This window comes from Nocardia canadensis (genome assembly GCF_032656385.1).
Lineage (GTDB): Bacteria > Actinomycetota > Actinomycetes > Mycobacteriales > Mycobacteriaceae > Nocardia > Nocardia canadensis.
Window position 1 is genome coordinate 1,492,236 of the sequence record NZ_JAVCWB010000010.1, and the last position, 57,201, is coordinate 1,549,436.

Here is a 57,201-nt window from a genome sequence, read left to right on the forward strand (position 1 = left end):
GCTTGGCCGGGGCGGCCAGCGTGGCCCGCTTGGTGAGGTACTGGTCGATGCCGCCGGGCAGGTTGGTCAGCTTGCCGTCGCCGAACAGCGCCCAGGTGGTGTCGCAGATGCGCTCGACCAGGTAGCGGTCGTGGCTGATGACGACCAGCGTGCCCGCCCAGTTGTCGAGCAGGTCCTCCAGCTGCTGCAGGGTATCGATATCGAGGTCGTTGGTCGGCTCGTCGAGCAGCAGGACGTTCGGCTCCGCCATCAGGATGCGGGTCAGCTGCAGGCGGCGGCGCTCGCCACCGGACAGGTCGCCGACCGGAGTCCGCTGCCGGGCGGGAGTGAAGCCGAGTCGCTCGGCCAGCTGACCGGCCGAGATCTCCTTGTCGCCGAGCATGATTCGCTGGGCGACCTGCTGCACGGCCTCGAGCACCCGCATGTCGGTGGGCAGGTCGTCGAGTTCCTGGCGCAGCCAGCCGATCTGAACGGTCTGGCCCTGGATGCGCTTGCCCGCGGCGGGTTCGGCGTCGCCGGCCAGGGCGCGCAGCAGCGTGGTCTTGCCCGAGCCGTTGACCCCGACCAGACCGACCCGTTCACCCGGCGCGAGCCGCCAGGTCAGATCGTCGACCAGCACGCGGCCGTCGGGGGTGGTGAGCGTGGCGTCCTCGAGTTCGATCACCACGCGGCCCAGGCGCTTGCGCGCGAACGCGGCCAGCGAGACCGAGTCGCGCGGCGGCGGCACGTCGGCGATCAGCGCCTCGGCGGCTTCCACGCGGTAGCGCGGCTTGGAGGTACGGGCCTTGGCGCCGCGACGCAGCCAGGCCAGTTCCTTGCGGGCCAGGTTCTGGCGGCGGGACTCGGTGGCGTCGGCCTGACGGGCGCGTTCGGCGCGGGCGAAGATCCAGTCGCCGTAGCCGCCCTCGTAGGTCTCCACCTTGCCGCCGACGACCTCCCAGGTGCGGGTGGCGACGGTGTCGAGGAACCAGCGATCGTGGGTGACGACGACGAGCGCGGTGCGCCGGGCGACCAGGTGCTCGGCCAGCCACTGCACGCCCTCGATGTCGAGGTGGTTGGTCGGCTCGTCGAGGACGAGCAGGTCCAGGTCGCGCACCAGCGCGGCGGCCAGCGCGACGCGGCGGCGCTCGCCACCGGAGAGGTTCGTGACCGGGGTGTCCAGGCCGAGATCGGCGATGCCGATGCCGTCGAGCACCGAGCGGATGCGCGCGTCGGCGGCCCATTCGTGTTCGGCGATGTCGACGGTGGACAGATCGTCGGAGAGTCCGGCGAGCACGATGGAACCGATGGTGGCGCCGTCGGGCAGCACGCCGCGCTGGGTGACCACGGCCATCCGCAGTCCGCCGACCCGGCTCACCCGGCCGCTGTCGGGCTGCTCCAGACCGGTCAGCACCTCGAGCAGCGTCGTCTTGCCGCCGCCGTTGAGACCGACCACCCCGATCCGCTCTCCCGCGTGCACACCGAGCGAGACGTCGTCCAGCAGCGGCTTGATGCCGAAGCTCTTGGAGACCTGTTCGAGGTTGATCAGGTTGGACATAGGTGTTGCTCGCCCGCCTTCCGCGCGACTGTGGGGCCGTGACGAGCCTACTTGCCCGGTCGTCGGCCGTCCGAGCCGCGCCACCTTGCGCTACGAACGATGTTCGTTTAACGTCGTTCGTAGCGAACAACGTTCGCCACGAACGACGTTCTTTCCCCGGAGGATTCCATGCATATCGGCCTCGGCCTCCCCATTTCCGATCCGCCCGCCCTGTTCGACTGGGCCCGCCGCGCCGACGACGGCCCCTTCTCCACCCTCGGCCTGCTCGACCGGCTGGTCTACGACAACCCCGAACCGCTCGTCACCCTGGCCGCTCTGGCCGGCGCCACCCGCCGCATCCGATTGCAGACCGAGGTGCTGCTGGCCCCGCTGCGCGAGACCGCGCTGCTGGCCAAGCAGGCCGCCACCCTCGACGTACTGTCGGGCGGCCGGTTCGTCCTCGGCGTCGGGGTCGGCGGACGCGCCGACGACCACCTCGCCGCGGGCACCGAGCTGCGGACTCGCGGGCGCCGCCTCGACGAGCAGATCGGCCTGCTCCACCGCCTCTGGGCCGGCGAATCGTTCGGCCCCGAGTGCGGACCGATCGGCCCCGTCCCGCGCTCCCCCGCCGGTCCCGAGCTGCTGTTCGGCGGCTTCCAGCCCGCCGCGCTCGACCGCGTCGGCCGCTGGGGCGGCGGGTTCCTCGCCGCCGCGCCGCCGTCGTGGGCGGGCAACCTGTTCGACACCGTGCGCCGCTCCTGGAAAGACCACGGCCGCATCGGCGCGCCGCGGATCGTCGCCCAGGTCAATGTGGCCGTCGGTGACGACGACCTGATCGCCGACGCCCGCGCGGCCATGGGCGCCTACTACGCCTTCGCCGGTGATCGCTCGAAGTTCATGCTCGACGGGCTGCTCACCACACCCGACGCCATCCGCTCGACCATCGCGCGATTCGACGAGCTCGGCGCCGACGAGGTGATGCTCTACTGCTACGGCCGCGACGCCGACCAGGTCGACCGGCTCGCCGACGTCATCGGCTGACGCTCAGTGCTTCCCGTGCGCCTCGGTGTCGAGCACCCGCGCCCCCGGCACCGGACCGCTGGCCGTGCGCACACTGCGGCAGACGCCGGCACCGGCCAGTTCGGCCGCCACCGCGATCGCCGCCTCCTCGGTCTCGCACAGGAACGCGCAGGTGGGGCCGGACCCCGAGACCAGTCCGGCGAGCGCACCCGCCCCGACCCCGGCGCGCAGGGTGCGCCGCAGCTCCGGCTTCAGCGACAGCGCCGCGGCTTGCAGATCGTTGCCGAGCAGCGGCGCCAGCGTGCGCGCGTCGCCCGCGGCCAGCGCCTGCATGAGTTTCTGCGGATCGCCCAGCCGCGGCGGGTCGCCCTCGGCACGCAGTCGATCGAGTTCCCGGAAGACCGACGGGGTGGACAGGCCGTCCTTGGCCAGCGCCAGGACCCAGTGAAAGGTGTTGCGCGAGAGCACCGGAAGCAGCCGCTCGCCGCGGCCGGTGCCGAGCGCGGTGCCACCGTGCAGCGCGAACGGGACGTCGCTGCCGAGTTCGGCGGCCACCGCGGACAGCTCGTCGCGGCCCAGCCCCAGATCCCACAGTTCGTTCAAACCGACCAGCGCGGCGGCCGCGTCGGCGCTGCCGCCCGCCATGCCGCCGGCGACCGGAATACCCTTGGCGATGGCGATCTCCACCAGCGGCGCGCGCCCGGCCAGATGCGCCAGGCGAACCGCGGCCTTCCAGACCAGGTTCTCCCGATCCGTCGGCACCTCGGCCGCACCCTCGCCGGTGACCCGCACCGCCAGCGAGGCCGACGGGGCGAGTTCGAGCTCGTCGGCCAGCGACAACGCCTGGAAGACCGTGGTCAGGTCGTGGTAGCCATCCGGACGCAGATCACCGACTCCGAGATGCAGGTTCACCTTCGAAGGAGCGCGCACGACGACCGGGCTGGGCACAACTGACAGCACGATCACCAAGCGTAACGGGTTACCCCGACGAGTACCCGCGCTGAATCCGCGCCCCACCGGGCAGGGAGAGCCACGCCACAGCAGGTGGCCGGGCGGGGGCTTGCGCCTAATACCCATGGGGGGTATGTTCGTTCGTGTCGGGGACATACCCCTGGACCGTATGATCGAAGAGCGAAGGAGTCGGCCATGGCCACCACCACCTACACCGTCACGGGGATGACCTGCGGACACTGCGTGAGCTCGGTCAAGCAGGAGATCGGCAAGATCGATGGTGTCACCAGCGTCGATGTCGACCTGGCCAGCGGTCTCGTCAAGGTCGACAGCACGAACGAGCTGACCGAGTCCGAGGTCGCCGCCGCCGTCGACGAGGCGGGCTACGCGCTGGCTGAGTAGAAGGCGGCTGGCGCCGCGGGTTTTCGGCCTCGTGACCTCGCGTCCGAGGGGCGATACTGCGCCTTCGGCGTTACGTCTCACCCCTCGGACGCGAGGCGGCCGAAAACGTGGTGGTGCGGAGGGCGCGTTTACCGATGGTTCATTCGGGGGCTGGACGCCATGAATCATCCACAGCGTCATCCACATCTGCGTCCGGCGGCGTGCCGTCGGTGGTTTTCGTCCCGGACCGGTGACGTCGTTCGTGCATCATGATCAACTCCGGCGGCGGCGAAAACCGGTTGTCCACAATTGCTTTCACAGGGTGCGCGCGTGAGTCCCGATGAACAGCCGGTGTACTGGGGGTTCGGCTGCGCGCGCCCGCGATTCGCGGATCAGCCCTGGGCGGCCAGGCGGACGAACGCCGCGGTGTCGAGCGTCTCACCGCGGGCGGTCGGATCGATGCCGGCCGCCACCAACCTGCGCTCGGACTCCGTGGGCGAGCCCGCCCAGCCGGACAGCGCCGAGCGCAACGTCTTTCGGCGCTGCGCGAACGCGGCGTCGATCACCTCGAACACGCGACGGCGATGCGCCTCGTCCATCGGCCACGGCGGCTCGGCGTAGCGATCGATACGGACCAGGCCCGATTCGACGCGCGGCACCGGCCAGAAGACCTGCGTGCCGACCGCGCCGGCGCGCCGCACCTTGCCGAAGAAGCCGGCCTTGACGCTCGGCACGCCGTAGACCCGGTTGCCCGGTTCGGCGGCCAGCCGGTCGGCCACCTCGGCCTGCACCATCACCAGCGACACCTGGATGCTCGGCAGCACCGCGAGCAGGTGCAACAGCACCGGGACCGCCACGTTGTAGGGCAGATTCGCGACCAGCGCGGTCGGCTCGGCGGGCAGCTGGTCGGGACGCACGCGCAGCGCGTCGGCCTCGACGACCCGCAGGCGATCGACCAGGCCGGGAGCGCGATCGGCGACGGTCTCGGGCAGGTAGTTGGCCAGCACCGGGTCGATCTCGACGGCAACCACTTGGTCGACGACGTCGAGCAGCGCCAGGGTCAGCGAGCCCAGACCGGGACCGACCTCGAGCACGGTGTCGCGCGGACCGACGCCCGCGGCGGTGACGATGCGGCGCACCGTGTTCGCGTCGTGCACGAAGTTCTGCCCGAGCTGTTTGGTCGGCCGGACGCCGAAACGTTCGGCCAGCGTCCGCACCTCGGCGGGACCGAGCAATGCGGCGCTACCGCGCGCGGGAATCTCTGGTTCGGGCACCGCTAGAACCTACCAACCCGGCCGATCGAGCAGCTCAGCGCTGCGGCGGGGCGGCGTGGACACGCGCGAGGAAGGCGTCCATCGCCGCGCGCTGCTCCACCGAGACCGAGCCGTGCGTGCCCGTGCCGGGGATCACCTGCTGGTCGACGCCGTTGGCGGCGAACTGCGCGACCAGTGCCGCGTGCAGCGGGGACGGCACGATCGTGTCGGTGACGTTCATGGTCAGCAGGATCGGGGCGTCGTAGCCGCTGGTCGGCAGGGTCATGTAGGCGGCGAGGACATCGCGCAGGCCGGTCAGCGGGCGGGCGAGCAGCTCACGCGCCGACAAGCCCTTGACCGAGGCGATGATCTCGTCCAGGCAGCGCTCACCCGCCGCGTCGACGAGCGACTTGCCCAGCGGCGTCAGATAGGAGTCGACGTCGGCCTCGGGGTGGGTGGCGCGCAGCCCGGCCAGGATGCTGACGACGAACGAGGTCGCCGCCGACAGCATCGGGATCTCCGGCAGGTCGGGGCCGATGAACGGCAGCACCTTCTCCACGTCGGAGGCGGCGTCGACCGCGATGGTGCCGCGGAAATCCAGCTCGGGGGCGTAGCTCTGCTGCACGTGCCCGGTGCTCAGGGCGGCGTGCCCGCCCTGCGAGACGCCGAGCACGCTCCAGGTGCGCGACAGGCCGGGATCGGCGGCGCGGGCGGCCCGGACCAGATCGATGGTGGCGGTCGCCTCGCTGCGCACCTCGAGATACGGGTGCGGGCCGGTCTCGAAACGGCCGAGGCCCAGGTAGTCCGGGGCGACCACGGCGTAGCCCTGATCGACGAATCGCTTGATCAGCGCGTCCTCGGCGGCGCGATGCTGCGGCAGCGCCGCCAGTTCGGGGTCGGCCTGGCCGCCGCAGCCGGGACCCGAGCCCGAGGTGCCGTGGTCGTAGGCCAGGATCGGCCAGCCGGTGGCCGGGGCCTCACCGTCCGGGAGATAGACCGCGCCGCTGGCCGGGCGCGCGACGCCGGCCGAGTCGGTCATCCAGTACTCGACGACCGAGCCGCGCGCGAGGCCGTGCCAGCCCGCCGGTTTCGGCTCGACGGCGATGAGCGAGCCGGGCGACTGCGCCGCGGCGGGGGCGAAGGTGGCGGCGGTGAGCGCGCACGCCGTGACTGCGGCGACCACCGTCGCGCGGATCGGGTTCTTCAGCACGGATCCATCTCTCCACCGGCGACCAGGACCTGGACGAGTGTACAGATTCACGCCCGGTGCGCCCGTCGATCCGAACCCGATGTCGCCGAGGCGGTTCGGGCCCGGATCGGTCCCGGGGTTCAGCGCTGCGGCGGCGCCTGGTGGACGCGGTCGACGAAATCGGCGAGCGCGTCCTTCATCTGCTGGTTGAGCACGGTGTGCTGACCGAAACCGGTGACCGCCTCGAAGTCCACACCACCGGCCGCGAATTGGGCGACCAGCGCGGCGTGCAGCGGCGAGGGCACCACCGCGTCGGTCGCGTTGATCAGCAACAGGATCGGGGCGTCGTATCCGCTGGTCGGCACGGTCATGTACGCGGCGAGCGCGGTCCGCAGCGGGCCCTCCGACAGCGGCCGCGCGAACAACTCGCCCAGACCGAGCCCGGCGAGATCGGCCACGATCCCATCGATACACTGCCCGCCCGCGGCATCGACGATCTCCTTGCCCTTGGGCGTGAGGTAGGAGTCCACCTCCGCCTCGGGATGGGTGGCGCGCAGCCCGGCCAGGATGCTGACGGTGAACGCCGACAGACCCGCGGCGCCCTCGGCCTCGGGGAACCACGGGCCGAGCAGCGGCAGCGCCTTCTCGACATCGGAGGCCGGGTCGACGGCGACGGTGCCGCGGAAGTCGAGTTCGGGTGCGTAGCTCGCCTGCAGGTGCGCCGTACCGAGCGCGGCGTGGCCGCCCTGGGAGGCGCCGACGACGCTCCAGGTGCGCGAGAGTTCGGGCGTAGCCGCCCGGGCGGCGCGTACCAGGTCGATCGTGGCCGTGGCCTCGCTGCGCACCTCGAGGTACGGGTGCGGACCGGTGTCGAAGCGGCCCAGCCCCAGGTAGTCCGGCGCGACGACGGCGAAGCCCTGCTCGACCAGGCCCTGGATCAGCGCGTCCTCGGCGGCGCGGTTCACCGGAAGCGGCGCGAGGTCGGGATCGGCCTGGCCGCCGCAACCGGGCCCGGAGCCGAGGGTACCGTGGTCGTAGGCGATGATCGGCCAGCCGGTGGCGGGCGCGTCGCCCTCGGGCAGGAACAGCGCACCGCTGGCGGGACGCTCGACGCCGGCCGAATCCAGGGTCGTGTATTCGACGACCGAGCCACGCGACATCCCGTGCCATCCGACGGGTCGCGGTTCGACAGCGAGCACTCCGCCCGGTTCCGCCGAAGCGGGCGCGTGGGTAGCGCTCACCAGCGCGGCGGCGGTGACGGCGGCTGCGATGGCAGCGCGGCTCAGGGTCTTCGGCATCAGGGGGTGACCTTTCCGGCCGATCGGGAGCAACGAACTGGACGATCGTACAGTTCGCCGATCGGTAGCCAGGACACCGCTCAGGACCTGCGATGGAGCGAGCGTGGGCAGGTCAGCGCGCCCGGGCCAGGAATTCGTCGACCGCGGTGATCATCGCCGGGTTCAGCTCACAGTGTTTGCCGGTACCGACGACAGATGTGTAGTCGACACCGTTCGCGGTGAATTGGGCAGCCAGCGCGGCGTGCAGCGGCGAGGGCACCGTGCGGTCGGTGGCGTTGACGAGCAGCAGGATCGGGGCGTCGTAGCCGCTGGTCGGGACGGCCATGTAGTCGGCCATCACCGAGCGCAACGGCTCCTCGCCGAGCGAGCGGGTGAGCAACTGACCGAGCGTGAGATCGGCGACCCGCTCGTCGATCGCGTCCTGGCACAGCGTGCCGATCTCGTCGAGGACCTGGCGTCCCAGCGGGCTGAGGTAGCTGTCGACTTGCGCATCCGGCCTGGCCGCGCGCAGACCGGCCAGAATACTCACCGAGAAACCGAGGATGCCGCCGCTGACCCGATCCGGATTACCCGGCCCGAGCAGGGTGGCCACCTTCTCGACATCGGATTCCGGGTCGATGGCGATGGTTCCGCGGAAGTCCAGCTCCGGCGCGTAACTCGCCTGCCGGTGGCCGGTGCCGAGCGCGGCCTGCCCGCCCTGCGACATGCCCGCCGCCACCCACACCGGCGACAGATCCGAGCGCACCGAACGCGCCGCCCGCAGCAGGTCCAGAGTGGCGGTGGCCTCGGTGTCGATGCCCAGATACGGATGCGGCCCCGTGTCGAACCGCCCGAGCCCCAGGTAATCCGGCGCGACGACGGCATACCCCTGCGCCACCAGATGCCGCAGGAACTCGTCCTGCGGCGCCTGCGACTCCGGCCAGGGCGCGCCCGCCGGATCGGACTGCCCACCGCAGCCCGCGCCGAGCCCGGTCGTCCCGTGGTCGAAGGCGACTACCGGCCAGCCGCCGGCGGGCGCGTCACCCTCGGGCAGATACAGCGCCCCGCTCGCCGGCTGCGTCACCCCGCCGACACCCCGGGTCCAGTAGTCGATGACCTGTGCGCCGGACATCCCGTGGAATCCGTCGGCCTGCGGAATCACCGCGATCACCGTCCCCGGCGTCTGCGCGTGCGCGGGCGTCATCGGCACGCACACCCCGGCACCGGCCGCCAACACGATCGCGACAGCCGCCCGCCGCCAGGCCGAAACCCCACGCATCACAACCACCCTCGACTCGACGAGCCGGGACAACGCACGAGACACAGACCCGGCGAAACGAGTGCAACCTACCGTGCCAACTCCCCGGGTCAACCCGACCCGCCGAACAACTACGGATAGATACCCATCCCACCCACCCAGCCCCACCTGCCCCGACCCCGAGGAGGGGCAGGCCGACGAAGTCGGCCGTCGCGACACAAGGGGCCGCGACTCGAGCGCGCCAGCGCTCCGACAACTCAGCTCAGGCCGAGGCGTCCTGTGCACGCGGGCCAGGCGCCCCAGCCCTGGCGGGCGCGGGTGACCTCGGCGATGGCGATCTGCTCTTCGCGGGTGGCCAGGTCGGCGCGGGGGGCGTACTTCAGGCCGCCCTGGCGCTCCCAGGTGCTCTGGTCGAACTGGATGCCGCCGTAGTAGCCGTTGCCGGTGTTGATGGCCCAGTTGCCGGTCGACTCGCAGCGCGCGAGCGCGTCCCAGATCGCGCCGTCGCGCACCGGCGGCACCTCGGTGCCCGGCTTGGCGCCCTTGCGGATGGTCTTGGGCTGGGCGGGGGTGATGACATTGGAGTTGGTCTGCACGCGGCTGGACTCGACACCGTTGGTGAGGGTGACGGCGAAGGTCGCCTCGTGCAGCCCGGCCGCGCCCGGGTTCTCCACGACCGTGCGGCTCATGTTCATGGTCGGGTCCTCGATCACCAGCTCGGTGGGATCGAGCGGCAGGGTCTCGGTGCGCTGTTCGACGCGCTGCCGGGTGACGGTGACCTTCATGCCCTCGGTGAGCGGCGTGTCGGCGGCCGGCTCGGTGAAGTCCTGATTCTCGAGCGGAATGCCCGCGGCGGTGAGGAATTCGCCGATGGTGGCGGCGGCCAGGCGCACGTCGACGGGGGCGGCGCCGCCGTCGGCGAGCGAGACCGTGCGCGGGGTGTACACGCTGAGCGCGGCGCCGGCCAGCGGCAGCTTCTCGGTGCGGGTCGGCACGACATGGGTGTCGGCCGGGATCTGCATCTGCGCCAGCGCGTCGCCCGCGGTCAGACCCGTGGTCCACACCTTGCGCTCGGCGCCGTCGACGGAGACGGTGATCTCGCGGCCGCGATTGAGCGTGATGGTGGCGCCGTCGGCGACCTTGCTCCCGGCGGCCGGGGTCACGGCGTCGTGCTCGGAGAGCTCGTAGCCCGCGTCGGCCAGGACGGCGCGCACGTCGCGGGACATGGTGGTCAGCTCGGTCCGCTCACCGTCGACGACCAGGGCGACCGTCTTGTGGTTCACGATGGCCAAGGAGGCACCGACCATGAGAATCAGCAGCATGGCCGCCACTGCCGCGTACAGCAGCGGCGAGCGAGACGAGTTGATCCGCGCAAAAGCCGACATGGTTACAGAACGATAACGAGTAGGTTTGCCTCGGACAACACCGAGCGCCCCGATCAGCGGGATCGCAGGTCACGATTCGATATAGACGTCGCTGGTAGATAACGACTATGACCGGCGAATGTGACCCGAAACACGTTTGATGTCCAGCCCCCTTCCGGCCGGACGAAACGGACTCAGCGGATCCGGTAGAGCCTGCGCGCGTTCGCGGTGGTGATCTCCGCCAGTTCGTCCGGGTCCTGCTCGCGTACCTCGGCCAGCGCGCGCACCGTATAGGGCAGGCAGTACGACTCGTTCGGCGCACCGCGATACGGGTGCGGCGTCAGGTACGGCGCGTCGGTCTCGACCAGGATCTGATCGTCGGGCACCAGCTGGGCCGCCTCGCGCAGCTCGTGCGCGTTCTTGAAACTGACCGTGCCGGAGAAGCTGAGCACATACCCCTCGGCCACGCACGCCTGCGCCATGGTGGCGTCGGAGGAGAAGCAGTGGAAGATCACGGTGTCCGGAGCGCCCTCGTCGAGCAGCACCGTGAGCAGGTCGTGGTCGGCCTCGCGATTGTGGATCATCAGCGGCTTGCGGACGCGCTTGGCCAGATCGATGTGCCAGCGGAAACCCTCGATCTGGGTCTCGATGTCGGCGCACCCGTCGAGCTTGCCGGGCCAGTAGTAGTCCAGGCCGGTCTCACCGATCGCGACCACCCGCGGGTCGGTGGCCAGGGACTCGAGCTCGGCCTTGGCCTTGTCGTCGAGGGCGTTGGCCCTGGTCGGATGCAGCGCGACCGCGGCGTAGACGCGCGGGTCCCACTGCGCGGCCCGCACGGCCCACTGCGCGGCGGCGAGATCGTCGGCCACCGTCACCACGTGCCCGACACCGACCGAGGCCGCGCGATCCACGATCGCCGTGGTCGAGGCGGCATCGGTCGCGCCACACGCGTCGAGGTGGGTGTGCGCGTCGATCAGGGGCGCGAGCGGCGGCGGAAGGGGCGGAGCCGGACGATTCTGGTTTGCCACGCGGATTACAGTAGTTCGCATCATGAGCGAGCGAAGCGAGCGGACGAGCACAGCCGCATCTGCGGTCAGGACTGAGCTGAGCGCCAGCGAGGCTCAGTCGTGAGCGCACCCGACGGCGCCGAGGCGCCCGCCTTCTACATCACGACGGCCATCGCGTACCCGAACGGTGCGCCGCATATCGGGCACGCGTACGAGTACATCTCGACCGACGCGCTGGCCCGGTTCAAGCGACTCGACGGCTACGACGTGTTCTTCATGACCGGCACCGACGAGCACGGTCAGAAGATGCAGCAGACCGCGGCCACCGAGGGCATCCCGGTGCAGGAGCTCGCGGCCCGCAACTCCGACGTCTTCGAGGCGATGGACAAGGCGCTCGACATCTCCTTCGACCGCTTCATCCGCACCACCGACGCCGACCACAAGGCCGCCAGCGTCGCGCTCTGGGAGAAGATGCTCGCCAACGGCGACATCTACCTGGGCAACTACTCGGGCTGGTACTCGGTGCGCGACGAGGCCTTCTACACCGAGGAGGAAACCACCCTCCTCGACGACGGGACCCGCGTCTCGACCGAGACCCAGACCCCGGTCACCTGGACCGAGGAGTCGAACTACTTCTTCAAGCTCTCCGAGTACCAGGACAAGTTGCTGGCGCTCTACGAGGAGCGGCCCGAGTTCATCGCGCCCGCGACCCGGCGCAACGAGATCGTGAGCTACGTCAAGGCCGGCCTGAAGGATCTGTCGATCTCGCGGACCACCTTCGACTGGGGCGTCCCCGTGCCCGGCCACCCCGATCACGTGATGTACGTGTGGGTCGACGCGCTCACCAACTACCTCACCGGCGTCGGCTTCCCGCACACCGATTCGGCGGCGTTCCAGAAGTTCTGGCCCGCCAACGTGCACATCATCGGCAAGGACATCACCCGGTTCCACACGGTGTACTGGCCCGCGTTCCTGATGTCGGCCGGGATCGAACTGCCGGACCGCGTCTTCGTGCACGGGTTCCTGTACAACAAGGGCGAGAAGATGTCGAAGTCGACGGGCAATGTCGTCGACCCGCTCGCCCTGGTGTCGACCTACGGCCTGGACCAGGTGCGCTTCTTCCTGCTGCGCGAGATCTCCTACGGCCAGGACGGCAGCTACAGCAACGACGCCATCGCGGGCCGGATCAACGCCGACCTGGCCAACGAGTTCGGCAACCTGGTCCAGCGCAGCCTGACCATGGTCAACAAGAACTGCGACGCCAAGGCGCCGGCTCCGGGCGCGTTCACCGCGGACGACCAGGCGCTGCTCGATCGCGCCAATGCCCTGCTGGAGCGCTGCCGCGCCGATTTCGACGCCCAGCAGATGCACCTCGCGCTGGAGGCCATCTGGCTGACTCTCGGCGAGACCAACCGGTACTTCTCCGCCAATGCCCCGTGGGCGCTGCGCAAGTCGGGTACCGAGGAAGACCTGGCCAGGATGGCCACCGTCCTCTACGTCACCCTCGAGGTGGTCCGGATCGTGGCGATCCTGGTGCAGCCGGTGATGCCGGGTTCGGCCGCCAAGATCCTGGACCTGCTGGCCCAGGACGGCCGCGCCTTCGCCGATATCGCCACGCCGCTGGTGCCCGGGATCGACCTGCCCGCGCCGGAACCGGTGTTCCCGCGTTACGTCGAGCCCAAGGAGTAGGACGCCGTGGCGCACGGCCGCTCGCCGTGCGCCACCGGCGTGACTCAGGTCCAGGCGGCCAGCAGCTTGCCCGCTTCCACGCCCAGCGCCGCCTGCAACAGCGGACCGAAGCTGATCCGACCGACGCCGAGTCCGGCGAGGTGCTCCTTGGCCGGGGTCCCCGGCTGCGCGATCGCGTTGACCGGCAACGGCAGTTCGGCGGTGAGCCTGCGCTGGACGTCGTCGGCGTGCCAGCCCACCGGATACAGCGAGTCCGCGCCCGCGTCGGCGGCCAGTCGCAGCCGGGCGATCACCCGATCGACCCGGTCGGCCTCGTCCCCGTCCTGACGCAGGAACAGATCGGTGCGCGCGTTCACCACCACGTGCACGCCCGCCGCGTCGGCGGCCGCGCGCAGCCCGCCCACCAGCTCGGCGTGCTCTTCGGGGCTGCGCAGCCGCTTGCCCTCGCTGTGCACGGTGTCCTCGATATTGAGCCCGACCGCGCCGGCCGCGAGCAGTCCCTCGATGAGCCGCGCGGGCTCGAGCCCGTAGCCCGACTCGATGTCGACCGACACCGGCACGTCCACCGCCCCGGTCACCTGGGTGACCCGCGCGAGCAGTTCGTCGTAGGTCATTCCTTCGCCGTCACTGCGCCCGACCGAATCGGCCACCGGGTGACTACCCAGCGTCAGCCCCGAAAAACCGGCGGCCACAGCGACATTCGCCGACCAGGCGTCCCACACGGTCGGCAGCACCACCGGATTTCCGGGCTGGTGCAGTTCGAGCAGAGTCTTGGCTTTCGCGTCCAGAGAGGTCATACCCGCGATGATGCCGCACCGCGGGCGCGCGCGCCGCGGACCCAGCTAGACGCAGCCGGAGCGCGGCGGGCAGTTCAGCTGAACGTCGAGCACACGCGCGCCCGGCCCCTCCGCGCCGAGCCGGTCGTGCTCGTTGACGAGCTTGCACGAGCCCAGTGACAGGCAGCCGCAGCCGATACAGCCGGTGAGGTTGTCGCGCAGGCGGGTGAGCTGGGTGATGCGATCGTCGAGATCCTCGCGCCAGGTGGTGGACAGTGTCTCCCAATCGCGGCGGGTGGGGGTGCGCCCTTCGGGGAGCCGGTCCAGCGCCGAGCGAATCTCACTGAGTGGGATGCCGACGCGCTGGGAGATGCGGATGAAGGCCACTCGGCGCAGCGTTTCGCGAGCGTAGCGCCGTTGATTGCCACTGGTTCGACGACTCGATATGAGACCTTCACGTTCGTAGAAGTGCAACGCGGACACTGCAACTCCACTACGATCGGAAAGCTGCCCGGGGGTCAGCTCCTTCGTTTGCCAATCGGCCGTCGTCATCTGCGCTCCTCCCGTTTTCGCCCTCAACAATACTTGAGGTTTTCGTGTCGTGTACGAAAACGGCTGGACTCCGCACCCGCCGGGTCTGCGGGTCTTCCGTGCCGAGGCGCGCTCGGCGGATTACGGTTTCCGCATGGGAACCGCCCCCGACTCGCGCTTGGCCGTCACCTCCGAGGTCGGCACGCTCCGGACGGTGCTGCTGCACCGGCCCGGCGACGAACTGCGCAGGCTCACCCCGAGCAACAACGATCAGCTGCTCTTCGACGGCATCCCGTGGGTGGAACGCGCCCAAGCCGAGCACGATTCCTTCGCCGCCCTGCTCCGCGAACGCGGCGTGGAAGTACTGCTGCTGTCGGACCTGCTCGCCGAGACGCTCGCGGTGAGCGGGGCGGCCAGGATCCAGGGTATCTCCGCCGCCGTCGACGCCCGTCGGCTGGGCCACGGCCTGGCCGATCAGCTCGCGGCCGAGCTGCGCAAGGTCGAGGCCCGCGAGCTCGCCGACATCCTGATGGCGGGCATGACCTTCGACGAGCTGCCGTTCGGCCCCGACACCACCTCGCTGGTGCGCCGGATGCACCACGGCGGCGATTTCGTCATCGATCCGCTGCCCAACCTGCTGTTCACCCGCGACTCCTCGTTCTGGGTCGGCCCGAAGGTGGCGATCACCTCCCTCGCGCTGCCCGCCCGCATCCGCGAGACCTCGATCACCGATCTCGTCTACGCCTTCCACCCCCGCTTCCTCGGCGTGCGCCGCGCCTACGAATCGCACACCGCGCCGATCGAGGGCGGTGACGTGCTGCTGCTGGCGCCGGGGGTGGTCGCGGTCGGCGTCGGCGAGCGGACCACGCCGGCGGGCGCGGAAGCGCTGGCGCGCAGCCTCTTCGACGACGATCTCGCGCACACCGTGCTGGTGGTGCCGATCGCGCAGAACCGCGCCACCATGCACCTGGACACCGTGTGCACGATGGTCGACACCGACGCGGTGGTGATGTACCCGGGTGTGCGGGAAACCTTGCAGGCGTTCACGATCCGCCGCGAGGACGGCTTCTCCGGGCGCGGCGACCTGGACCGGATCAGCATCTCCGGACCCGAACCGTTCCTGCCCGCCGCGGCCGCCGCGATGGGCATCGCGAAGCTGCGGGTGATCGACACCGGCCGCGACGGGCCGACCGCCGAACGCGAGCAGTGGGACGACGGCAACAACACCCTGGCGCTGGCGCCGGGCGTGGTGGTGGCCTACGAACGCAACGAGATGACCAATTCGCGGCTGACCGACGCCGGTGTCGAGGTGCTCACCATCCAGGGTTCGGAGCTGGGCTCCGGCCGTGGCGGTCCGCGCTGCATGTCCTGCCCCCTGGCCCGAGACGAGGTGTGAGCGAGCGTGTTCCACGTCGAGCTGTCCACCGATTCCGCTCAACCGCCCTACGAGCAGTTACGCATGGCGGTGATCGAACAGGTCCGCGCGGGCACGCTCAGCGCGGGCACCAAGATCCCGACCGTGCGCGCGCTGGCCGCCGATCTCGGCATCGCGCCGAACACCGTCGCCCGCGCCTACCGGGAGCTCGAGGCCGACGGCGTCCTCGAAACCCGGGGCCGCCAGGGCTCTTTCATCGCCTCCTCGGGTGACCCCACCCGCGATATCGCCGGTCGCGCGGCCGTGGACTACGTCGCGACCATCCGGCGGCTCGGCCTGCCCGACTCCGACGCGGTCGACTTCGTCCGACGCGCGCTGGACAGCTGACCCACGCCCCTAGCGCCAGCTCGGGAGCCAGAGGTGGTCCTGCCAGCTGGCGGGACTGATCGGCTGGGCGGTGAGAATCGGCCACAACCAGACGAAGTTCGCGATCACCAGGCCCAGGTAGATACTGACGATCAGCAGCCCCAGGGCGTAGCGCTCGTTGACCGGGGCCGGGAGATAGGTGCCGGTGGGACTACGCGGTATCCCGGCGGGCCGGGCCGACCCGAGGATGTCGCCGAGGATCAGCGCGACGCCCATCGCCAGGAACGGCGCGAGCACCACCGCGTAGAAGAAGTACATCTGCCGGTCCAGGGTCAGGAACCACGGCAGCAGGCCCGCACCGTAGCCCACCAGCACCGCCGCGTAGCGCCAGTCCCTGCGCACGACCGAGCGCCACAGCATCCAGCCGAGGGCGGGCAGCGCCAGCCACCACAGCGCCGGCGTGCCGACGGCCATCACGGCCTTGACGCACTGCGCCTCGCCACAGCCGGTCACCGTGCCGTCGGCGTAGTAGTAGAGCATCGGGCGCAGGCCCATCGGCCAGGTCCACGGCTTGGATTCCCACGGATGGTGGTTGCCCGCGGAATTGGTCAGGCTGGAATGGAAGTCGAGGGTCTCGCCCTGGTAGTACCAGAGCGAGCGCAGCGCGTCGGGCAAGAACGCGAACGGGCCGTCGGTGCCGATCTGATTGCCGACCGCGTACCGGTACACCCCGGACTCGCTGGCGAACCAGGCCCAGTACGAGGACAGGTACACCACCAGCGGGATGACGACCAGCGCGTACAGCGCGGGCCCGACATCGCGGACCAGCGTGCCGACCCACGGTCTGCGCACCCCGTACGCGCGCCGGGCACGCACATCGAAGGCCACGCTGAGCAGGCCGAAGAACATGATGAAGTAGATGCCCGACCACTTGGTGCCGCACGCCAGTCCGAGCAGTACGCCCGCGCCGAAGCGCCACCAGCGCACGCCGAGTCGCGGTCCCCAGTCGGTGATCCCCACCCGGCCCGCCAGATCCGCGCGGGCCAGGCGTTCGCGCACGTCGTCGCGATCGACGATGAGACAGCCGAACGCGGCGGTCACCAGCAGCGCCATGAAGATGTCGAGCATGCCGATGCGGGAGGAGACGAAGGTCAGCCCGTCGGCGATGAGCAGGATGCCGGCGAAGGCGCCGATCAGCGTCGAGCGCGACATGCGCCGCACGATCCGGATCACCAGCAGCACCAGCACGGTGCCCGCCAGCGCCGCGGTGCCGCGCCAGCCCCACGCGTTGTAGCCGAACAGGGCCTCGCTGATCGCGATGAACTGCTTGCCGACCGGCGGGTGCACCACCAGGCCATAGGCGGGGTTGTCCTCCACGCCGCCGCCGGTGACCATCTGCCAGGCCTGCGGCGCGTAGTGCTTCTCGTCGAAGACGGGCGTGCGTGCGTCGGTCGGATAGTTCAGGTTCGCGAAGCGGGTGATCGCGGCGATCGCGGTGAGGACCAGGGTGACCGCCCAGCCGCGCGCGGTGTCGAGCGGGCCGAAATCGGGGGCGGGTCGCAGCGGAGCCGGACCGACCAGCGCCGAGGCGGGCCGTGACGGTGGCAGCGCACGCGTTTCGGTCACCGGGATCACGCCCCGATCGTAGGCGGTGCGCCCAGCGATGTCCGACCCGACACTTGTCCCCCTCCTCCGACGCGCGAACCGGCGCGACCCGCTCGCCTGACAGAATGACCCAAACTACCGGAGAGGCTGGGCGACACTGTGTTGGTCTTAGCGGCTACACCGATGGGCGACATCGGCGACGCGTCCCAGCGACTGCGCGACGCGCTCGGCTCGGCCGATGTGGTCGCCGCCGAGGACACCCGCCGGACCAGGGCCCTGGCCAAGGCGCTCGGCGTGGAGATCACCGGCCGGGTGGTCAGCTTCTACGACCATGTCGAAACCGCCCGCATCCCCGCCCTGCTCGACGACCTCGCGAGCGGGCTGACCGTGCTGCTGGTGACCGACGCGGGCATGCCGTCGGTCAGCGACCCCGGCTATCGTCTGGTCGCGGCCGCCGTCGAGCGCGATCTGCCGGTCACCTGCCTGCCCGGCCCGTCCGCGGTCACCACCGCGCTCGCGCTGTCCGGGCTGCCGGTCGAACGGTTCTGCTTCGACGGTTTCGCCCCGCGCAAGGGCGGCCAGCGCCGGGAGTGGCTGCGCACCTTGGCCTCCGAACAGCGCGCCTGCGTCTTCTTCGAAGCGCCGCACCGGCTGGCCGACTGCCTGGCCGACGCCGTCACCGTGCTCGGCCCCGACCGGCGCGCGGCCGTCTGCCGCGAACTCACCAAGACCTATGAGGAAGTCGTGCGCGGCACGCTCGGCGAGCTGGCCGCCTGGGCCGTCGAGGGCGCGCGCGGCGAGATCACCGTGGTGCTCGCCGGAGCGCAGCCGGTCTCGGCCGACCCCGCCGACCTGGTCGCCGAGGTGGAGGCCCTGGTCGAGTCCGGGTTGCGGCTCAAGGACGCCTGCGCCGAGGTGTCGGCCGGGCGCGGCGCCTCCAGGAAAGACCTGTACGAAGCGGTTCTGGCCGCCCGCAGCGAGAGCTGATCCGCCGCACCGCACGGCGTTCGGGGGTGTCAGCACGCGCGGTTCCACCCTGGTCGGCGGGTGGCGATCACCGCACGGCCCTGTCCGTCGGGTGGCGATCACGGCACGGCCCAGTCGGCCAGGTGGCATCACGGCGCCGGCCCAGTCCGCCGGGCGGCGATCACAGCACAGCCCAGCCGACCAGGTTGCGCGCCGGTCCGGCCCAGCCGACCGGGTGGCCCGCCGGTCCGGGTCAGCGGTCGAGGACGGCGAGCATGCCCGCGACGGCGCGCGGCCAGGTGAACTGTTCGGCGCGGGTGCGGGCGGCCTTGCGGCGGCCCGAGGTCGGCATGGCCAGGACATCGGTGACGGCCTGCGCGAAGGCGCGGGGGCGGTCGGCGGCGATGGCGCCGCATTCGGCGGTGACGATGTCGGCCAGCGCCGAGGAGCGGCTGGCGACGACCGGGGTGCCCGCGGCCAGGGCTTCCAGCGCGGCGAGGCCGAAGGTCTCGTGCGGGCCGGGAGCGAGTGAGACATCCGCTGTGGCAAGCAGTTTCGCGACCATCGACCGGTCGCTGATGAAGCCGGTGAAGTGGACCGACGGCGCGCCGCCGGGCAGCGCGGGCAGGGTGCGGGCGCGGCGTTCGAGCGATTCGCGGCGGGGACCGTCACCGGCGACGACCAATCGCGCGGGCAGCCCGGCCCGATGCAGCGCGCCCACCGCCTCGATACTGCGGTCGACCCGCTTCTCCACCGACAACCGCCCGCAATGCACCAGCAGCGGATACCCGTCGACCCCGAGGTCGGCGCGCAGCCTCCGGTCACGCCGACGCGGGCTGAACAGGTCCAGGTCGACACCCAGCGGCACCAGTTCCACATTGGGCGCGCCGATGCGCTGGAATTCCTCGCGCGCGAAATCCGTCGTGCACACCACCATGTCGTAGTCGTCGGCGGTGCGGCGGTTGGCGACATCGGCGCACCGGCGCGCGGCGGGCCCCGGCAGGAACTGACCGAGCAGCCGATCGAGCCGCTCGTGCGAGATCATCACGCTCGCCACCCCGCGCCGCCCGGCCCAGCGCCCGAATCCGCGCAGCGTGAGCCGGTCGGAGACCTCGAGCACGTCGGGCCGCAACCCACCGAGCACATCGGCGACCCGACGTGGATCGGCCGCCCGATACCCGCCGGTGCACGGGATAGCCACGGCGGGCAAGGTGATGCGCAATGCCCCGGTCGGCAGCATTTCCTCACTGCGCCGCGCCCCCGGCACGATCAACACCACTTCGTGCCCCGCCGCCACATACCCCTCCCCGAGGTGGTGCAGCGCGGTACGCAACCCGCCCGATCGCGGGCCGTAGAAGTTGGCGAGCTGCACGATGCGCACCCTCCCGATCGTTCAGCGACACGGGTGCACTCCGGAACCGGGCCGTGGAACGGTACGTGAACACCGGGGAAAGAGATCGACGCTCGGGCGCCCAGAGGAACTGGACGAATCTTGTAGAGTCGACCGACTGAAAGTTCAGGCTTGTTTGCCGGAGGGGGATTGCGTCACGTGTTGCAAGTCGATATTGACGAGTTGAGGAAGCTCGCCACAACGGTCACTTCGGTCGGTGAGGAGATCGACAAGATCGATGTCCGGACCAGCGGCGACAAGATCGGTGAGTCCTTCCCCGGTGTCGAGATCGGGGCTGCGTGCGCGAAGGCAGGCGAGTACTCCGAGGGTGCGTGGCTGCGGATCGCCGAGCGGATGCGAAAGCTGGCGGGCATCGTCAATCAGTGCGCCGACAACGTCCAGACCACCGACCAGGAATTCAAGAACCGGCTCGAGGTCATGGACTTCTTCGCCACCGGGAGCGTCGGCTGATGGCGACCCGTAACAATGTCGAGGCGTGGAAACCGGAGAAGCTGTCGGAATGGGCTCAGGAGCTCGAAGACGACACCACTGCCTACGAAACCCAGCTCGCTTCGACGCTGACTCATTTCCAGGGCACGACCTGGCAGGGCGCGGCCTATCTTGCCGCCTACGACCGTTTCCACGAGGAGAACGACCAAGGTCGCAGGCTGGCCATCGAGATTCGCGATATCACCACGGCGCTGCGCAACGCCGACTCGCGGATTGCCGGTGAGCGTAATGCGCTGCTCCGCCGGGTCTCGGATGCGGAGAACGATACCGAGTCGCCCGTCGGCCTGACAGTCGACGACAGCTGGAAGGTGTCCACCAAGCCCTACACCGAGTCCGACTACACCGACGAGCAGAAACAGAAGGTCAAGGATCGGATCACCCACCATCAAGGTCTGATCGATACCGCGAAGACGAGCCTGCTGGCGGCAGTCGGGGAAACGATCGCCGCGATCAACACTGCTTCGGACGAGGTCCGAGTGCGTGGCGATCAACTCGGCAACGGCTTGGACGTGCCGACTGCGACGACGGTCGATGTGGCGGCGCTCGGCCGCCAGGACGGCGAGACCATCGCCGATGGCAAATTGTCGGACGAGGAGATCGCTCAGATCAGTGCCCGCCTCGACCAAGCCGGACTCACCCCCGAGCAACTCGAGGCGCTGGCGAACGGCCAGGAAGTCACGGTCCCGGCATCGACAATGGACTACCTGAGCAACCTCTACGACAAAGCTGGTCGCGACGGCCTGATCGACCTCGCCGACCGCCTCGTTGTGAACGGTTCCCCAGAGTCGCTCGAACTCCGTAAGAACCTCGCGGACGGGTTGCTCACCCTGAGCAACGAGGACGTGGTCACCCGCGACAGCACCGGAGCGATCATCGAACGCGGCGGCTGGGACCAACTCCATCCCGAAGTCCGCGAACTCATCGGCACCCGGCCGGGTTTCAACGACAGCCCCGACGGCAACACCCGCGACCTGCCCGACGACTACCGGTCGGGCTTTTTCGGGCCGAACATGGACGAGTGGGCCGGTGTCCAGGAATACACCAAGGACATGCGCGGATTCGGGCAGTTCCTCGCGGCCTCCGACCAGGCCTATATTCCCGGTGAACGGTTCGGTGTCGAACTCGATCGCCAGGCCGCCAACCTGGCGTTCATCAACGACAACGGCGGATATCAGAACTACACCGGCGATCCCAACGAGCCGGAATGGCTGTCCCGAAACGAGCACAGCGCCGCCGATCTGCTGTCCGTGGGCGCCCGCAACAACGACAGCAGCTACGCGCTGTTGACCGGCAACGGCAGCGAAGAACTCTTCGGCAAGGACGTCCCCGGCCAGAGCTATGAGAAGTACGACCCGCAGGTCATCCAAGGGATCTTCCAGCACGACTGGGTCGACAACGGCGCCGCCGCCGGCGACATGATCAAGTGGATCGGCACCGAGTCTCACGAAGTCGGCGCGGACGGCAAGCTGACCACCGACGCACTTCAGGCCCGCGAAGCTCTCACCCACCTGCCCGATATCCTCACCCCGCGTGAGGACGTCGACGATCCGGACGACAACAAGCCCGACCGCAATCGCTCGGGCGGGATCGATGTGGAGGAGTTCAAGAAGACCGAGATGGGGTTCGTGAATAATCCCGAACTCTCCCGAGCGCTGTCCACCGCCATGGGATCGAACATCGATGCCTGGATCGATGGCGAACAGTATGCGACGACGACCTTCCTGTCCGACCCTGGTGAAGCACACCTCGAACTCGTCGACGCGAACCGCCTACTCTATCTGTCGAGCCAGTCCGATGAAGGTCGCCTGACTCTCGAGGTCGCCCGTTCCGCGTACGAATCGGAAATCTTGAACGGCGCATTCTCACAGACCGAGATGCGGCCGGGCGAATACTTGGGGACAAAAACCATCGAACAGCTTGCACACCTGGACGCCCGGATTTCCAACGCGGCAGCCAACGCGCTCACCTTCCAGGACCAGAACACCGTCGAGGAACACAACAACATCCAGCAGGAGATCTACGACAACAAGAAGGCTGCCGCCAAGCTCGTCGACCAGATCCTGATGGCAAACGTCGATGTCGGCTTGGACTACGCAAAAGGCCTCACACAGGACAGCCACGGACTGGGGGCCGCCACCGGCGTCGAGGGAGGTAAGAAGGTCGCGGCAATGCTCGGCGAAGGTGTCGTCGAAAGCATGATCGAGCAATACATAGACAAGCCCGAGACGTTGGAGGTCGAGTACCCCAACGAGGCCAGGATGAATGCGCAGGCTTACAGGGATTTCCAGCAGGCAATCCTGAACGCCGCATACGAACAAAACCAACTCGGCGACGCACCTCTGCTCGATCCCACCACCGGTCGACCGCTCGACATGAACAGCCCAATTTCGAACCAATCGATCGCCGACGTTGTCGCTTATCTGAATGCGCAAGGATTCGAAGAGCCGCTGTCCGACTACAAGACGGCTCATGGAATAGAAACCGTTACCGGCGCCGGCGAATCCGGCTCCAGTTTGGAAGTAATCCGGACCGGACAATCGACAACCGAGAAGAAGTGACGTATGCGGACCAACACGATTACGGCGGCAACGGCGCTCCTGGCAACCGCTCTTGCGACGACATCCTGCTCTACCGATTCTCCTCAGCCCGCTTCAACAAATTCTACCGCGGCCAGTTCGACCGTACCGATCCCATCCTTTCCCTACCCCCCCATACAATTCGCCTGGGAGATCGCGTCCCCCATGAACGAGCGGGATTCAGAGGTTGCCAGATTCGCCCTCGAGGTGGAGTCTTTGGAACGCACTTGGATCGCTTCCCATGAGGACGAGTCCCTCCTTCCCGGAATCAATGCCCGCGTCGGTCACACGAACAAACCACTGCCGCTTGACCATCGAACACTTCCCGAAACAGGAGGACGACTTTTCCGGGCGGTCGGGGTCGGTAAGGAATCCGATTCCCAGTGGACGGTCACGATTTGCGAGTACGATACCCCCGGGGTATACAAGATGGGCAACGACGGAGAACTTATTTTGAGCTCTCCAAACGAGTCTTATCGCGTTGTCCGCTCAACAGTGGCATCAACAACAGAGAAATCCGGGTCCGGCGACAATTCGGCTACGCCCAGATTGCTGGTCATGAATAACTCCGACGTAGATTACAACGAGACCGCGCGCCGCACCTGCGAACCGTTCCGACCCGACCCCTACATTCAGCAACCACCCCAGCCGATTTCGCCCGGCAAATAGGAAAGTCAGGGCTATCGAACGTTCCAATGCGGCCCGAAGCCCAGCGGCCATGTGTGCTAACCGGACTCCGGCGAGTCGTCGGACCAGACGCGGAGCAGGCCGTGGCCGGTGGCGGCGGTGGTGATGGTGACCAGTTCGGCGTGGGCGCGGATCCACTCGGACTCGGCGAAGCGGACGCGCAGCGCGAGGCGACGGGAGGTGCCGGGGCGCAGGGCGGCGTCGGCGCAGGCGGCTTGCAGGGCGGCGAGGTCGATCGGGTCGACGGTGGGGCGTTCCACCGCCCAGCGGTCCAGTGGGGGTGGCGGGTCGCCCGCCCACTCGTAGATGAGGGCCGACGACAGCAGGATCAGGCCGACGCCGACGCCGCTGCGCTGGGAGACCGCGCGCAGCATCGTGATGTCGGGGTCGACCGCCGCGGCGTCGTCGTCGAGTTCGGGGATCGCGTGCATGAGCGCGCTCACCCGGCGCGCGCCGGGGTTGGCCCTGGTGATCATCTGGAACCGGCGAGGACACTCGTCGTCGCCGAGCATGTCGACCTGGCCCTGCCACCGGCCGCCCGGCGCCAGCTCGGTGGCCATCGCGAAGTACTCGACCCGGCCGTCGAAGCGGACCATCCGGCCGAACGCGTCGGGCGGGGTGCGGATCACCCGCACGTGCTCGGGTGCCCTGGCGAAGACGAGTTCCTCCAGGCCGGGACCGTGATGGGCCAGTTCGGTGATGGCGTCCCAATCCCAGGCCGCGACCCGGCGGCGGGGCCGCACCGGCGCGTCGGCAGGGCCGGTCCAGACCTGCACGCCGTGGATGCCGCCGAACGCGCAGCGCACCGGTTCGGCGAGCACAAGCGTCGCACCGACGACCTCACGGGTGGATTCGCCGCGGTCCCAGCACCGGTCCACCGCCTCGCGCAGCAGCCGGGCGCGGGTCGGGCCGAGCGCGCGCGACCACCGCGACGGCGGGAGCCAGTCGCGCGCGTGCGCGTCCACCGCGACCAGCGTCGGCGCGAGCTCCCCGGCGAGGGTCTCCACCAGCAGCCATCCGCCTGCCGATATCGTCACGATCAGTTCGGTGCCACGCCGCGTCCCGCGCGTGGCAGATCGAGGTCGAGGGGAATGCGCCCTTCCCGCAGTTGCGCTTCGACTTCCTCGGCGGGCATCGGCCGGGCGATGAGGAAGCCCTGCGCGCGGTAACAGCCGAGCCCGACCAGGGTCCTGGCCGCCATCGGCGTCTCGACGCCCTCACCGACCACGCCGAGCCCGAAGGAGCCGGCCAGGCCGATGATCGACTTCACGATCGCCAGGTCGTCGTTGCTGTCGCCGAGGCGCTGCACGAAACCGCGGTCGATCTTCACCGCGTCGACCGGCAGTGCCTTGAGGTGCGAGAGCGAGCTGTAGCCGGTGCCGAAGTCGTCGATGGCGATCTGCACGCCCATCCGCTTGAGTCCGCGCAGGGTGAGCCTGGTGCGCACGAGATCCTGCACGACGACATGCTCGGTGATCTCCAGGCAGACCGAACTGCCGTCGATCCCGAACAGCCGCAGGATGTCCTCGATGCGCTCCACGAAATCAGCGCTGACCAGCTGCACCGGCGACACATTGATCCGGATCACCACATTGGCGGCCAGCCCGCGGCGGCGCCAGTCGGCGAACTGCGAACAGGCCGACCGGATCACCCAGCGGCCGAGCTCACCGGCCAGGTTGGTGGCCTCGGCCACCGAGACGAAGGCGCCGGGCGGCAACAACCCGCGGGTGGGGTGCTGCCAGCGGACCAGCGCTTCCAGGGCCACGATCCGGCCGGTGCGCAGGTCGACCTCGGGCTGGTAGTGCAGCACCAGCGAGCCGTCGGACACCGCGCTGCGCAGGTTGAGCTCGACGTCGTCCTGGAGTTCGAACTGCGCGCGCATGGCGTCGGTGAACACCGCGACGCCGTTGCCGCCGCCGGACTTCGCCGACAGCAGGGCGTGATCGGCGCGGCGCAGCACATCCGACACCGAGGTCTCCCCCGGAATGCCCAGCGCCACACCGACGCTCACCCCGCGACTGACCGATTCCTGCCCGACCGAGACCCGCCGGCCGATGAGCTGCTGGATCCGGGTGGCCTCCAGTTCGGCGGCGACCGCGTCCATCGGCGCGGCGGGCACGATGACGAACTCGTCGCCGCCGAGCCGGGCGATCATGTCGCCGGGTTCCAGGTTCTGTTTGAGTCGGCGCGCGAGGGTGCGGATGAAGTTGTCGCCCGCGCTGTGGCCGAGGAAGTCGTTGAGCGCCTTGAGCCGGTCCAGGTCGAGGAAGAAGGTGGCGACCGGGCCCGCTTCGCCCGCGCGCAGCCGCTCCTCCATGTATTCGAGCAGGGCGCGGCGGTTGGCCAGCCCGGTCAGATCGTCGTGCAGCGCGATGTAGCGCAGCTTCTCCTCGGCGACCACGCGCGCCTGCAACTGGGCGAACAGCGCGGCGATGGCCTTGAGCACGTTGAGTTCCCGCTTGGACCAGGCCCGGTCGCCCATCTTCACGAAACCGAGCACGCCGGTCGACTCGCCGCGCGAGACCAGCGGCACGCAGGCCATGGCCACCTCGGGAATGCCCGAGGACTTGCGGATCGTCTCCTGGTAGTCGTCGCTGTCGGCGCCGGGCCGCACGATCAGCGGTTCGGTGGCGAACTCGAGGGCACGGAACACCGAATCCGCGTGCTCGAACTCGACCGTGTGCAGCGGGTCGGGATCGGGGACGTCGGGGCGGCGCGGCCATTCGGCGACCAGCACGGTCGCGCGCTTGGCGCGATCGGTGTGGCGCAGATAGCTGACGTCGACGTCGAAATGCTCGACGAGGGAGGCGAGCACCCGCTCGCTCGCCGACACCATGGTCGTGGCGTCGACACCCATCAACTCGGAGGCGACCTGGGTCACCAGTGAGTCGAGCGTTTGCCGAGGCACGTTGTCTCCGATCCGCGCTATCCGTCGTTCCTACCGCCGGGCACCGGCAACCGTCGACTGCGAACGCTCGCAGCCGCGGCGTAGCTCAGACGAAGAACCAATGCCACGTTCTCATCCTCAGGGATCCCCAGCAGGTCCTGGAAAAGCCTCTGAATGTTGGCAAGTGTATCTGTGAACTCGGAAGAAACGATGCGCAAATCCTCGCGCCGGTCGGCATAGAGGAACACCGGGGACACCGGCTGCACCGCCAGCCCCAGTAGTTGCGCCCGTAGCCACACCCTTTCCACTGCGGCACCAGCCCTCGCGTAGTCGGCCAGATCAGGTGTACCCGCTGCTCGCGCGCGGAAACCGATCGCCACCAACGCCGAGCTAGAACGCACCCGATCGACGGTGAATTCGCCCAGCGCGTTGCCCGCCGACCACTCGCGCAGCCGGTCCATCACATCGGTGCGCCTGCCGACCTGGAGTTTGGCCAGTTCGTCGGGCGCCGGGTCGAGGGTGCGCACGTCGATACCGGTGCGGACATCCTCTCCCGGCCAGCGCAATTCGCCGTAGAGTTGCGCGTGCAGCTGCGGCGTCAGGTAGCGGACCCGGTCGCTGGCGCCGAGCAGCGCCGCGGCCTCGGCCAGCGCCTCGATCCCGGTGACCGCGTGCACGGTCGCGCCCTCGGCCGCGGCGGCGGTGCTCAGCGCGGGCAGCACGGTGCCGGGCAGCGGCGCGACGTCGCCGAGCCGGCGATTGGTGTGCCTGGCCAGCGCGAGCGGGTAGTCGGCGGCCAGGTCGGCGTCGGTGCCCTCGCGCAGCCGCAGCCGGGCCACCAGGGGCGCGGCCGGGTCGTCGACGCGCAGCTCCGGCTCGCCGAGCAGGCCGTGCGCGGCCGCGGCGGCGCGGGCGTTGTACAGCGCGGCCCCCACCGCGACGGCACTGCCGCGCAGGGCGATGTCCATCGCGGTCGAACCGGCCGGGTCCAGGGCGATCTCGATCAATTCCGTGCTGCCGCGCAACCGCCAGGGCTGCACGTTGCCGCCCGAGGGCGCGCGCTGGGCGCAGGCCAGGATCGCGGCGACCGGGTCGGCGGGCGGAGGTTCGTCGGCGGGCGGCTCGGGGGCGGTCTCGACGCCGTCGTCGAGGTAGCCGGGCTCGGCGAGGGAATCCAGCGCCGCCTCCAGGTCGACGCGGGTCCGGCCGGAGGACAGCTTGGCGCCGAGCCCGATCCGGCGCACCGCCGCGGTCACGATGGCGGCGCCCAGTTGCACGTCGCTGCCCAATTGCGGCCAGGTGGTGATCGTTTCACCGATCTCGGCCATGCTGGCCGCCATCCGCGAGGACAGCTGGCCCGGATCGAGGATGCGCAGCACGTGCGGCGCCTTCGCCCTGGTGTCCAGGTCGGCCAGTTGGGCGCCGGTGGTCGCGCCGAGCAGCCCGTGGAAGGGCTCGCGGCCCGGTTCCAGGTCGTAGCGCTCGACGTCGAAGAGCCCGCGGTCGCTGGTGTCCATCAGCAGCGGTATCCGGTGCCTGCGCGCGGCCTCGCGGACCGCGAACTTGATGTCGAGCGAATCGCATTCCTCGACGATCACCGAGAGCCCGTCGAGGAAGTCGTCGGCGGTGTCGGCCAGCACGCCGGCGGGCCAGATCTCCACCGGCAGGAAGGGGTCGAGTTCGGCGATCCGGCGCGCGGTGACCACGGCCTTGTTGACACCGATGTCGAAGAGCCCGCCCGGCACCCGGTTCAGGTTCGACAGCTCGATGGTGTCGAAGTCGGCCAGCCGCAGCAGCCCGCACGCGCCTTCCAACGCCAGGGTGTAGGCGACCGAATGGCCGACGCTCTGCCCGACCACGCCGACCGTCAGCCCGCCGAGGCGTTCCTGTTCGGCCCTGGTGAGCTTGTTGCGGTTGCGATCGGAGCGGATCACCCGGAACGCGTCGGGGCCGAGGATCACGACCAGCGCGTGTCGCCACGGGTAGTACACCCAGCGTTCCGCGGCCGGGTCGAGACCCGGCGGGAGTCCGGTGAGCCGGTCCAGTTCGGCGCGCAGGCCCGCACGCAGGTCGTGCGTGCTGACGCCGGGGGCCGCGGCGAGCTGCCGCAGAGTTGCCGCGTCGGTGGGGTCGGCCGGATCGAGTACGAGGGGGCGGTAGTCCGCCGCCGGCGGGTCCGGTTCGCTCATCAACGGATCCGACCCACGAATCGCGCCATCGCGTTCCGGCCGACGCGACGGTGAACGCGCCGCAACCTGTTCTCGTTGCGCGCTGCTTCGACAGCCATCGTGTTCCTAGCTCCGTGCTACGCGCCCGCGCGCGGTCGGCGTCCTACCGAGGCCGACTGGTGCAGTATCCGTCATCCCGAACGTTTGCACCAGGCGAGTGGCTAATATTCCGATAACCACCGGCCGCGGGTGAACTATGCCCAGGTCAAACGGCATGAACGTACGGGAAGCCCCGGATTCCAGACCGATCGGTTCGAATTCGGCTAACTATCAGCTATCCACCGTGATCGAAACGAACAATTCTACGGTGTCCGGACCGTGCCAGACCTCGATCTCCTCGCGATAGGCGCGCGAGATCTCCGCCGACGCCGTCGCGTCGTCGACCTGAGCCCAAACATCCTCGACCGGATCGTGGTAATCACCGTTGGGGGCGAAGCGGGCGTAGATGCCCTTGGGCACCCGCACCATCAGATCGCCGACCGGCACCTCGTCGGGCGTCGCGTACTCGCGGGCTACCAGCGCGTTCCAGTTGCCCGCCGGATCCGGGACGTAGACGGTGTGCAGCGGCTCGCGCCCGCCGGGCCGGTCGCGCAGCCGGTCCTTGAGGAACTCGATCAGATCGCTGTTGCTCACCTTGAAGCTCGGATGGACCCGCGGCACGGCCAGACCGCCGTACAGTGCGCCACCGCGCACCACGATCGTGTAGCTCATCGCGGATCGACCGCCAGGTACAGGTCGATCTTGTACGCGTGCGGGTAGCACTCGAAATCGCCGGTGAAGGTGCGCTTGATCTGGTTGTGTTCTTCGGCGTAGGCGATCTGGGTCCACAGATCCGTCATCACCTGGGGAAAGTTACCGACCGAGGAGAAGCGCGCGTAGGTGCCGCGCGGCAGCCGGGCCGCCAGATGTCCGCGGGTGACCTGATCCAGCGACGCGCACTGGTACCCGACGATCTGGGTGTTGTAGGTGCTCAGCTCACCGGTGTAGTCGGTGTAGGCACTGGCCAGCGGGCCGCCCAGATCCTGATGCAGGACGGCAGACCACGCGGCTTCGAGATCCCGGTCGCGCAGCTCTCCGAGCGCACGCTTGGGACTGCGGACCGGCAGACCGGCCACCCATGTCTCGTCCCGCTCGACGATTTCGAACTGCATTGAAGACTCTCTCGAAGGGTCGGCTCGGTCCGGCCATGCTACCAACTTCGCGCTCGACAGCCATGACACACCGAGTTGTTCTTACCCCAACCTAACCACACCTGAGCTGGACAAACGTCCACCACCACGCCGCGACACCCCGACGTATTGTCGGATTCACCTGGATGCCCTATGCTCCCGCGCTCGTGTGGGTACGCGCGGCGCTCGAACCGCGAAAACAAGTGGTGCAGTGGGCGATCGTCGTCGTGATCGCGGTGCTGGCCGGCTATGTCGCGGTCTTGCTCGGCGACTCACGGCACTTCTACACCGACGACACCGAGGCGCAGTACGTGCCGATGTGGCAGCTGCTCGGTACCGAACTCAGGGCGGGCCGGTTCCCGGCGATGGTGCCGTGGGAATGGATGGCGGGCAACTACAGCCTCGAGGAAGCCGGGCTCTACAACCCGCCGCAGTTGCTGGTCTACCTGCTCGCGCCCTCCTTCGACGATCTCGCGCTCTACGCGACCGCGGTCAAGCTGGTGTTCTCCACGATCGCGGCGCTCGGCGTGTTCCGGATCTGCCTGGCCTACGGCGCCCGCGCCCCCTGGGCGGCGGTGGCCGGCGTGGCGTTCCCGTTCAGCGGCTGGTTCCTGTTCTTCGACTCGGCCAGCTGGTTCACCTCGCACACCGGCACCGCCTGGCTCGTACACGCGTGGGCCTCGGCCGTGCTCTACGCCAGGGGACGTTCGGGACCGATCCCGCTGTTCGTGTTCCTGTATCTGGCGCTGACCATCCAATACGCCTTCCCCGCGGTCGAATCCGGCCTGATGATCGCCGCGGTCGCCGCCGGTGAGTACCTCTACCAGCGCCGCTGGGCGCCGGTGCTGCGGTTGCTCACCGCGTCCGGTCTCGCGGTGGCGGCCTCGATGGTGGCCAACCTGCCGATCCTGCTCTCCTCGCAGGCCACCTGGCGCGGCGACGTCTCCACCATCCACAACGACCCGTTCCTGACCGTGCCGTGGTCGGAATCGCTCAATGCCAGTCTGCCGAGCACGGTGCCCGCGTTCACCGCGTGGTGGGGCCATGTGCAGCCGCTGCCGATGGTCTACATCGCCTGGTTCGTGATCCCGGCGCTGGCGTTCATCGACTGGAAGGCCGCCGCGCGCGCCGCCGCCGAATGGAGCGGGATCGCGCTGTTCGCCGTCGCCGCGCTGATGTGGACCGCCGGGCCGGGCGCGATCGGCCCGCTGCGCTGGCCGGCCCGGGTGCTGCCGATGCTGGCCATCGCCCTGCTGGTACTGGTCTGCGTGCTGCTGAGCCGCCACGGAGCGTTCGCCTCGTCGCGGCGGCGGTACGCGGCGGCGGGCGTGCTGATCGGCCTGCTGTTCATCCGGTCGTTCTCGGCCGCGCCGAAACTGCTCGAACGGCACCTGATCGCGGTGGTCTTCGTCGTCGCGCTCGGCGCGGGCGTCCTCTGGCTGGCGCGCACCCGCGGGATCGGCGCCGCCGCCGCGCTGACCATCCTCGCGACGTTCCCGATCGCGTTCGTCCAGGTGGCCGTCGCCCCCACGACACCGCTGTCGTACGGCTTCCCCGAGCGGCGCTCCGAGATGACCGCCGCGTTCCCCGACTTCGGCGGCCGCACCCTGCAACTGGCCGACCGGATCATGGTGCGCGACGAGGACCGCACGCTCGCGGCGACCTACGGCTCGATCGCGCTCGGCAGCTACGCCAAGAACCTCGGGCTGCAGTACGTGAACGGCTACACCCCTGTCGGGCACGCGGCCTTCGCCGGGCTGCTGTGCATGGCCTGGGACGGCGGCACCTGCCCCGAGGCGTATCGCAAGGTCTTCGCGGTCGAGCCGTCGACCGACACCCCGATCGTCGACCTGATGCGGCTGGATCGTGTTGTCCTGCAACGGGCCCAGTACCCCGACGCGGGGACGAAGCCGGCGCCGCTGGGCTGGAAGTTCGTCCACTACCCGGGGCACGAACAACAGATCTGGGTGCTCGAGCGGGTCAATCCGCTGCCCTCTCCCGGCGACCTGATCGCGCACGAGTCGGGCGTGCACGCCACCGTGATGCCGGAGGCGGGCCTGACCAACCGCGCCACCGTCTCCTCCGGCACCGGCGGCCGGATCGTGCTCTCGCGCCTGGCCTGGCCCGGCTACACCGCGACCCTGGGCGACCGCGAGATCCCCGTGCGCGCCGTCGCGGGCACCTTCGTCGCCGTCGACATCCCGCCCGGCACGCACAACGCGCGGCTCACCGTCACCTGGCGACCGCCGGGCCTGCCGATCAGCCTGACCAGCGCGGTGCTGGCCGTGCTCGGGATCGGGTTGCTGCAGTGGTGGTTCCGGCGTGGCAGGCGCGTGCCCGAGCCGGCCCCGGTCGTGCCCGCCGACACCACGGCCGCCGACACCGAGGTGCAGCGCCCGGTCGCCGTCGAGGCCTGAGCCCCGCTCAGGCGCCGATGGCGGCGGCCAGGTGCGGCCACGCCTCGTGCAGGTCGGCCTGGAACTGGCCCCAGGTGTGCGCGCCGGTCGGCCGGTGGACGTAGGTGGCCGGGATACCGAGCTGACCCAGCCGCCCCGCGAAGGCCGCTGTGCACGTCCCCGCGATCGTTTCCAGCGGCGGCATGGGCAGACCGCGATCGCTCGCGCCCGGCAGACCGGTGGCGGCCGACAGGAAGATGGTCTTGCCCGCCAGCGCGCCCGCGTTGGCGAAGACGTCGTGCTCGCGCCAGACCGCGCCGCCGGGCACGCCCCACATGTTGCCGGGATTGCCGCCGCCGCGGACGGCCTGCGCGCTGACCATCGCGATGCCCCACGGATCCGCCGCCCAGGGGCAGCCGCTCAGCGCGGCCACCGCGGCGAAGCGGGGCCCGCCGCGGATGGTCAGGTCCAGCGCCGACGACGCGCTCATCGACACTCCCGCGATGGCGTTGCGCCCGCTGGTGCCGAGCGCGCCGTCGATCACGCCCGGCAGTTCCTCGGTCAGGTAGGTCTCCCAGCGGACCCGGCCGACGCCGGGATCGTCGGCGATCCAGTCGGTATAGAGCGTGAACGCCCCACCGACCGGCATCACCACGTTGACGAACTTGTCGGCGAAGAAGTCCCGCACATCGGTGTTGTCCCACCAGGAGATGCCGTCGGCCCCGCCGCCCGCGCCGGTCAGCAGGTACAGCGTCGGCGCGCCCGCGCCCGCCGCCCTGAGCACCCTGTTCTGGATCACCCGGCCCATCGCCGGCGAGTACACATCGAATTGGGCGGCCCGCCCGCCCAGCGGTGTCTCCCCCGCCACGTACGCCCCCGGATCGGCCTTCGCCTGCACACTCCCCAGCGAAGCGACGATCGCGCACACCACAGCAAGCCACAGTCTCGATGCAGTCACCCTTCCGGTATACCCCGCCGGATCGGCGCACACACCGGACCACATGCGCCCCACCCGTCACAAGTTCCCGGGAGTGACGAGGGTCACCCATGATCTGATCGACAGTCCAGATTCGGCTCTCAGCTGCGGTTTCGTTCCCGACCATAGAGCCGTGAACGGCGAAAACGAGGTGATTTGTGTCGTAGGTGAGCGGAATACTGGCCCGCGCCCGATGAGTTGGACCGACGGACTCCGTCTTCTCTCACGTGGTGCCGGGACACAGCAGACCCGGCATCGGGCCACCGCTCGCCCAGCCGATCCCCGCTCCTGGAGGTACCCCGATGCCCGCCGAACTATCCCCGCCGACGACGAAAGGCGGGACGCCGACCGTCATCCGGGTGCTGGTGCTCGCGACGTTCGTGGTGATCCTCAACGAGACCATCATGATCAACGCCATCCCGCGGCTGATGAGCGATCTGCACGTCACCGAGGTGGCCGCGCAGTGGGTCTCCACCGCGTTCATGCTGACGATGGCCGCGATCATCCCGACCACCGGCTGGTTCCTGCAGCGGGTCACCACCCGTCAGGCCTACGCGATCGCGATGGGCGTCTTCATCACCGGCACCGTGCTGTCCGCGCTCGCGCCGACGTTCGCGGTGCTGCTGATCGGCCGCATCATCCAGGCGGGCGGCACCGCGGTGATGATGCCGCTGCTGATGACCACCCTGATGACCGTCGTGGCCGAGCAGGACCGCGGCCGGGTGATGGGCAACGTCACCCTGGCCATCTCGGTCGCACCCGCCATGGGCCCGGTCATCTCCGGCCTCATCCTGCAGATCGATGTCCCCGCGATCGACTCGTGGCGGCTGCTGTTCGTGGTGATGCTGCCGATCGCCGGTGTGGTCACCTGGCTGGGGCTGCGGCAGCTCGAGAACGTCGGCGAACCGCAGCCGGGCGTGCTCGACCTGCCCAGCGTGGCGCTGGCCGCCCTCGGCTTCGGTGGACTCGTGTTCGGCCTGAGCAAGTTCCACAGCGGCAACTACACCACCCCGGCGCTGATCGTCGCCGGTGGCGCTCTGCTGATCGCCACGTTCGCCTGGCGTCAGATCCGGCTGCAGCGCACCGGCACCCCGCTGCTGGACCTGCGGGTCCTGCTGTCGGGCACCTACGCCAAGGCGCTGGTGCTGATGGCCATCGCCTTCCTGGCGATGATGGGCTCGATGATCCTGCTGCCGCTGTACCTGCAGAACCTGCGGCACCTGAGCCCGCTGGAGACCGGACTGCTGGTGATGCCCGGTGGTCTGGCGATGGGCCTGCTCGGCCCGACGGTCGGCCGCCTGTTCGACAAGTTCGGCGGGCGACTGCTGGTGGTCCCCGGCTCGATCGGCATCGCCGTCTCGCTGGCCGGCTTCACCCAGATCTCGCTGACCATGCCGTACTGGCAGCTGCTCGGCCTGCACATCCTGCTGATGATCTCGCTGGCCGCCGCCTTCACCCCGGTGTTCACGCTGGGTCTGGGCGCGCTGCCGATGCACCTGTACTCGCACGGCAGCTCGATGCTGGGCACCCTGCAGCAGGTGGCCGCGGCCTTCGGCACCGCGCTCGTGGTGACGATCATGTCCGCCCGCAGCACCTCGCTCATCGCCGAGGGCACCGACCCGGTCACCGCGAGCCTGGACGGCATGCGCCTGGCCTTCGCGGTCTCGGCGGGCCTGGCCCTGATCGTGATCGCCATGGCGGTCCTGCTGCCGAACCGCGCCGCGGGCGACCCGCACGGCGGTGCCCACGCGCCGGAGCCGGTCGACGAGCCGGAGACGCCGGAGCTGGTCAAGAACTGAGTCGTCGCTGGTAGCAAGCCCCCGGTCGCCTCGCGCGGCCGGGGGCTTGCTTCGGTCGGCCCGGCGTTGCGTACCCCGATCCGATGCTGTCGGCGGGCCTTCCGCTGCTCGGCCCAACCGCTGCTGCGGGCTCGGAGGCCCCGGCAACGCTAGCGGTCCGTCCAGCGGACCGGCAGCGCGTGCACGCCGTAGATGTTCATGTCGGTCCGCAGTCTCACCTCCTCGGCGGGCACAGCGAGTTCCAGGGCCGGGAAGCGGCGCAGCAGGCCCGCGAAGCCGGCGCGCAACTCGATGCGGGCCAGCTGCTGGCCCAGGCACAGGTGGATGCCGTGGCCGAAGGTCAGGTGGCCCCGCGCTTTCCGGTGCACGTCCAGGGTGTCGGGATCGTCGAAGCGCAGCGGATCGCGGTTGGCGGCCAACAGTGAGACGACGACGGTCGACCCGGCGGGAATCGTCTCGCCGCACAGCTCGATGTCCTCGGTGGCGTAGCGGTAGAAGATGTCGGCGACCGAGAGGTAGCGCAGCAGTTCCTCGACGGCGTCGGGGATCAGCTCCGGATCGGCGTGCAGCAGGGCCAGCTGCTCGGGGTGCTCCAGCAGCGCGAAAGTGCCCAGCGCCAGCATGTTCACCGTGGTCTCGTGACCGGCGAGCAGCAGCAGGAAGGCCACGCCGGTCAGCTCCTCGATGCTCAGGTCGTCGTGGCGGGCCAGGTCGGAGAGGATGTCCTCGCCGGGCTCGGCCCGCTTGCGCTGCACCAACTCGGCCAGATAGCTGTTCATCGCGCCGAACGCGGCCATCTTCTGCGCCAGTTCCTGATCCTTGACCAGGAACTGGGCGGAGTTGAGCTGGAAGGTCGCCCGGTCTTCGTACGGGACGCCGAGCAATTCGCAGATCACCAGCGAGGGCACCGGCAGCGCGAAGGCCTGGACCAGGTCGACCGGCGGGGTCAGCCGCGCCATCTCGTCGAGCTGTCGCTCGGTGATCTCGACGATGCGCTCCTCGAGCTCCCGCATGCGCTTGACCGTGAAGGCGCCGGTGAGCTTGCGGCGCAGGCGGGTGTGGTCCGGCGGGTCCATGGCGACGAACAGGCCCGGGATCTGCGGGGACGGCTCGGTCGGGACGGGCATCCCGGGCGTCTCGTAGGGCACGTGCACGACGCCGAGGTCCTGGCGGGAGCTGAACCGGGTGTCGGCCATCAGCCTGCGCACCGCCTCGTACCCGGTCACCAGCCAGCCCTCGTGCCCGTCGGGGAAGATCAGTGGGCTGACCGGCCGCACCGCGCGCAGCCGGGTGATCTCGCCGGGCGGGTCGAAGGGGCCGGCGTCGCGGTCCAGCGGCAGGCCGTGTGGGATCGAATCGGTGTCACTCATGGTCATTTCCTTGTCGGGTAGGAGGATTCGCGATTCGGCGCTCAGACGGCGGCGGTGTGCCGGATGACGATGTTGCCCAGGGAGTTACGCGCGTACACCGCGACGGTGTCGCCCGACGGCGCGACCGGCGCCAGCAGATTCCGCACGGTGCCCACCGTGGCGGCGGTCTCCAGCCGTACCCCGCTGCCGGGACGGATGCCCACCTCCAGCTCGCCCACCGAGGTCTCCAGCCGGAGCTCGCCACGGGTGGCCTCGCCGATGCGGATGTCGCCCTTGGCGGTCTTCGCGGTGACCGAGCCCAGCGGACGCTCGACGACGATGTCGCCCAGGGAGACCGTCAGGTCGCACTCGCCGAGTTCGCCCGCGCCCAGCAGCGTGCCGACGCCCGCGGTGCCGGTCAGCCGGGAGCCGGTCGGGACCTCGATGGACACCTCGATCGACGGGTTGCCGCCGAACGGGGTGTAGGTGCGCCAGTTCTTCGGCGTCGTCACGGTCAGCACGCCGTCGGTGAACTCGACCCTGGTCTGCTCGGCGGCGCGCACGTCGGCCTTCTTGGCCGCGTCTGCGGGCCGGATCGCGACGACGGTGTCGTGGCGATCCGAGGCGACGACAGTGACGCCGGCCGACAGGACGTCGACGGTGACGGCGATCGGCTGCGGGGTCGGGAAGGTGTTCATGGTTGTCTCCTGGAGATCGGGCCGCCCGGTTTCCGGGGGCTGCGTTGTTGATGGCACTACTGTCGCGAGCCCGCCTGACACCGACCTGACACCGCGCTGACGCACGCGCTGACGCGATATCCGGACCGGCGACCGATTGACGCGCGAGGCACAATGGGCCGGGTGCAGATCGGGATATTGGGGCCGCTGGAGATCCGGACGAAAGACGGCGGATCGATAGCGGTACCGGGCGCCCGGCTGCGGGCGCTGCTCGTCGCCCTGGCTCTCGAACCGGGCCGCGCCGTCTCGAAAGAGCGCCTGGTCGACTGGATCTGGGGCGAACAGCCGCCCGCCGACGCGGCGAACGCGCTGCAAGCACTGGTCTCGCGACTGCGCCGGGTCCTGCCCGACGGCGCCATCGACGTGCAGGCCGGCGGCTACCGGCTCACGGTGGCGCCCGACGCCGTCGACGCCGTGCGCTTCGAGCAGCTCGTCGATCGGGCGCGCGGCGGCGACGACGCGCACCGGGCCCGGCTGCTCCGCGAAGCCACCGGCCTGTGGCGCGGGGACCCGCTGCGCGACCTCGGCGACAGCGCGGCCGTGGACGCGGTGATCACCCGCTTCGACGGCCTGTACCTGGCCGCCCTGGAGGACCGCTACGAGGCGCAGATCCAGCTGGGCGAGGGCGCCGACCTGGTCGCCGAGTTGACCGAGCTCGTGGCCAGGCACCCGGTGCGCGAGCGGCTGGTCGCCGCGCTGATGCGCGCCCTCGGCGCGGCGGGCCGGGCACCGGAGGCGCTGATCGTGTACCAGCGCGCCAGGGAAGCGCTGGCCGACGAACTCGGGGTCGATCCCTCCCCTGAGCTCTCGGCGCTGCACGTCGCGCTGTTGCGCGGCGAGGTCGGCGCGCGGCCCCAGGAGCGCACGACCAACCTGCGGGCGGAGCTGACGAGTTTCGTCGGCAAGGAGGCCGATATCGCCGTGGTCCGCGAACTCATCGCGGCGCACCGGCTCACCACGCTCACCGGTCCGGGCGGATCGGGCAAGACCCGGCTCGCCGTGGAGACCGCCCGGACCATGCTCGGTGACCTGCCCGACGGCGCCTGGCTGGTGGAACTGGCCGCCGCCGACAGCGACGGCGACCTGGCGCAGGCGGCGCTGGCCGCCCTCGGTCTCCGGGACGCGTTGCTGGGCAGCGCCTCCACCGCCGACCCGATGGACCGGCTCGTCGCGGCGATCCGCGACCGCGAGACCCTGCTGATCCTGGACAACTGCGAGCACGTGATCGAGGCGGCGGCGACCTTCGCCCATCGGATCCTCGGCGAGTGCACCCGGCTGCGCATCCTGGCCACGAGCCGGGAACCGCTCGGCATCACCGGCGAGGCCCTGTGGCAGGTGCGGCCGCTGAGCCTGCCCGCCGCCGTGGCGCAGCCGCGCGAGATCGAGTCCTCCCCCGCCGTCGCCCTGCTGCGCGACCGGGCGAGCGCGGTGCGCACCGACCTCGGCACCGATCCGGACACCTGGGCGACCATGGCGCGCGTCTGCCGGGCGCTCGACGGCATTCCGCTGGCGATCGAGCTGGCCGCGGCGCGCTTGCGCACCATGTCCCTCGATCAGCTCGCCCACCGGCTCGACGACCGGTTCCGGCTGCTGACCGGTGGCAGCCGCACCGCGATCGCGCAGCACCGGACGCTGCGCGCGGTGGTCGACTGGAGCTGGGAGCTGCTCAGCGACGCCGAACGCCGGGTGCTGTCGCGGCTGTCGGTGTTCGCCGGTGGCGCGAGTCTGGAAGCGGCCGAACAGGTGTGCGCCGGTGCGCAGGTCGAGCAGTGGGAGGTGCTCGACCTGCTCACCGCGCTGGCCGAGAAGTCGCTGCTGGTCGTCACCGAGGACCCCGCCCCGCGCTATCGCCTGCTCGAGACGATCAAGCAGTACGCCGCCGACCGCCTGGTCGAAGCCGGCGACGCCGAGTCGGCCCGCCGGGCCCACCAGGCGTACTTCGCCGGCCTGGCCGCCACCGCCGAACCGCACCTGCGCCGCGCCGAACAGCTGGAGTGGCTCGCCGTGCTCGACGCCGAACACGACAACATCGCGGCCGCGATGCGCGGCGCGCTCGCGGCCGCCGACACCGCCGGGGCGATGGGGCTCGCGGCAGCCGCGGGCTGGTACTGGTGGCTGGGCGGGCACAAGGCCGAGGGCACCGAGCTGGTCATCGCGGCCGCCGAACTGTCCGGTGAGGTCGACGACGAGACCAGGGCCACCGTCTACGGCCTGGTCGTGCACTTCGTGACCTCGGGACGCAATGACGAGCACCAGGTGGCCGAATGGATCGACAAGGCCTACGAGTACGGCCGCGACAGCCGGGGCGGCCATCCGGCGCTGCGCTTCACCGCCGCGCTGAAACACATGCTCCAGGGCCCCGACGCCTATCTCCCCGCCTTCGAAGCGGTGCTCACCGACGAGGACCCCTGGGCCCGCGCCCTGGCGCGGCTGCAACTGGGCAAGCTGCGCACCGTGCTCGGCCACGACGGCCCGGAAGCCGACGAGTACCTCGAGCAGGCGCTGACCGAGTTCCGCGCGCTGGGTGAGCGCTGGGGGATGTCGTTCGCGCTGACCGAACTGGCGAGCCGGACCGCCATGCGCGGCGAATTCGCCGCCGCGAGTGAGCTCTACGAGCAGGCGATCGCGGTGGTCACCGAGGTCGGCGCGATCGAGGACGTGGTCGGCATGCGGACCCGGCAGGCCCAGCTGTACTGGCGGCTCGGCGACGCCGAGGCGAGCGCGGCGGCGCTGGCCGACGCGCAGCGCTGCGCGGACCGGGCGGGCTGGCCGACCGCGCTGGCCGAAGTCGCCCTGACCCGGGCGGAACTGGCCCGCTGGAACGGCGAGACCGAACCGGCGCATCAGCAGATCGACCTCGCGCGCGGCCTGCTCGGCAGCGATGCCGACCAGCCGAATGTCAGTGCGCTGCTGCATGTCCTGCTCGGCTACCTGGCCGTCGACCTCGACGAGGCGCGTGCCCGACACGCCTCGGCCGTGCGGGCGGCGACCCTGGCCGGCCACGCTCCCCTGATGGCCCACGTCCTCATCGGCATCGCCGACCTGGCCTTGCGGTCCGAGCAATACGAGCAGGCCGCTCGACTACTGGCGGCGAGCACCGCCACGCGCGGCGTCCCCGATCTGTCCCACCCGGACGCGGCCCGCATCGAGGCGACCGCACGAGATCGCCTCGGTGACAAGGAGTTCACCGAGGCGATGCGGGTGGGTGCGGACGCTGATCCGGCCGAGCTGGTCGCGATCACGCTCGCTTCGTGAAGCTCGCCCGCGACCACAGGTAACCGACGACGGCGAACCCGGCGCACCAGGCCAGTGCCGCGACGGTGTGGCCGCCGGAGGGCTGCCCGGTCAGGAAGCCGCGCACCGACTCGATGATCGGGGTGAAGGGCTGATACTGGGCGAACTGCCGGATGCCCTGGCCCATCTTGTCGGCAGGCACGATCGCGCTGCTCAGGAAGGGCAGCATGATCAACGGCACCACCGACATCCCGGCCGCCTCCGGAGTCTTCGCGGCCATGCCGAGCGCGACGGTCAGCCAGGCGGCGGCGAAGGCCGTCGCCAGCAGCACCCCGAGCGCGCCGAGCCACTGCACCGCGGTCGCCGGCGAGCGGAACCCCAGCGCGAAACCGACCCCGAGCACGGCGGTGATCGCGACGACATTGGTCAGCATGCTCGCGGCCACGTGCCCGGTCAGCACGGCACCCCGGGACACGTCCATGACCTTGAACCGGTTGATGACGCCCTTGGTCATATCGGAGCTCACCGACACCGCGGTGCCGGACAGCCCGTAGCTGATGGCCAGCATGAGCATGCCGGGCACCGCGTAGTCGATGTAGTTCTCGCCGACGTCGAAGGCGTCGCCGAAGACATAGACGAAGATCAGCATCATCATCACCGGCATCAGCGCCGCGTTGAAGATGGTGACCGGCGAGCGGGTGATGTGGGTGAAGTTGCGGCGCAACATGACCGAGGCGTCGAACAGCGCGGCGGACAGGGTGCTGGGTGCGGTGCGGGTGCTCATCGTGCTTCGGCCTCCGTGGTGGGGTGCCCGGTCAGGGCGAGAAAGACGTCGTCGAGGTCAGGGGTGCGCAGGGAGACCTGCTCGGCCTCCAGCGCGTGCGCGGCCAGCTGATCCAGCAGGGCCCGCAGGGATGTCGAGTCACCGTCACCGGGGACGTTCAGGGCCAGCGCGTCCTCGTCGGGAGTGGCGCCCGGCAGGATCCGCGCCGCGGTCGCCAATTCCGTGGCGTCGGCGAAGCGCAGCCGGATGTGGCTGCCGGGGATGCGGCGCTTGAGTTCCTCGGCGGTGCCCTCGGCGACGATGCGGCCCTGGTCCAGCACGGCGATCCGGTCGGCCAGCTGATCGGCCTCTTCGAGGTACTGGGTGGTGAGGAAGATCGTCACGCCGTCGGCGGTCAGTTCGCGCACGATGTCCCACATGGTGCGCCTGCTGCGCGGGTCGAGGCCGGTGGTCGGCTCGTCGAGGAAGACGATCTCGGGCCTGGTCACCAGGGTCATCGCCAGATCCAGCTTCCGGCGCATCCCGCCGGAGTAGCTCGCGGCCGGCTTACGCGCGGACTCGACCAGGTCGAAGCGTTCCAGCAGTCCGGTGATCACCCGCTTGCCCGCCTGCCCGCGCAGGCGGTGCAGGTCGGCCATCAGCCGCAGGTTCTCCTCGCCGGTGAGCAGGTCGTCGACGGCGGCGAACTGGCCGGTGACGCCGATCGCCTTGCGGACGGCCTTGGTGTCGGTCGCGAGGTCGTGGCCCGCCACCCGCGCGGTGCCGCCGTCGGCGGTCAGCAGGGTGGTCAGCACGTTCACCGTGGTGGTCTTGCCCGCGCCGTTCGGGCCGAGCAGCGAGAAGATCGTGCCCGCGTCGACGCGGAGGTCGATGCCGTCGAGGACCGTCTTGTCCCCGTACGCCTTGCGCAGCCCGGAGGCCGCGATTGCTGTGTTGTTCATGGTGATCACCGTCGCCGGTGGACCTGATACCGGGCTGACACCGCCCTGACACCCCCGCTGACGCCGCCGCCGCGCGCCGCGCCAGCGGCATGTCAGTCCGGCGTCAGGTCGGCGTCAGCGCGGACGGCGACGGTAGTCCTCGTGAACAGCACCGCCTTCGCCGCCTCGCCCCTGCGTCCCGCCCTCGTCGTGCTGCCGCGCGGCGACCGGTCCGGCCGCGCGTGGCCGTTCCTGCGCGGCGATCACCCCCTCGCGCAGCTGATCCGCTTCGCGCTCGTCGGCGGTGCCAGCAATATCGCCTACGTCGCGCTGTTCGTGGCCTGCGCTGGACTGGGACCGCTGGTCGCCAACATCGCGGGCTCGCTCGTGAGCACCGTGATCGCCAACGAGCTACACCGTCAGCTCACCTTCCGGGCGGCCGACCGGGTGGGCCGGCTCACCGCGCAATGCCAGGGCGGCGGTCTGGCCCTCATCGGCCTGCTGACCAGCTCCGCCGCCCTGGCCGGGCTGGAATCACTGGCGCCGGGCCTCGGTCAGACGACGCAGGCGGGTGCCGTGCTCGTCGTGATGGCGCTGGTCGGCGGCCTGCGTTTCCTGGCCCTGCGCGGCCTGGTGTTCTGAGCCGCCCGCCGCTCAGCGGGTGGGCCGGGTGGTGGCCCTGGGGTCGCGCCAGAGCCCGAGGTCGAAGTACAGGGTCGTCATGTCGTCCCACATGACCGACCACGGCTGCTTCGGTCCCTTGCAGCGCCAGACCGCGACCATCCGGTCGATGCCGGGGATCCCCATCGGATCGTCGAGGTGTGCGACGCGCTCCACCTCGGTGAACCGGGCGCGCAGGTCTGCCTCGGCGGTGTCGAGCCCGAGGTAGATCACCGAGGTGGCCGAGTCCGGCGGCGGGCCGAAGAAGCCGAAGCCCCGGCTCGGGCTGTACGTGGCGGGCAGCCCGTACCGCGCCCCGAACTGCTCGACGGCACCCGCCTGCCAGTACCCCTGCACGACCACCGCGGAGTTCGCCTTTTCCGCGGGCGTCAGCGTGTGATAGCCGGTGCCGACGGCGGACACCATTTCCGACCAATTGGTGGTTCCCCAGAATGCCGAGCGGAAGCCGAGATCGATGGCGTCCTCGGCCTGAATGCGCCAACTCGGCGGCAGCGGCGTCACGGTGATCATGGCAATGAATGTCACCACCGAGATTCCAGCCAGCGGAATCAATGCCAAGTTCATCCACCGTTTACGGTCGAACTGCCAGAGGCCGACGGCACCGAGGGCGAACATGGCGGGAAAGAAGCCCGTCGGGTAATAAGGCCGACCGTGCGTGACGACGACGAATACGGTCATGATCACCAGCGCCACCGCGATGAACCGATACGGGCGCAGCGATTCCTGCTTGTACACCGCCCAAAATCCGAAGGCGAGCAACAACGCGCCGAGTACGCCCGCCAAGCCGAGCCACTGCGGAAAGAATCCCGGCGGACCGTAGCCGGTCGCGTCCTGCTCCGCGCCGATGATCGAGCCCATGGCCAGCTGCGGCCAGTTGTGCTGGGACTGCCAGATCAGGATCGGGATCAGGGAGGCGGCGAGGATACCGGTCGCCACCCACAGCGCGGGCCTGCGCAGGATCTCGCGGGGGCCGCACAGCACGACGGCCAGCCCGAGGCACGCCCAGACCAGCGGGATCATCCACTTCACCTGCATGTCCAGGGCGGCAACGAGTCCGGCGATGATCAGCAGCCGGTCCTGCCGGGTCCGCACCCAGCGGATGAACAGCCAGGTGATCACGGCGGTGAAGGTGGCGTCGAAGGAGAAGGTGCTCAGCACGACCTGCGTGGCCACCAGATACGACGTCGCGTAGGTGCCGGCGGCCAGCAGCTGCACACGGTGGCTGCCCCGCAGTTCGTAGGCGATCAGCGCCGACACGACGACCGAGCCGACGCCCATCACGACCGCGGGGAACCGCAGCGCCGTCGTCGATCCCGGCGCGAGCAGGTCGGCGATCCAGGCGAACAGCGGCACCACCACGCCCTGATCGGCGTAGGTGTAGTCGAGCCGCCTGCCCGCGGAGAGGAAGTAGAGCTCGTCGCCGAAGAACTCGTAGCGTCCCGCCGTCACGGTCAGCGCGATCGCGGCGATCGTGGCGAGCACCGCGACCCCGCGAAAAGCGAACGACGGGTTGGTATTCGGAATTTCCTCCGGCACGGCGCGAACCGCGACGACCGCTGTCATGAATTGCCCCTGATACTCCGACAGACGCGTTCGGCACCTCTCCCGCTGGTGCCGTCACCTCTGTTCGCTGATGAACCGATTCCTCCCCGGCAGCGAACTTGATGAGCGCGAGCGCTCGCGGTCCTGCTCGGATTATCCAGTTTCCGAAAACGTTAATGCCTGCCGGCAGGGTCCGCAAATACACCGCACACCGATAGCGGTTCGCTGTAAGTGAGCAGGACGAGGTGGCCGTGAAATTGTGACCTGGGTAATAAATTCCAGGTGAGTCTATACGACCCAGCCCTCATATCGGGCCATTCGAAATGCGGAACGCAGAACGAGTCATTCGCATACGCGTCGGTAACTATTCATCGGTCCGACAGAAACGAAGTACCCGCGCGGTAAACGGCGCAAACCATATTTTTATGGGCATGTTCGCACGGGGCCCGCCGCGTAGGATCCACCCGCTGCCGGGCACGGCCGACGGCCGGAAAAGCAGAAGGGCCCGGTCTGCCGACCGGGCCCTTCGTTGTGGAGCTAAGGGGAATCGAACCCCTGACCTTCTCGATGCGAACGAGACGCGCTACCAACTGCGCTATAGCCCCGTGCGGCTCTGGCGAACCGCGCTGTGACACTGTATCAGGCGTTGCGCCCAGATACCGAATCGGTACTCTGACCTGCTGTTCTGCGTGGTTCGACCAGTTATTCGCCGACTGCGCGGCCGAGGTCTTCGACCCGGGTGCGGAGCGCGCGTGCGGTGGCCGGATCGAAGGTTTCCAGGTGCTCGAACATCGGGTCCTCGTCGTCGGTGTCGAGCAGGGTGGAACGGCGGCGCAGGGCACGCGCGGTATCGCGGTCCATGGTGCGCCGCGTCGTGGCCGCCTCGGGGGTGGCGGTGGCCTCGCGGCGCTTGCCCCGGGTGAGGCGAGCAGCACGCCTGCGGCGGATCTCCTCCTCCACGTGGACCTGCTTGCGCAGGTAGGCCAGATAGCCCACCAGCACGGCCGTGGACAGCCCGCACGCCCACCAGAACATCGAATTCAGCAGCAGGCCGAACGCGGCGAACAGGATGGTGGCGATGATGAGGCCGAGCACCGCCCGCTGCCGGAAGCTGTAGCGGGCGGCGCGCGCGATGGCGTCGGCCTCGGGGTCGTAGCCACCGCGCCCGCGCCGGTTCGGCACGAAGTCCTCGTCGTCGTCGGCCGCCGCGTCGGTGGTCTCCTCGGCGACGTCCTCGAGGCGGGCGGGCGGGGCCGGTGGGATACGCGCGGCGACGGGCGGGTCGGTCGCGTCGTCGGCCGCGGCCGTCGCGTCGTCGGTGTCCGGCTCCGCCGCAGCGTCATCGATCGGCGCATCCGCGGCATCCGCGGCATCCGCGGCCGCGGCGCGGTCTTCGGCCACGGTGTCGTCGAGGTCTGCCTCTTCCGTCGACGCGGCTTCCAGTTCCGGTGTGGGAGTGAGCAACTCGTCGTCAGCTTCGGTGACGGGCTCGTCGGCCGATGTCGTCATCCGATCCTCCGAATCAGTACGGTGGGGGCGCTTGGTCAGCACACGGGGGCGGTAGTCGGGGTCACTCTCGTGACCGCCTGCCGCCCCGATGCGAATCCGTCGTTCGGCCCCGCCACGGTGCAGCACGCGCGTGGCGAGTGCGGCATCGGTGGTGCGGCGGATCCGGGGATGCCGGTCCGCCAGGATCGGGAACAGGACGAAGACCCACAGCACCACAAGTCCGATCCACAGGATCGAATTCGGCATCGCGGTCATCACCTCCCGTCCCCGCCTGCGCGTTTATCCATAGTTGGACGCACTACCGACGTCCGTAGGTTAATTCGGGCGCGCCTGCCCTCGCGGCAGGCGCGCCGTGCACACCTGCCACATGAGTAACAGAAATTTCACGGCAGTGCCGCTCGACCCTCTCTGACCAGGCGATCCACGACGGTGCCCATGACTTCTTCGACCGTCAAGCCCACCAGCAGATGATCGCGCCATTCGCCGTCCACATCGAGATAGCGGCGCAGCAAACCCTCTTCGCGGAATCCGACATTGCGCAGCACCGCCTGGCTGGCCAGGTTCTCCGGCCGCACCGTGGCTTCCACCCGGTGCAGCCCGACCGGCCCGAAGCAGTGATCGAGTCCCAGCGCGAGCGCGGCGGTGGCCACACCCTGACCGCCGAGATCCTTGGCCACCCAGTAACCGATCCAGGCCGAGCGCAGCGCGCCGCGCACGATATTGCCGATGGTCAGCTGTCCGCTGAACTGGCCGTTCACCTCGATCACCAACGGGATCATCGCACCCCGCCTGGCCTCGGCTTTCAGGCTCGTCCACAGCGACGGCCAGTTCGACGCGTGATTGCGCGCCTCCCAGCTCCCGCGTCCGGTCGGCTCCCAGCGCTCCAGATGGTCGCGATCGCGCAGCCGGATCCGGCTCCACGCGGCGGCGTCACGGAAGCGCACCGGGCGCAGCGTGACCTGTCCGCCCGCGACGATCACCGGACCGAGCCGGGCCGGCCATCCGGGATGCTGACCTGCCCGGAATACGTTCATCGAGTCCACTGTTCAGCCGCGCTGCGCCAGGAACGCGACCCGCACCTCGTCACCGGTGCGGAAATCGGTGTCGTCGGGCTCCACCACGATCAGGCTGTTCGCCTCGGCCAACGTCGCCAGCAGATGGGAGGACCCACCGTTGCCGTTGCCCAGCGGCTGCACCAGGTAGTCACCGGTGGCCTCGTCGCGCAGCAGCTGCGCGCGCAGGTAGCCCTTGCGACCGGGCATCGAGGTGATCGGAGTGATGGTGCGGGCGTTGACGATCCGGCGCATCGGCTGCCGACGGCCCAGCGCGATCCGGATCAACGGACGCACCATCACCTCGAACACCACCAGCGCGCTCACCGGATTCGACGGCAGCAGGAAGGTCGGGACCTCGTCGCGGCCGAGCCGGCCGAAGCCCTGCACCGAGCCCGGGTGCATGGCCACCCGGTCCACCTCGAGCTCGCCGAGCCCGTCGAGCGCCTCGCGCACCTGGTCCGAGGCCCAGCCGCCGACCGCGCCGGCGATCACCACGACCTCCGAGCGCACCAGCTGACCCTCGACCACATCGCGCAGCCTGCGCGGATCCGCGCTGACGATGCCGACCCGGTTGACGTCGGCGCCCGCGTCCCGCGCGGCCGCGGCCAGCGCGTAGGAGTTCACGTCGTAGACCTGACCGGGGCCGGGCGTGCGATCGATATCGATCAGCTCGCCGCCGATGGAGATCACCGACAGCCGCGGCCGCGGATGCACCAGCACCTTGTCCTGCCCGACCGCGGCCAGCAGCCCCACCTGGGCGGCGCCGATGATGGTGCCCGCGCGGACGGCGACATCGCCGGGCTGCACGTCGTCGCCGATGCGGCGGACGTAGTCGCCCGAGCGGACCGGCTCGAAGACCTTGATCCTGGCCCGGCCGCCGTCGGTGAAGTCCAGCGGCAGCACCGCGTCGGCCAGGGTCGGCAGCGGGGCGCCGGTGTCGACGCGCACGGTCTGGCGCGGCTGCAACCGGATGGGCTGGCGCGAACCGGCGACCACCTCACCGACCACCGGCAGGGTGAGGTCGATCAGCTCGCCCGCCTCGTCGCGCACGTCGGTGCCCGCGGCGGAGACGTCGACGCTGCGCACCGCGTAGCCGTCGATGGCGGCCTGATCGAAGCCGGGCAGCGGCCGTTCGGTGACGACGTCCTCCGCGCACAGCAGACCCTGGGCCTCGGATATCGCGACCCGGACCGGCCTGGGTGCGACCGCGGCCGCGGTGACCTTGATCAGCTGATCCTCAACCGAGCGCATCGAGCTCCTGTGTCTATGTGTCCATCGCTTGTCGCGCTTACGCGTTCGGGGAGTTGGGGTCCCACTCCGGGCTGAGCCGGAACTTCAGCCACTCGCGCAATTGCGGGCCGTATTCCTCCCGCTCGAGGGCGAAATCGACGGCAGCTCGAAGATAGCCGCCCGGGTTACCCAAATCGTGGCGCGACCCACGGTGGACGACCACATGGACCGGGTGTCCCTCCGCGATCAGCAGGGCGATCGCGTCGGTGATCTGCAATTCCCCGCCCGCGCCCGGCGTGATCCGGCGCAGCGCGTCGAAGATCACGCGGTCGAGCAGGTAGCGACCCGCGGCGGCCAGCGTCGACGGCGCGTCGGCCAGCTCGGGCTTCTCGACCATGCCCTTGACTCGCAGCACGTCGGTCTCGGCGCCCTCGGTCAGCTCCTCGACATCGAAGACGCCGTACGCGCTGACCTGCGACTTCGGCACGTCGATCGCGCACAGCACCGAGCCGCCGCGCTCCCGGCGCACCCGGCTCATGGTCTCGAGCACGCCGCACGGCAGCACCAGGTCGTCGGGCAGCAGCACCGCGATGGCGTCCTCGTCGTCGTCGAGCACCGCCTCGGCCTGGGCGACCGCGTGGCCCAGCCCCAGCGGCTCCTCCTGCACGACCGAGGTCACATCGAGCAGACCGGGGGCCTTGCGGACCTTTTCCAGCAGGGCGAACTTGCCGCGCTCGGCCAGGGTGCTCTCCAGCACCAGGTCTTCGACGAAATGGGCGACGACGCCGTCCTTGCCGGGCGAGGTCACGATCACCAGCCGCTCGGCGCCGGAATCGGCGGCCTCGGCGGCGACGAGCTCGATGCCGGGGGTGTCGACCACCGGCAGCAATTCCTTGGGCACCGTCTTGGTAGCAGGCAGAAACCGCGTCCCGAGTCCGGCCGCGGGTACCACCGCAGTGCGGAAACCGGAAGTCTTGTCTGTCATGCGCATACCCTATCCATTCAGCGTGCCGTCCGATCGCCCGTCGCGACGATCCGGCGTCGGCAAGAGCTTAGGGTGGTCGCTGTGGAGATGCCCGGTGAGCGCACCAAATATGCATGGCGCAGCCACATCCTCGCCGAACGAGCGCTGGTCGGGCCCGCCGATCACGCACGCGAGGCCGCGGCGCTGGCCGCCGCGATCGGCCCGCTGGCCGGGGCCGACGACGTGGTCTGCGCCTATGTCCCGATCCGTGGTGAGCCCGGCGATCTGCGCATGCTCGACGCGCTGCGTGTGCGCAACGCCACGGTGTTGCTGCCGGTGACCGGCGGGCCGGGACCGCTGAGCTGGGCCCGCTACGAGGGTCCCGATTCGCTGCGCAAGGCCCGCTTCGGTCTGCTCGAACCGACCACGGCGACGCTGCCGCCCGCCACCGTGACCACCGCCGCGACCATCCTGGTGCCCGCGCTCGCGGTGGACCGGCGGGGCGTCCGGCTGGGCCGCGGAGCGGGGTACTACGACCGCACGCTGGGCGCCGTCGGAAACAGCACTCGCCTGATCGCCGTCGTCCGGGATAATGAACTCGTCGACCGGCTGCCGGAGGAACCGCACGACCGGCGGATGGGGTGGGCGCTGACGCCCGGCGGTGGGCTGCGTGAACTGGGCGGTGACCGGCCCGTTCCGCCGGAATGAAACGGCGATTTCCGACGTTGGCAGTGTCGGCGGTAGAGTGCTAGATCGACGAGACTTGCGGAGGATCCTGTGCCAACTTATTCATACGCGTGCACCGAGTGTGACAACCGCTTCGACATCGTTCAGTCCTTCTCCGACGATACGCTGACGGAGTGCCCGCAGTGTTCCGGGAAGCTGCGGAAGCTGTTCAACTCGGTCGGCATCGTGTTCAAGGGCAGCGGTTTCTACCGCACCGACAGCCGGGGTGGCGCGTCCACCGCGAGCGAGCCCGCGAAGTCCTCCGCGGACAGCGGCAGCACCAACGGCAGCAGCTCCACCAGCACCAGCACCAGCTCGACGCCCGCCGCCGCGAGCTGATCTCCGCCGGTTTGTCCACAGCCCCGAAGTTGTCCACAACCAGCACTTTCGGCGGCTGATCCGCACTGCCACGCTCCTAGGCTTCGGGCATGACTCGCAGTCTCGCCGATCTGGGACGTGGCAGTTCCTGGCGTTTCGCCCTCGGTAACCGCCCGGCCTGGGCCGATGCGCTGCTCGCGCGGCGCATCGCGGCCGCCGTGCTCGCGCTGCTCGCCCTCGCGCTGTTCGTCCGGGGCGATCCCGGCACCACCCGGCACGACGTCGTCGTCGCCGCCCGTGAGCTGGCTCCGGGCCGACTGCTCACCGCCGACGATCTGCGCGTCGACCGGCTCGAATCCCGTTCGCTGCCTTCGGGTTCGGTCACCGATACCGCCGTCCTGGTCGGCGCGACACTCACCGGCGCGATGCACGCCGGCGAAACCTTCACCGATCTGCGCGTTGTCGGCCCGCGGCTGGCCGCGGCCGCGGCGGGCTCCCCCGACGCCCGGATCGTGCCCATCCGCCTGGCGGATTCCGCGGTGGCCGAGGTGTTGCGCGCGGGCGACCGGGTCGATGTCGTCGGCGTCGAAGACTCGGGCGGACCGGGTGCGAGCAAGCCCGCCCGCACGCTGGCCACCGACGCCGCCGTGGTCCTCGTCACCGCGACGGGCGAGCGACGTTCGGGCGCGGAACGGGTGGTCCTGGTCGCGCTGGACGCCGAATACGCCACGGCGGTGGCCGGTGCCTCGTTACGAACGGCGCTCACGGTCGTCTTCCATTGACCCCGCCGGCCCGCACCGTGGACGCCACCTGGGCACTGTTCGCGAGAAATTTGCCGCAATGCTGATTAGCATCACACACGAACCTGCTCGACCGTTCAGCGCATTCGAACCAGGAGCACAGCGCCCCCGGCCGGCTCCTCGACGAAGGAGACATCGGCAATGCTCAAAGGTTTCAAGGATTTCCTGCTCCGCGGCAATGTGATCGACCTGGCCGTCGCCGTCGTGATGGGTACCGCGTTCGTGGCCATCGTCACCGCGTTCACCAACGGGATCGTCAATCCGCTGCTCGCGGTCTTCGGCGGGTCCAACGAGATGGGGCTGGGTATCCAGCTGGTGGCCGACAAACCGGCCACCTTCGTCGAGATCGGGCCCATCATCACCGCGGGCATCAACTTCCTGATGATCGCCGTGATCCTGTACTTCGTGCTGGTGCTGCCCGCGACCATGGCGAAGAAGCGCTTCTCCAAGGCCGACGAGAAGCTCTCCGAGAACGAGCTGCTCATCCAGATCCGGGATCTGCTGGCCGAGCAGGGCAACACCTCGAACGGCAAGCACGGCATCGCCACCGAGTCGGCGACCAGCAACGGCGAACACACCCGCTGAGCTGCCTCGACGACGAAGGTCGGGGCCGGTTCCGGGAACTCGGCCCCGACCTCGTCGGGTGCGCTGGTGGCCTGCGTCAGCCGAGGCTGAACGGCTGACCCCACAGGGTGACCCAGCTGATCACGTTGTCGGTCTCCACCTCGACGCTCACGAACGAGCGCGCCTGGGCGTACCCACCACAGCCCGACAGACCGATGGTCTCGTCGGCCCAGGTCACCGAGCCGCTGCCGCCCTTGAAGGCGTTGCGGGTCTTGTGGGACTCGTTGCCGTAGTCGTCGGGCTGTTCCAGATCGAGAACGTAGAAGGACTTGGACTGGCCGGGGCCGACGGTCAGTTCGCCGCCGGAGGTCACGCCGCCGGAGACAGTGCCTTCCCAATCGCTTTCGCCCTCGGCGCCGCCGGCGGCCGCGCCACCGGCGATGTTCACCTGGCAGCCGACGGTATAGCCGGGGAAGATCTTGCCGCCCCCGTCGCCGGAGACGGTCACCTGCGCGCTGCCGGAGACCCAGGCATTGCGATGGGCCGGTGTGGAGCCCAGCGACGGATTGATATTGGCCGATTCGTTGACCAGGCTGATGTCGACGACGGTGCCATCGGACAGAGTCTTGGTGATATGCCCGCCCGGCAACGGAACGAAGGTGTCGGCATCGGCCGCACCGGTGGAGAACAAGCCCAGCGCCACAGTCGCCGCGGCCGTGATCCCGGCGGCGCGCGACATGCTCTTACGGTTGATCGTCACAGTTGACCCCTCGAGGGTGAATTCGTGTGCGGTAGCCAGATTTTCGGGTTCGGCCGCGATCAGCCGATGCTGAACGGCGCACCGTACAGCGTGGTCTTGGAGTAGTGGTCGCCGATGATCTCGACCACGGTGTACGACCGTGCCTGGGCGTAGCCGGCGCAGCCCTGAATCTGGATCTCCGCGTCCTGGTATTCCACCGAGTAGACGCCGGGCTTGAGGATGTCCTTGGCATCGATCTGCACGAAGGCGACCTCGCCGGGGCCGAGATTGAGACCGATCGAGCCACCGGCGCTCGGGCCGCTCGTGGACAGGCCGCCGGACAGGCCGGCGCCGACCGCGTCGTCACCGATGCTGATCTGGCAACCGACGATGTAGCCGTGGTTCAGATTCGATGCACCGTGTGTCGAGGAATTGTTGGAGCCGGGACGATTCGACGGACCGTTCCACGGGCCGACCTCGCCCTCCGGCGTTTCCTGCACATCGGCCCGCGCGTTGCCCGACACCCAGACGACGCGGCCCGCGCCGTTGGCGGCCAGCGACGGGGAGACCAGGGCGTGCTCGCCGGTCCGGCTGAGATGAACGCCGGGGCCGTGCTTCTCGCCGTCCGGCAACGGAACGAAGGTATCCGCATCGGCTGCACCGGCCGACAGCAGGCCGATCGTCACGGCCACTGCGGCGCCGGCGCCGACGGCGCCGCGGCGCACGCGGTTGGTGCGGTTCTCGCTCATACTTCCCCTCGAGGTGTACGCAAAATCGACCTCGACCGTCGAGGTCGATATCTGTGCTGCGCCCGGACCCAGCCCAGACGGGTCCGCGGACCGCGTCGCTGGCAACAGGGCAGATTCGCCCAGCCGGGAGGTGTATCGAGAAGCTGAAAAGCACGAAATTCGTGGTGATAACGACCACAACAGCAGTCATTTCGCCACAAACATAATGAGGGGACCCCGCAATGTCCAGCGCTATGCCATCGACGGCACAACAAAACGGGCCGGTCGCAATCGCGACCGGCCCGTGGTGTTCGTGATCGAACAGATCAGCCCAGGCTGAACGGCTGACCCCACAGGGTCACCCAGCTGATGACGTTGTCGGTCTCGACCTCGACGCTCACGAAGGCACGAGCCTGCGCGTAGCCGCCGCAGCCGGTCAGGCCGATGGTCGAATCCGACCAGGTCACCGAGCCGGCGCCGTCCTTGAACTTGTTCGACTTGCCGTGTGACTCGCTGCCGTAGTCGTCGGCCTTCTCGATGTCGAGAATGTAGAACGACTTCGACTGGCCGGGGCCGAGCGAGAGCTCGCCGCCGGTGCCGACGCCACCGGAAGCGTTGCCCTCCCAGTCGCTTTCGACCGTCGCGTCGCCGGAGACACCGCCGCCGGCGATGTTCACCTGGCAACCCACGGTGTAGCCCGGGAAGATCTTGCCCGAGCCGCCGTCGGAGACGGTGACCTGCGCGCTACCGGAGACCCACGCGTTGCGGTGCACCGGGGTGGAGCCCATCGACGGGCTGATGTTGGCCGACTCGCCCACCAGGCTGATCTCGACGACGGTGCCGTCGGACAGGGTCTTGGTGATGTGGCCGCCCGGCAGGGGAACGAAGGTGTCGGCGTTGGCCGCGCCCGTGGAGAACAGGCCGACGGCCACGGTGGCCGCGGCGCTGACGCCCGCCATCCGCGCCATGAACTTACGGTTGATCATAGGAATGTCCCTCGAGGATTGAGTTCGCCGCAGCGAGAAGAAGATTCGTGCCGGTTCGAAAGACGTCAGCCGATGCTGAACGGCATGCCGTACAGGGTGGTCTTCGAGTAGTTGTCACCGATGATCTCGACCACGGTGTACGCCCGGGCCTGCGCGTAGCCGGCGCAGCCCTGGATCTCGATCTCCGCGTCCTGGTAATCGATCGCGTAGGTGCCGGCCTTCTGGATGTCCTTCGAGCTGATCTGCACGAACTTGACCTCGCCCGGGCCCAGGTTGACGCCGATCGAGCCGCCGGCGCTCACGCCACCGGTGCTCAGACCGCCGGAGACGCCGGCGCCGATCGCGTCGTCGGCGATGCTCACCTGGCAACCGACGATGTAGCCGGTGTTCAGCTGGGAGGTGCCGTGGGTGGAGGAGTTGTTGGAACCGGGGCGGCCCGACGGGCCGTTCCAGGGGCCGACCTCGCCCTCGGGGGTGTCGGCGACCTCGGCCAGCGCGGTGCCGGAGACCCAGACGACGCGTCCCGCGCCGTTGGCGGCCAGCGACGGCGAGATCAAAGCGTGCTCACCCGTGCGGGTGATGGTCACGCCGGCAGGGCTCACCTTCTGGCCGTCCGGCAACGGCACGAAGGTGTCGGCGTTGGCGGCACCGGTCGACAGCAGGCCGAAAGCCACGGCGGCCGCGGCAGCGCCGACGCCCGCGGCACGGGCGCCGCGGCGCACACCGGTGGTGCGGTTCTCGCTCATACTTCCCCTCATCAGTGTCTAACAGCCGATCTCGACTTTCGAGACCGGACGGGTGGACCTCACAGGCCCAGCTCAGTGTGTCGCCCCTTTGTTGCCGTTACGTAACCAACTGTTATTTCGACGATACGGCCGGGGCCGGTGTGGCGAACCCGAGCCAGGGTTCCACCGGGTGGTTCAACGCACAGAAGTGGGGTACTGCGGGGACCAATAGTTGATGGCTCGATGGCGAACATTAAACGCTGCGCCGTCGTTCCGGCAACGAAAGAGTTCGTAAATTTCATTGTGACACCCAGCACAGTTCCACACATGGTCACATGCTTTGAAGTGCATAAATGCATCCGAGATCCCGCGCGTCAACGGGGGTGGACCAGAAGTGGTTACTGGCGAGTTTCGAACACTCATACGACAAAGGACCACGCTTTCGCGTGGTCCCGGGGAATTGTCACCTGTTCGCAATCACACCGAAAACGACATTTCGGTGAGCGCCTATTACGTAGCGGCTACGTAGATAACGGTACGGTCACCCGTGGTGCGGTGGCACCTGCGAACGTAACCATTCGTCGTTATCCGAACGCCCGCCGCGCTCGTCGCCGGTGGTTTCGGGCAGCACGTCACCGAAGATGCGGGCCAAACGCGCGGCCTCGGCGGCCTTGCGGCGGAGGGCCTCCTGGTCCTGCGGCGACGTGCTGTCCGACGACGTCATCGTGTCCTCACTCGTCCAAACCGGAGAGCTCGTCGATCACCCGGCTCGCGAGCGGACCCAGCGTCGCCATGCCGTCGCGGATGGCGGAGCGGGTACCCGGCAGGTTCACGACCAGGGTGCTGCCGGAGATGCCCGCGACACCGCGCGACAGCCCAGCGTCCAGCGAACCCGCCACCCGGCCCGAGGCCCGCAGTGCCTCGGTGATGCCGGGCAGTTCCCGGTCGAGCACCTGCGCGGTGGCCTCGGGGGTGACATCGCGCGGCGACATACCGGTGCCACCGACCGAGATCACCAGGTCGACGCCGCCGATCACCGCGGTATTGAGCGCGTTGCGGATCTCGACCTCTTCCGCCTGCACCGTCACCGAGGCGTCGACGAGGAAGCCGGCCTCGCTGAGCAGTTCGGTGACGAGCGGGCCGAACGAATCCACGCCGCCATGCGCCGTCCGATCGTCGACGACAACAACCAGTGCACGCCCTGCCACGGGAGCATCGATGTCCATGCTCATCACCGTAGCGCCTACGCACGACAGCGCCGCGTTCGAACGCATCATCGGCCACCCTCCGCCGCCGCGCCGGTGAGGGTGACCTCGACCGTCTTGGCGTTGCCACCCTGCTCGTCGGTGTAGGTGAGCTCGACCTTGTCGCCCGGCTGATGCGAGCGCACCGCCGCGATCAGCGCGTCGCCGGAGTCGATCGGCCGATCGTCGAGCCGGGTGACGACCGCGCCCGCGGGCACGCCCGCCTTGGCGGCCGGGCCGTCCGGGGTGACCTCGAGTACCCGGGCCGCGGTGTCCTGCGGCCGCAGCTTGATGCCGATCTGGGCGTAGGTGGCGTGGCCGGTCTTGATCAGTTCGTCGGCGACCCGGCGGGCCTGATCCACCGGGATCGCGAAGCCGAGGCCGATCGATCCGCTCTGCGCGCCGCCCGCGGCCTCGCCGCCGAGGCTGGCGATGGCGGTGTTGATGCCGATCAGCTTGCCCTGACCGTCGACCAGCGCGCCGCCGGAGTTGCCCGGGTTGATCGCCGCGTCGGTCTGGATCGCGTCGATCACCGGGTTGACCTGGCTGGGGGTGCCCTCACCGCTGGTCGAGACCGGGCGGTTGAGCGCGGAGACGATGCCGGTGGTGACGGTGCCCGCCAGACCCAGCGGCGAGCCGATCGCGATCACCGGCTGACCGACCGCGAGGCCGTCGGAAGTGCCCAGTTCGATCGGGGTCAGCCCGCTCTTGCCGCTGACCTTGATGACGGCCAGATCCGAGACCGGATCGGCGCCGATCATGGTGGCGGGCGCGGTGCTGCCGTCGCTGAACACCACCTCCATCTTCGCCGAGGCGCCCGCGCCGGCGGCGACGTGGTTGTTGGTGAGGATCAGGCCGTCGGTGGACAACACGACGCCCGAGCCCTCCCCGGAGGCGCGCGCCCCGGCGACTTTGATCATCACGACGCTGGGCAGCACTCGCTGAGCTACCGCCTGGGTGGAGCCCGCGGGGGCGTTGGCGACGTTGTTGACCGCGGGTTTGGGAGCGTCGAGCGCGTTGGTCACCGGCGCTCGGTCCGAGCCGGTGGCCAGCACGCCGACCACACCGCCGACACCGCCGCTGACCAGCGCCAACGCCGTCGCCCCCGCGACGAGTCCGAGCCGCAGCGGCTTGCGCTGCGGCGCCTGCGCAGGCGCGGCGGCGAACGGGCCGGACTGCGTGCCGAACGGCGGCTGCCCCGGCGCCTGGTGGCCTTGCGGCGCG

Annotated in this window: 50 protein-coding genes and 1 tRNA gene (2 of these 51 running past the window's edge); 16 read left to right on the forward strand and 35 right to left on the reverse strand. The window is 69.6% G+C overall.

The genetic code is table 11. The annotated features are described in order from the left end of the window. Window positions 1–1,537: the 5' portion of an ABC-F family ATP-binding cassette domain-containing protein gene (locus Q7X29_RS30215; protein ID WP_218717219.1), read on the reverse strand. It extends 248 nt beyond the left edge of the window; 1,537 of the gene's 1,785 nt are visible here — the first part of the coding sequence; its start codon is at window positions 1,535–1,537; its stop codon lies off the left edge, out of view. 168 nt (window positions 1,538–1,705) lie between these two features. On the opposite strand from Q7X29_RS30215, the gene Q7X29_RS30220 reads away from it, so the two are divergent. After that, window positions 1,706–2,557, forward strand: coding sequence for an LLM class flavin-dependent oxidoreductase (locus tag Q7X29_RS30220; protein WP_218717218.1), 852 nt, complete (start codon window positions 1,706–1,708; stop codon window positions 2,555–2,557). A 3-nt stretch (window positions 2,558–2,560) separates the two neighbouring features. On the opposite strand, the gene Q7X29_RS30225 is transcribed toward Q7X29_RS30220, so the two are convergent. Beyond that, entirely contained in the window at window positions 2,561–3,496 is a 936-nt protein-coding gene (locus Q7X29_RS30225) for a 4-(cytidine 5'-diphospho)-2-C-methyl-D-erythritol kinase (RefSeq protein ID WP_218717217.1), read from the reverse strand. A gap of 186 nt (window positions 3,497–3,682) precedes the next feature. Here Q7X29_RS30225 and Q7X29_RS30230 point away from each other — a divergent pair, with 186 nt between their 5' ends. After that, a complete protein-coding gene (locus Q7X29_RS30230) occupies window positions 3,683–3,889 on the forward strand; it encodes a heavy-metal-associated domain-containing protein (protein ID WP_218717216.1) in 207 nt (68 codons plus the stop codon). A 371-nt stretch (window positions 3,890–4,260) separates the two neighbouring features. On the opposite strand, the gene rsmA is transcribed toward Q7X29_RS30230, so the two are convergent. From rsmA to Q7X29_RS30260, 6 genes are all read right to left on the reverse strand, one after another. Continuing rightward, window positions 4,261–5,142 carry a 16S rRNA (adenine(1518)-N(6)/adenine(1519)-N(6))-dimethyltransferase RsmA gene (rsmA, locus tag Q7X29_RS30235; RefSeq protein WP_218717215.1) on the reverse strand — a complete coding sequence of 294 codons (882 nt, stop codon included), beginning with the start codon at window positions 5,140–5,142 and terminating at the stop codon, window positions 4,261–4,263. Between the two features lie 34 nt (window positions 5,143–5,176). Beyond that, on the reverse strand, window positions 5,177–6,331 hold the full coding sequence (locus Q7X29_RS30240; RefSeq protein WP_316576075.1) for an alpha/beta fold hydrolase: 1,155 nt from the start codon (window positions 6,329–6,331) through the stop codon (window positions 5,177–5,179). A 119-nt stretch (window positions 6,332–6,450) separates the two neighbouring features. After that, window positions 6,451–7,608 carry a lipase family protein gene (locus Q7X29_RS30245; protein ID WP_218717213.1) on the reverse strand — a complete coding sequence of 386 codons (1,158 nt, stop codon included), beginning with the start codon at window positions 7,606–7,608 and terminating at the stop codon, window positions 6,451–6,453. Window positions 7,609–7,720: 112 nt separating this feature from the next. After that, window positions 7,721–8,866: an alpha/beta fold hydrolase gene (locus Q7X29_RS30250; protein ID WP_316576076.1), complete on the reverse strand. Its 1,146-nt coding sequence runs from the start codon at window positions 8,864–8,866 to the stop codon at window positions 7,721–7,723. 236 nt (window positions 8,867–9,102) lie between these two features. Continuing rightward, window positions 9,103–10,230 carry a transglycosylase family protein gene (locus Q7X29_RS30255; protein WP_316576077.1) on the reverse strand — a complete coding sequence of 376 codons (1,128 nt, stop codon included), beginning with the start codon at window positions 10,228–10,230 and terminating at the stop codon, window positions 9,103–9,105. 173 nt (window positions 10,231–10,403) lie between these two features. Then, window positions 10,404–11,258: a TatD family hydrolase gene (locus Q7X29_RS30260; RefSeq protein WP_316576078.1), complete on the reverse strand. Its 855-nt coding sequence runs from the start codon at window positions 11,256–11,258 to the stop codon at window positions 10,404–10,406. 78 nt (window positions 11,259–11,336) lie between these two features. Between Q7X29_RS30260 and metG the strand changes: the two genes are divergently transcribed. Next, a complete protein-coding gene (gene metG / locus Q7X29_RS30265) occupies window positions 11,337–12,905 on the forward strand; it encodes a methionine--tRNA ligase (protein WP_316576079.1) in 1,569 nt (522 codons plus the stop codon). A gap of 44 nt (window positions 12,906–12,949) precedes the next feature. Here the strand turns inward: metG and Q7X29_RS30270 are convergent, their stop codons facing one another. Continuing rightward, the gene (locus tag Q7X29_RS30270; protein ID WP_218717208.1) at window positions 12,950–13,702 is read right to left on the reverse strand and encodes an isocitrate lyase/PEP mutase family protein; all 753 of its coding nucleotides are present in this window, start codon (window positions 13,700–13,702) and stop codon (window positions 12,950–12,952) included. 45 nt (window positions 13,703–13,747) lie between these two features. Then, complete coding sequence (soxR, locus tag Q7X29_RS30275; protein WP_218717207.1) at window positions 13,748–14,233, reverse strand: redox-sensitive transcriptional activator SoxR; 486 nt, start codon at window positions 14,231–14,233, stop codon at window positions 13,748–13,750. A 133-nt stretch (window positions 14,234–14,366) separates the two neighbouring features. Here soxR and arcA point away from each other — a divergent pair, with 133 nt between their 5' ends. Both arcA and Q7X29_RS30285 read left to right on the forward strand, forming a co-directional pair. Further along, window positions 14,367–15,608: an arginine deiminase gene (gene arcA / locus Q7X29_RS30280; protein WP_218717206.1), complete on the forward strand. Its 1,242-nt coding sequence runs from the start codon at window positions 14,367–14,369 to the stop codon at window positions 15,606–15,608. 6 nt (window positions 15,609–15,614) lie between these two features. Then, the gene (locus tag Q7X29_RS30285; RefSeq protein ID WP_218717205.1) at window positions 15,615–15,974 is read left to right on the forward strand and encodes a GntR family transcriptional regulator; all 360 of its coding nucleotides are present in this window, start codon (window positions 15,615–15,617) and stop codon (window positions 15,972–15,974) included. A 9-nt stretch (window positions 15,975–15,983) separates the two neighbouring features. On the opposite strand, the gene Q7X29_RS30290 is transcribed toward Q7X29_RS30285, so the two are convergent. Continuing rightward, window positions 15,984–17,588 carry a dolichyl-phosphate-mannose--protein mannosyltransferase gene (locus Q7X29_RS30290; protein WP_218717204.1) on the reverse strand — a complete coding sequence of 535 codons (1,605 nt, stop codon included), beginning with the start codon at window positions 17,586–17,588 and terminating at the stop codon, window positions 15,984–15,986. 117 nt (window positions 17,589–17,705) lie between these two features. Between Q7X29_RS30290 and rsmI the strand changes: the two genes are divergently transcribed. Beyond that, window positions 17,706–18,545, forward strand: a complete 840-nt coding sequence (rsmI, locus tag Q7X29_RS30295; RefSeq protein ID WP_316576368.1) for a 16S rRNA (cytidine(1402)-2'-O)-methyltransferase — start codon at window positions 17,706–17,708, stop codon at window positions 18,543–18,545. A 232-nt stretch (window positions 18,546–18,777) separates the two neighbouring features. Here rsmI and Q7X29_RS30300 read toward each other — a convergent pair whose 3' ends face one another. Further along, window positions 18,778–19,905 carry a glycosyltransferase gene (locus Q7X29_RS30300; RefSeq protein WP_218717203.1) on the reverse strand — a complete coding sequence of 376 codons (1,128 nt, stop codon included), beginning with the start codon at window positions 19,903–19,905 and terminating at the stop codon, window positions 18,778–18,780. Window positions 19,906–20,097: 192 nt separating this feature from the next. Here Q7X29_RS30300 and Q7X29_RS30305 point away from each other — a divergent pair, with 192 nt between their 5' ends. Together Q7X29_RS30305 and Q7X29_RS30310 are read left to right on the forward strand one after the other, a co-directional pair. Then, a complete protein-coding gene (locus Q7X29_RS30305) occupies window positions 20,098–20,385 on the forward strand; it encodes a hypothetical protein (RefSeq protein WP_316576080.1) in 288 nt (95 codons plus the stop codon). Further along, entirely contained in the window at window positions 20,385–22,982 is a 2,598-nt protein-coding gene (locus Q7X29_RS30310; RefSeq protein WP_316576081.1) for a TPR repeat region-containing protein, read from the forward strand. The genes Q7X29_RS30305 and Q7X29_RS30310 overlap by 1 nt, the downstream gene beginning before the upstream one ends. 743 nt (window positions 22,983–23,725) lie before the next feature. Here Q7X29_RS30310 and Q7X29_RS30315 read toward each other — a convergent pair. The 5 genes from Q7X29_RS30315 to Q7X29_RS30335 all read right to left on the reverse strand — a co-directional run bounded on the left by Q7X29_RS30315 (window position 23,726) and on the right by Q7X29_RS30335 (window position 29,953). Next, window positions 23,726–24,724, reverse strand: coding sequence for a GAF domain-containing protein (locus tag Q7X29_RS30315; protein ID WP_316576082.1), 999 nt, complete (start codon window positions 24,722–24,724; stop codon window positions 23,726–23,728). A gap of 2 nt (window positions 24,725–24,726) precedes the next feature. Next, window positions 24,727–26,544, reverse strand: coding sequence for a putative bifunctional diguanylate cyclase/phosphodiesterase (locus Q7X29_RS30320; RefSeq protein WP_218717232.1), 1,818 nt, complete (start codon window positions 26,542–26,544; stop codon window positions 24,727–24,729). 68 nt (window positions 26,545–26,612) lie between these two features. Then, window positions 26,613–28,763 carry an Rv1355c family protein gene (locus Q7X29_RS30325; protein WP_316576084.1) on the reverse strand — a complete coding sequence of 717 codons (2,151 nt, stop codon included), beginning with the start codon at window positions 28,761–28,763 and terminating at the stop codon, window positions 26,613–26,615. A 309-nt stretch (window positions 28,764–29,072) separates the two neighbouring features. After that, the gene (locus tag Q7X29_RS30330) at window positions 29,073–29,513 is read right to left on the reverse strand and encodes an AraC family transcriptional regulator (RefSeq protein ID WP_218721789.1); all 441 of its coding nucleotides are present in this window, start codon (window positions 29,511–29,513) and stop codon (window positions 29,073–29,075) included. Beyond that, window positions 29,510–29,953: a GyrI-like domain-containing protein gene (locus tag Q7X29_RS30335; RefSeq protein ID WP_019049207.1), complete on the reverse strand. Its 444-nt coding sequence runs from the start codon at window positions 29,951–29,953 to the stop codon at window positions 29,510–29,512. Before Q7X29_RS30335 ends, Q7X29_RS30330 begins: the two co-directional genes overlap by 4 nt. 164 nt (window positions 29,954–30,117) lie before the next feature. Here Q7X29_RS30335 and Q7X29_RS30340 point away from each other — a divergent pair, with 164 nt between their 5' ends. After that, window positions 30,118–32,388 (forward strand): hypothetical protein, encoded by a 2,271-nt coding sequence (locus tag Q7X29_RS30340; RefSeq protein WP_255588681.1) that lies wholly within the window; start codon window positions 30,118–30,120, stop codon window positions 32,386–32,388. 7 nt (window positions 32,389–32,395) lie between these two features. Here the strand turns inward: Q7X29_RS30340 and Q7X29_RS30345 are convergent, their stop codons facing one another. Further along, on the reverse strand, window positions 32,396–33,325 hold the full coding sequence (locus tag Q7X29_RS30345; RefSeq protein ID WP_308248687.1) for an alpha/beta hydrolase: 930 nt from the start codon (window positions 33,323–33,325) through the stop codon (window positions 32,396–32,398). 320 nt (window positions 33,326–33,645) lie between these two features. Here Q7X29_RS30345 and Q7X29_RS30350 point away from each other — a divergent pair, with 320 nt between their 5' ends. Then, window positions 33,646–35,142, forward strand: coding sequence for an MDR family MFS transporter (locus Q7X29_RS30350; RefSeq protein ID WP_218721787.1), 1,497 nt, complete (start codon window positions 33,646–33,648; stop codon window positions 35,140–35,142). Window positions 35,143–35,291: 149 nt separating this feature from the next. Here the strand turns inward: Q7X29_RS30350 and Q7X29_RS30355 are convergent, their stop codons facing one another. After that, complete coding sequence (locus Q7X29_RS30355; protein ID WP_316576088.1) at window positions 35,292–36,512, reverse strand: cytochrome P450; 1,221 nt, start codon at window positions 36,510–36,512, stop codon at window positions 35,292–35,294. Window positions 36,513–36,553: 41 nt separating this feature from the next. Then, a complete protein-coding gene (locus Q7X29_RS30360; protein WP_316576089.1) occupies window positions 36,554–37,189 on the reverse strand; it encodes a DUF4097 family beta strand repeat-containing protein in 636 nt (211 codons plus the stop codon). Window positions 37,190–37,342: 153 nt separating this feature from the next. Here Q7X29_RS30360 and Q7X29_RS30365 point away from each other — a divergent pair, with 153 nt between their 5' ends. Then, window positions 37,343–40,483: a BTAD domain-containing putative transcriptional regulator gene (locus Q7X29_RS30365; RefSeq protein WP_316576090.1), complete on the forward strand. Its 3,141-nt coding sequence runs from the start codon at window positions 37,343–37,345 to the stop codon at window positions 40,481–40,483. On the opposite strand, the gene Q7X29_RS30370 is transcribed toward Q7X29_RS30365, so the two are convergent. Both Q7X29_RS30370 and Q7X29_RS30375 read right to left on the reverse strand, forming a co-directional pair. Beyond that, a complete protein-coding gene (locus Q7X29_RS30370; RefSeq protein WP_218721779.1) occupies window positions 40,467–41,246 on the reverse strand; it encodes an ABC transporter permease in 780 nt (259 codons plus the stop codon). The genes Q7X29_RS30365 and Q7X29_RS30370 overlap by 17 nt on opposite strands. After that, window positions 41,243–42,187 carry an ATP-binding cassette domain-containing protein gene (locus tag Q7X29_RS30375; RefSeq protein ID WP_316576091.1) on the reverse strand — a complete coding sequence of 315 codons (945 nt, stop codon included), beginning with the start codon at window positions 42,185–42,187 and terminating at the stop codon, window positions 41,243–41,245. Before Q7X29_RS30375 ends, Q7X29_RS30370 begins: the two co-directional genes overlap by 4 nt. 171 nt (window positions 42,188–42,358) lie before the next feature. Between Q7X29_RS30375 and Q7X29_RS30380 the strand changes: the two genes are divergently transcribed. Continuing rightward, window positions 42,359–42,808 (forward strand): GtrA family protein, encoded by a 450-nt coding sequence (locus tag Q7X29_RS30380; RefSeq protein ID WP_374104924.1) that lies wholly within the window; start codon window positions 42,359–42,361, stop codon window positions 42,806–42,808. A 12-nt stretch (window positions 42,809–42,820) separates the two neighbouring features. On the opposite strand, the gene Q7X29_RS30385 is transcribed toward Q7X29_RS30380, so the two are convergent. From Q7X29_RS30385 to Q7X29_RS30410, 6 genes are all read right to left on the reverse strand, one after another. Then, complete coding sequence (locus Q7X29_RS30385) at window positions 42,821–44,410, reverse strand: ArnT family glycosyltransferase (protein WP_316576092.1); 1,590 nt, start codon at window positions 44,408–44,410, stop codon at window positions 42,821–42,823. A gap of 511 nt (window positions 44,411–44,921) precedes the next feature. Next, a tRNA-Ala gene (locus Q7X29_RS30390) sits at window positions 44,922–44,994 on the reverse strand. Window positions 44,995–45,091: 97 nt separating this feature from the next. Further along, window positions 45,092–46,144 (reverse strand): divisome protein SepX/GlpR, encoded by a 1,053-nt coding sequence (gene sepX / locus Q7X29_RS30395; RefSeq protein WP_316576093.1) that lies wholly within the window; start codon window positions 46,142–46,144, stop codon window positions 45,092–45,094. A 137-nt stretch (window positions 46,145–46,281) separates the two neighbouring features. Beyond that, a complete protein-coding gene (locus Q7X29_RS30400; protein ID WP_218721735.1) occupies window positions 46,282–46,932 on the reverse strand; it encodes a GNAT family N-acetyltransferase in 651 nt (216 codons plus the stop codon). Between the two features lie 12 nt (window positions 46,933–46,944). Next, complete coding sequence (glp, locus tag Q7X29_RS30405; RefSeq protein ID WP_218721734.1) at window positions 46,945–48,204, reverse strand: molybdotransferase-like divisome protein Glp; 1,260 nt, start codon at window positions 48,202–48,204, stop codon at window positions 46,945–46,947. 37 nt (window positions 48,205–48,241) lie between these two features. After that, window positions 48,242–49,168 carry a UTP--glucose-1-phosphate uridylyltransferase gene (locus tag Q7X29_RS30410; protein WP_218721732.1) on the reverse strand — a complete coding sequence of 309 codons (927 nt, stop codon included), beginning with the start codon at window positions 49,166–49,168 and terminating at the stop codon, window positions 48,242–48,244. 87 nt (window positions 49,169–49,255) lie between these two features. Between Q7X29_RS30410 and Q7X29_RS30415 the strand changes: the two genes are divergently transcribed. From Q7X29_RS30415 to mscL, 4 genes are all read left to right on the forward strand, one after another. Beyond that, window positions 49,256–49,855 carry a 5-formyltetrahydrofolate cyclo-ligase gene (locus Q7X29_RS30415; RefSeq protein ID WP_394358761.1) on the forward strand — a complete coding sequence of 200 codons (600 nt, stop codon included), beginning with the start codon at window positions 49,256–49,258 and terminating at the stop codon, window positions 49,853–49,855. Window positions 49,856–49,924: 69 nt separating this feature from the next. Next, window positions 49,925–50,212, forward strand: coding sequence for an FmdB family zinc ribbon protein (locus tag Q7X29_RS30420; protein ID WP_316576095.1), 288 nt, complete (start codon window positions 49,925–49,927; stop codon window positions 50,210–50,212). Between the two features lie 89 nt (window positions 50,213–50,301). Then, window positions 50,302–50,973, forward strand: a complete 672-nt coding sequence (locus Q7X29_RS30425) for an SAF domain-containing protein (RefSeq protein ID WP_316576096.1) — start codon at window positions 50,302–50,304, stop codon at window positions 50,971–50,973. A 159-nt stretch (window positions 50,974–51,132) separates the two neighbouring features. Then, window positions 51,133–51,576 carry a large conductance mechanosensitive channel protein MscL gene (mscL, locus tag Q7X29_RS30430; protein ID WP_218721727.1) on the forward strand — a complete coding sequence of 148 codons (444 nt, stop codon included), beginning with the start codon at window positions 51,133–51,135 and terminating at the stop codon, window positions 51,574–51,576. 76 nt (window positions 51,577–51,652) lie between these two features. Here mscL and Q7X29_RS30435 read toward each other — a convergent pair whose 3' ends face one another. The 7 genes from Q7X29_RS30435 to Q7X29_RS30465 form a co-directional block, all read right to left on the reverse strand. Continuing rightward, complete coding sequence (locus tag Q7X29_RS30435) at window positions 51,653–52,294, reverse strand: MspA family porin (protein ID WP_316576369.1); 642 nt, start codon at window positions 52,292–52,294, stop codon at window positions 51,653–51,655. Window positions 52,295–52,374: 80 nt separating this feature from the next. Further along, window positions 52,375–53,043: an MspA family porin gene (locus tag Q7X29_RS30440; protein WP_218721725.1), complete on the reverse strand. Its 669-nt coding sequence runs from the start codon at window positions 53,041–53,043 to the stop codon at window positions 52,375–52,377. 305 nt (window positions 53,044–53,348) lie between these two features. After that, window positions 53,349–54,008 (reverse strand): MspA family porin, encoded by a 660-nt coding sequence (locus Q7X29_RS30445; protein ID WP_218721724.1) that lies wholly within the window; start codon window positions 54,006–54,008, stop codon window positions 53,349–53,351. Window positions 54,009–54,073: 65 nt separating this feature from the next. Then, window positions 54,074–54,754: an MspA family porin gene (locus Q7X29_RS30450; RefSeq protein WP_218721722.1), complete on the reverse strand. Its 681-nt coding sequence runs from the start codon at window positions 54,752–54,754 to the stop codon at window positions 54,074–54,076. Between the two features lie 520 nt (window positions 54,755–55,274). After that, a complete protein-coding gene (locus Q7X29_RS30455) occupies window positions 55,275–55,457 on the reverse strand; it encodes a hypothetical protein (protein WP_218721720.1) in 183 nt (60 codons plus the stop codon). Between the two features lie 7 nt (window positions 55,458–55,464). Continuing rightward, window positions 55,465–56,007 (reverse strand): MogA/MoaB family molybdenum cofactor biosynthesis protein, encoded by a 543-nt coding sequence (locus Q7X29_RS30460; protein WP_218721718.1) that lies wholly within the window; start codon window positions 56,005–56,007, stop codon window positions 55,465–55,467. Beyond that, a protein-coding gene (locus tag Q7X29_RS30465; protein WP_316576097.1) for a S1C family serine protease crosses the window boundary here: on the reverse strand, window positions 56,007–57,201 show its 3' portion. 380 nt of this gene lie beyond the right edge of the window; only the last 1,195 of its 1,575 coding nucleotides appear in the window; its start codon lies beyond the right edge, outside the window; its stop codon occupies window positions 56,007–56,009. Before Q7X29_RS30465 ends, Q7X29_RS30460 begins: the two co-directional genes overlap by 1 nt.

Bases quoted from the DNA above. Each gene is read 5' to 3' on its own strand.
- Q7X29_RS30455 (WP_218721720.1), bottom strand. From the start codon at position 55,457: ATGACGTCGTCGGACAGCACGTCGCCGCAGGACCAGGAGGCCCTCCGC.
- mscL (WP_218721727.1), top strand. From the start codon at position 51,133: ATGCTCAAAGGTTTCAAGGATTTCCTGCTCCGCGGCAATGTGATCGAC.
- Q7X29_RS30340 (WP_255588681.1), top strand. From the start codon at position 30,118: ATGCCCTATGCTCCCGCGCTCGTGTGGGTACGCGCGGCGCTCGAACCG.
- Q7X29_RS30410 (WP_218721732.1), bottom strand. From the start codon at position 49,168: ATGACAGACAAGACTTCCGGTTTCCGCACTGCGGTGGTACCCGCGGCC.
- Q7X29_RS30375 (WP_316576091.1), bottom strand. From the start codon at position 42,187: ATGAACAACACAGCAATCGCGGCCTCCGGGCTGCGCAAGGCGTACGGG.
- Q7X29_RS30355 (WP_316576088.1), bottom strand. From the start codon at position 36,512: ATGAGTGACACCGATTCGATCCCACACGGCCTGCCGCTGGACCGCGAC.
- glp (WP_218721734.1), bottom strand. From the start codon at position 48,204: ATGCGCTCGGTTGAGGATCAGCTGATCAAGGTCACCGCGGCCGCGGTC.
- Q7X29_RS30230 (WP_218717216.1), top strand. From the start codon at position 3,683: ATGGCCACCACCACCTACACCGTCACGGGGATGACCTGCGGACACTGC.
- Q7X29_RS30425 (WP_316576096.1), top strand. From the start codon at position 50,302: ATGACTCGCAGTCTCGCCGATCTGGGACGTGGCAGTTCCTGGCGTTTC.
- Q7X29_RS30440 (WP_218721725.1), bottom strand. From the start codon at position 53,043: ATGAGCGAGAACCGCACCAACCGCGTGCGCCGCGGCGCCGTCGGCGCC.
- Q7X29_RS30335 (WP_019049207.1), bottom strand. From the start codon at position 29,953: ATGCAGTTCGAAATCGTCGAGCGGGACGAGACATGGGTGGCCGGTCTG.
- Q7X29_RS30260 (WP_316576078.1), bottom strand. From the start codon at position 11,258: ATGCGAACTACTGTAATCCGCGTGGCAAACCAGAATCGTCCGGCTCCG.
- Q7X29_RS30445 (WP_218721724.1), bottom strand. From the start codon at position 54,008: ATGATCAACCGTAAGTTCATGGCGCGGATGGCGGGCGTCAGCGCCGCG.
- arcA (WP_218717206.1), top strand. From the start codon at position 14,367: ATGGGAACCGCCCCCGACTCGCGCTTGGCCGTCACCTCCGAGGTCGGC.
- Q7X29_RS30255 (WP_316576077.1), bottom strand. From the start codon at position 10,230: ATGTCGGCTTTTGCGCGGATCAACTCGTCTCGCTCGCCGCTGCTGTAC.
- Q7X29_RS30330 (WP_218721789.1), bottom strand. From the start codon at position 29,513: ATGAGCTACACGATCGTGGTGCGCGGTGGCGCACTGTACGGCGGTCTG.
- Q7X29_RS30360 (WP_316576089.1), bottom strand. From the start codon at position 37,189: ATGAACACCTTCCCGACCCCGCAGCCGATCGCCGTCACCGTCGACGTC.
- Q7X29_RS30400 (WP_218721735.1), bottom strand. From the start codon at position 46,932: ATGAACGTATTCCGGGCAGGTCAGCATCCCGGATGGCCGGCCCGGCTC.
- Q7X29_RS30325 (WP_316576084.1), bottom strand. From the start codon at position 28,763: ATGAGCGAACCGGACCCGCCGGCGGCGGACTACCGCCCCCTCGTACTC.
- Q7X29_RS30370 (WP_218721779.1), bottom strand. From the start codon at position 41,246: ATGAGCACCCGCACCGCACCCAGCACCCTGTCCGCCGCGCTGTTCGAC.
- Q7X29_RS30270 (WP_218717208.1), bottom strand. From the start codon at position 13,702: ATGACCTCTCTGGACGCGAAAGCCAAGACTCTGCTCGAACTGCACCAG.
- soxR (WP_218717207.1), bottom strand. From the start codon at position 14,233: ATGACGACGGCCGATTGGCAAACGAAGGAGCTGACCCCCGGGCAGCTT.
- Q7X29_RS30415 (WP_394358761.1), top strand. From the start codon at position 49,256: ATGCCCGGTGAGCGCACCAAATATGCATGGCGCAGCCACATCCTCGCC.
- Q7X29_RS30310 (WP_316576081.1), top strand. From the start codon at position 20,385: ATGGCGACCCGTAACAATGTCGAGGCGTGGAAACCGGAGAAGCTGTCG.
- Q7X29_RS30365 (WP_316576090.1), top strand. From the start codon at position 37,343: ATGGGCCGGGTGCAGATCGGGATATTGGGGCCGCTGGAGATCCGGACG.
- Q7X29_RS30435 (WP_316576369.1), bottom strand. From the start codon at position 52,294: ATGTCGCGCGCCGCCGGGATCACGGCCGCGGCGACTGTGGCGCTGGGC.
- sepX (WP_316576093.1), bottom strand. From the start codon at position 46,144: ATGCCGAATTCGATCCTGTGGATCGGACTTGTGGTGCTGTGGGTCTTC.
- Q7X29_RS30250 (WP_316576076.1), bottom strand. From the start codon at position 8,866: ATGCGTGGGGTTTCGGCCTGGCGGCGGGCGGCTGTCGCGATCGTGTTG.
- Q7X29_RS30245 (WP_218717213.1), bottom strand. From the start codon at position 7,608: ATGCCGAAGACCCTGAGCCGCGCTGCCATCGCAGCCGCCGTCACCGCC.
- Q7X29_RS30460 (WP_218721718.1), bottom strand. From the start codon at position 56,007: ATGCGTTCGAACGCGGCGCTGTCGTGCGTAGGCGCTACGGTGATGAGC.
- Q7X29_RS30385 (WP_316576092.1), bottom strand. From the start codon at position 44,410: ATGACAGCGGTCGTCGCGGTTCGCGCCGTGCCGGAGGAAATTCCGAAT.
- Q7X29_RS30320 (WP_218717232.1), bottom strand. From the start codon at position 26,544: ATGGGTGTCGACGCCACGACCATGGTGTCGGCGAGCGAGCGGGTGCTC.
- Q7X29_RS30450 (WP_218721722.1), bottom strand. From the start codon at position 54,754: ATGAGCGAGAACCGCACCACCGGTGTGCGCCGCGGCGCCCGTGCCGCG.
- Q7X29_RS30220 (WP_218717218.1), top strand. From the start codon at position 1,706: ATGCATATCGGCCTCGGCCTCCCCATTTCCGATCCGCCCGCCCTGTTC.
- Q7X29_RS30350 (WP_218721787.1), top strand. From the start codon at position 33,646: ATGCCCGCCGAACTATCCCCGCCGACGACGAAAGGCGGGACGCCGACC.